Annotated in this window: 63 protein-coding genes; 27 read left to right on the top strand and 36 right to left on the bottom strand. The window is 68.7% G+C overall.

Going from position 1 to position 54,358, the window contains the following annotated elements; genetic code table 11:
* Positions 1 to 248 precede the first annotated feature (248 nt).
* Both LQK89_RS17680 and LQK89_RS17685 read left to right on the top strand, forming a co-directional pair.
* A complete protein-coding gene (locus tag LQK89_RS17680) occupies positions 249 to 758 on the top strand; it encodes a hypothetical protein (protein WP_231051009.1) in 510 nt (169 codons plus the stop codon).
* A gap of 9 nt (positions 759 to 767) precedes the next feature.
* On the top strand, positions 768 to 1,460 hold the full coding sequence (locus LQK89_RS17685; protein WP_231051010.1) for a helix-turn-helix domain-containing protein: 693 nt from the start codon (positions 768 to 770) through the stop codon (positions 1,458 to 1,460).
* A gap of 24 nt (positions 1,461 to 1,484) precedes the next feature.
* Here LQK89_RS17685 and LQK89_RS17690 read toward each other — a convergent pair whose 3' ends face one another.
* The 6 genes from LQK89_RS17690 to LQK89_RS17715 form a co-directional block, all read right to left on the bottom strand.
* Positions 1,485 to 3,170, bottom strand: coding sequence for a helix-turn-helix transcriptional regulator (locus tag LQK89_RS17690; protein WP_231051011.1), 1,686 nt, complete (start codon positions 3,168 to 3,170; stop codon positions 1,485 to 1,487).
* 147 nt (positions 3,171 to 3,317) lie between these two features.
* On the bottom strand, positions 3,318 to 3,926 hold the full coding sequence (locus tag LQK89_RS17695) for a helix-turn-helix domain-containing protein (RefSeq protein WP_231051012.1): 609 nt from the start codon (positions 3,924 to 3,926) through the stop codon (positions 3,318 to 3,320).
* Positions 3,926 to 8,935, bottom strand: a complete 5,010-nt coding sequence (locus LQK89_RS17700) for a CHC2 zinc finger domain-containing protein (RefSeq protein WP_231051013.1) — start codon at positions 8,933 to 8,935, stop codon at positions 3,926 to 3,928. The genes LQK89_RS17695 and LQK89_RS17700 overlap by 1 nt, the downstream gene beginning before the upstream one ends.
* Positions 8,936 to 9,182: 247 nt before the next feature.
* Positions 9,183 to 9,446 (bottom strand): hypothetical protein, encoded by a 264-nt coding sequence (locus LQK89_RS17705; protein WP_231051014.1) that lies wholly within the window; start codon positions 9,444 to 9,446, stop codon positions 9,183 to 9,185.
* 579 nt (positions 9,447 to 10,025) lie between these two features.
* On the bottom strand, positions 10,026 to 10,799 hold the full coding sequence (locus tag LQK89_RS17710) for a hypothetical protein (protein WP_231051015.1): 774 nt from the start codon (positions 10,797 to 10,799) through the stop codon (positions 10,026 to 10,028).
* A gap of 162 nt (positions 10,800 to 10,961) precedes the next feature.
* On the bottom strand, positions 10,962 to 11,273 hold the full coding sequence (locus LQK89_RS17715) for a hypothetical protein (RefSeq protein ID WP_231051016.1): 312 nt from the start codon (positions 11,271 to 11,273) through the stop codon (positions 10,962 to 10,964).
* A gap of 81 nt (positions 11,274 to 11,354) precedes the next feature.
* On the opposite strand from LQK89_RS17715, the gene LQK89_RS17720 reads away from it, so the two are divergent.
* Entirely contained in the window at positions 11,355 to 11,615 is a 261-nt protein-coding gene (locus tag LQK89_RS17720; protein WP_231051017.1) for a hypothetical protein, read from the top strand.
* Position 11,616: 1 nt separating this feature from the next.
* On the opposite strand, the gene LQK89_RS17725 is transcribed toward LQK89_RS17720, so the two are convergent.
* The 7 genes from LQK89_RS17725 to LQK89_RS17755 all read right to left on the bottom strand — a co-directional run bounded on the left by LQK89_RS17725 (position 11,617) and on the right by LQK89_RS17755 (position 16,159).
* Positions 11,617 to 11,799 carry a hypothetical protein gene (locus LQK89_RS17725; protein WP_231051018.1) on the bottom strand — a complete coding sequence of 61 codons (183 nt, stop codon included), beginning with the start codon at positions 11,797 to 11,799 and terminating at the stop codon, positions 11,617 to 11,619.
* A gap of 82 nt (positions 11,800 to 11,881) precedes the next feature.
* Positions 11,882 to 13,303, bottom strand: a complete 1,422-nt coding sequence (locus LQK89_RS17730; RefSeq protein ID WP_231051019.1) for a PIN domain-containing protein — start codon at positions 13,301 to 13,303, stop codon at positions 11,882 to 11,884.
* Between the two features lie 13 nt (positions 13,304 to 13,316).
* Positions 13,317 to 13,517 (bottom strand): hypothetical protein, encoded by a 201-nt coding sequence (locus LQK89_RS17735; protein WP_231051020.1) that lies wholly within the window; start codon positions 13,515 to 13,517, stop codon positions 13,317 to 13,319.
* A gap of 84 nt (positions 13,518 to 13,601) precedes the next feature.
* A complete protein-coding gene (locus LQK89_RS17740; RefSeq protein WP_231051021.1) occupies positions 13,602 to 14,639 on the bottom strand; it encodes a nucleotidyl transferase AbiEii/AbiGii toxin family protein in 1,038 nt (345 codons plus the stop codon).
* Positions 14,632 to 15,285 (bottom strand): type IV toxin-antitoxin system AbiEi family antitoxin domain-containing protein, encoded by a 654-nt coding sequence (locus LQK89_RS17745; RefSeq protein WP_231051022.1) that lies wholly within the window; start codon positions 15,283 to 15,285, stop codon positions 14,632 to 14,634. Before LQK89_RS17745 ends, LQK89_RS17740 begins: the two co-directional genes overlap by 8 nt.
* 81 nt (positions 15,286 to 15,366) lie before the next feature.
* Positions 15,367 to 15,666: a GIY-YIG nuclease family protein gene (locus tag LQK89_RS17750; RefSeq protein ID WP_231051023.1), complete on the bottom strand. Its 300-nt coding sequence runs from the start codon at positions 15,664 to 15,666 to the stop codon at positions 15,367 to 15,369.
* Positions 15,667 to 15,679: 13 nt separating this feature from the next.
* On the bottom strand, positions 15,680 to 16,159 hold the full coding sequence (locus LQK89_RS17755) for a hypothetical protein (protein ID WP_231051024.1): 480 nt from the start codon (positions 16,157 to 16,159) through the stop codon (positions 15,680 to 15,682).
* A gap of 3 nt (positions 16,160 to 16,162) precedes the next feature.
* On the opposite strand from LQK89_RS17755, the gene LQK89_RS17760 reads away from it, so the two are divergent.
* A complete protein-coding gene (locus LQK89_RS17760; RefSeq protein ID WP_231051025.1) occupies positions 16,163 to 17,002 on the top strand; it encodes a DUF5677 domain-containing protein in 840 nt (279 codons plus the stop codon).
* Between the two features lie 16 nt (positions 17,003 to 17,018).
* Here the strand turns inward: LQK89_RS17760 and LQK89_RS17765 are convergent, their stop codons facing one another.
* The 16 genes from LQK89_RS17765 to LQK89_RS17840 form a co-directional block, all read right to left on the bottom strand.
* Positions 17,019 to 17,636: a prepilin peptidase gene (locus LQK89_RS17765; protein WP_231051026.1), complete on the bottom strand. Its 618-nt coding sequence runs from the start codon at positions 17,634 to 17,636 to the stop codon at positions 17,019 to 17,021.
* A gap of 10 nt (positions 17,637 to 17,646) precedes the next feature.
* Positions 17,647 to 20,949, bottom strand: coding sequence for a LysM peptidoglycan-binding domain-containing protein (locus LQK89_RS17770; RefSeq protein ID WP_231051027.1), 3,303 nt, complete (start codon positions 20,947 to 20,949; stop codon positions 17,647 to 17,649).
* Complete coding sequence (locus LQK89_RS17775) at positions 20,949 to 21,914, bottom strand: hypothetical protein (protein WP_231051028.1); 966 nt, start codon at positions 21,912 to 21,914, stop codon at positions 20,949 to 20,951. Before LQK89_RS17775 ends, LQK89_RS17770 begins: the two co-directional genes overlap by 1 nt.
* Positions 21,908 to 22,519, bottom strand: coding sequence for a hypothetical protein (locus LQK89_RS17780; RefSeq protein ID WP_231051029.1), 612 nt, complete (start codon positions 22,517 to 22,519; stop codon positions 21,908 to 21,910). The genes LQK89_RS17775 and LQK89_RS17780 overlap by 7 nt, the downstream gene beginning before the upstream one ends.
* An 11-nt stretch (positions 22,520 to 22,530) precedes the next feature.
* A complete protein-coding gene (locus LQK89_RS17785; RefSeq protein ID WP_231051030.1) occupies positions 22,531 to 22,950 on the bottom strand; it encodes a pilus assembly protein TadG-related protein in 420 nt (139 codons plus the stop codon).
* Positions 22,947 to 23,345, bottom strand: coding sequence for a TadE/TadG family type IV pilus assembly protein (locus LQK89_RS17790; RefSeq protein ID WP_231051031.1), 399 nt, complete (start codon positions 23,343 to 23,345; stop codon positions 22,947 to 22,949). Before LQK89_RS17790 ends, LQK89_RS17785 begins: the two co-directional genes overlap by 4 nt.
* 38 nt (positions 23,346 to 23,383) lie before the next feature.
* A complete protein-coding gene (locus LQK89_RS17795; RefSeq protein ID WP_269145932.1) occupies positions 23,384 to 23,797 on the bottom strand; it encodes a TadE family protein in 414 nt (137 codons plus the stop codon).
* A 15-nt stretch (positions 23,798 to 23,812) separates the two neighbouring features.
* On the bottom strand, positions 23,813 to 24,025 hold the full coding sequence (locus tag LQK89_RS17800; RefSeq protein ID WP_231051033.1) for a hypothetical protein: 213 nt from the start codon (positions 24,023 to 24,025) through the stop codon (positions 23,813 to 23,815).
* 71 nt (positions 24,026 to 24,096) lie between these two features.
* Complete coding sequence (locus LQK89_RS17805; RefSeq protein ID WP_231051034.1) at positions 24,097 to 24,984, bottom strand: type II secretion system F family protein; 888 nt, start codon at positions 24,982 to 24,984, stop codon at positions 24,097 to 24,099.
* Positions 24,985 to 24,986: 2 nt separating this feature from the next.
* Positions 24,987 to 25,850 carry a type II secretion system F family protein gene (locus tag LQK89_RS17810; protein ID WP_231051035.1) on the bottom strand — a complete coding sequence of 288 codons (864 nt, stop codon included), beginning with the start codon at positions 25,848 to 25,850 and terminating at the stop codon, positions 24,987 to 24,989.
* 8 nt (positions 25,851 to 25,858) lie between these two features.
* Positions 25,859 to 27,118: a CpaF family protein gene (locus LQK89_RS17815; protein WP_231051036.1), complete on the bottom strand. Its 1,260-nt coding sequence runs from the start codon at positions 27,116 to 27,118 to the stop codon at positions 25,859 to 25,861.
* A gap of 335 nt (positions 27,119 to 27,453) precedes the next feature.
* Positions 27,454 to 28,254, bottom strand: a complete 801-nt coding sequence (locus LQK89_RS17820) for a hypothetical protein (RefSeq protein WP_231051037.1) — start codon at positions 28,252 to 28,254, stop codon at positions 27,454 to 27,456.
* Positions 28,255 to 28,257: 3 nt separating this feature from the next.
* Positions 28,258 to 28,848, bottom strand: a complete 591-nt coding sequence (locus tag LQK89_RS17825) for an SAF domain-containing protein (RefSeq protein ID WP_231051038.1) — start codon at positions 28,846 to 28,848, stop codon at positions 28,258 to 28,260.
* 127 nt (positions 28,849 to 28,975) lie between these two features.
* A complete protein-coding gene (locus LQK89_RS17830) occupies positions 28,976 to 29,671 on the bottom strand; it encodes a hypothetical protein (protein ID WP_231051039.1) in 696 nt (231 codons plus the stop codon).
* Positions 29,668 to 30,624: a ParA family protein gene (locus LQK89_RS17835; RefSeq protein ID WP_231051040.1), complete on the bottom strand. Its 957-nt coding sequence runs from the start codon at positions 30,622 to 30,624 to the stop codon at positions 29,668 to 29,670. Before LQK89_RS17835 ends, LQK89_RS17830 begins: the two co-directional genes overlap by 4 nt.
* A 449-nt stretch (positions 30,625 to 31,073) precedes the next feature.
* On the bottom strand, positions 31,074 to 31,868 hold the full coding sequence (locus LQK89_RS17840; RefSeq protein ID WP_231051041.1) for a hypothetical protein: 795 nt from the start codon (positions 31,866 to 31,868) through the stop codon (positions 31,074 to 31,076).
* Between the two features lie 279 nt (positions 31,869 to 32,147).
* On the opposite strand from LQK89_RS17840, the gene LQK89_RS17845 reads away from it, so the two are divergent.
* The 21 genes from LQK89_RS17845 (at position 32,148) to LQK89_RS17945 (ending at position 48,315) form a co-directional block, all read left to right on the top strand.
* The gene (locus LQK89_RS17845; protein WP_231051042.1) at positions 32,148 to 32,396 is read left to right on the top strand and encodes a hypothetical protein; all 249 of its coding nucleotides are present in this window, start codon (positions 32,148 to 32,150) and stop codon (positions 32,394 to 32,396) included.
* Positions 32,393 to 33,400 carry a conjugal transfer protein gene (locus tag LQK89_RS17850; protein ID WP_231051043.1) on the top strand — a complete coding sequence of 336 codons (1,008 nt, stop codon included), beginning with the start codon at positions 32,393 to 32,395 and terminating at the stop codon, positions 33,398 to 33,400. Before LQK89_RS17845 ends, LQK89_RS17850 begins: the two co-directional genes overlap by 4 nt.
* A 1-nt stretch (position 33,401) precedes the next feature.
* Entirely contained in the window at positions 33,402 to 33,611 is a 210-nt protein-coding gene (locus LQK89_RS17855) for a hypothetical protein (RefSeq protein ID WP_231051044.1), read from the top strand.
* Between the two features lies 1 nt (position 33,612).
* Positions 33,613 to 33,882, top strand: a complete 270-nt coding sequence (locus LQK89_RS17860) for a hypothetical protein (protein WP_231051045.1) — start codon at positions 33,613 to 33,615, stop codon at positions 33,880 to 33,882.
* A gap of 6 nt (positions 33,883 to 33,888) precedes the next feature.
* Positions 33,889 to 34,563, top strand: a complete 675-nt coding sequence (locus LQK89_RS17865; protein WP_231051046.1) for a hypothetical protein — start codon at positions 33,889 to 33,891, stop codon at positions 34,561 to 34,563.
* Complete coding sequence (locus tag LQK89_RS17870) at positions 34,563 to 37,127, top strand: ATP-binding protein (protein ID WP_231051047.1); 2,565 nt, start codon at positions 34,563 to 34,565, stop codon at positions 37,125 to 37,127. Before LQK89_RS17865 ends, LQK89_RS17870 begins: the two co-directional genes overlap by 1 nt.
* Positions 37,124 to 39,184 carry a hypothetical protein gene (locus LQK89_RS17875; RefSeq protein ID WP_231051048.1) on the top strand — a complete coding sequence of 687 codons (2,061 nt, stop codon included), beginning with the start codon at positions 37,124 to 37,126 and terminating at the stop codon, positions 39,182 to 39,184. The genes LQK89_RS17870 and LQK89_RS17875 overlap by 4 nt, the downstream gene beginning before the upstream one ends.
* On the top strand, positions 39,181 to 40,377 hold the full coding sequence (locus LQK89_RS17880; protein WP_231051049.1) for a C40 family peptidase: 1,197 nt from the start codon (positions 39,181 to 39,183) through the stop codon (positions 40,375 to 40,377). The genes LQK89_RS17875 and LQK89_RS17880 overlap by 4 nt, the downstream gene beginning before the upstream one ends.
* Positions 40,374 to 41,054 (top strand): hypothetical protein, encoded by a 681-nt coding sequence (locus tag LQK89_RS17885; protein ID WP_231051050.1) that lies wholly within the window; start codon positions 40,374 to 40,376, stop codon positions 41,052 to 41,054. Before LQK89_RS17880 ends, LQK89_RS17885 begins: the two co-directional genes overlap by 4 nt.
* A 15-nt stretch (positions 41,055 to 41,069) precedes the next feature.
* The gene (locus LQK89_RS17890) at positions 41,070 to 41,348 is read left to right on the top strand and encodes a hypothetical protein (RefSeq protein WP_231051051.1); all 279 of its coding nucleotides are present in this window, start codon (positions 41,070 to 41,072) and stop codon (positions 41,346 to 41,348) included.
* Positions 41,349 to 41,548: 200 nt separating this feature from the next.
* On the top strand, positions 41,549 to 41,905 hold the full coding sequence (locus tag LQK89_RS17895) for a hypothetical protein (protein WP_231051052.1): 357 nt from the start codon (positions 41,549 to 41,551) through the stop codon (positions 41,903 to 41,905).
* A gap of 392 nt (positions 41,906 to 42,297) precedes the next feature.
* Positions 42,298 to 44,415, top strand: a complete 2,118-nt coding sequence (locus tag LQK89_RS17900) for an FtsK/SpoIIIE domain-containing protein (protein WP_231051053.1) — start codon at positions 42,298 to 42,300, stop codon at positions 44,413 to 44,415.
* Positions 44,416 to 44,485: 70 nt separating this feature from the next.
* Complete coding sequence (locus tag LQK89_RS17905; RefSeq protein WP_231051054.1) at positions 44,486 to 44,647, top strand: hypothetical protein; 162 nt, start codon at positions 44,486 to 44,488, stop codon at positions 44,645 to 44,647.
* A gap of 24 nt (positions 44,648 to 44,671) precedes the next feature.
* Positions 44,672 to 45,118: a hypothetical protein gene (locus tag LQK89_RS17910; protein ID WP_231051055.1), complete on the top strand. Its 447-nt coding sequence runs from the start codon at positions 44,672 to 44,674 to the stop codon at positions 45,116 to 45,118.
* A complete protein-coding gene (locus tag LQK89_RS17915; RefSeq protein ID WP_231051056.1) occupies positions 45,115 to 45,849 on the top strand; it encodes an HNH endonuclease family protein in 735 nt (244 codons plus the stop codon). The genes LQK89_RS17910 and LQK89_RS17915 overlap by 4 nt, the downstream gene beginning before the upstream one ends.
* A gap of 45 nt (positions 45,850 to 45,894) precedes the next feature.
* Positions 45,895 to 46,314: a hypothetical protein gene (locus LQK89_RS17920; protein WP_231051057.1), complete on the top strand. Its 420-nt coding sequence runs from the start codon at positions 45,895 to 45,897 to the stop codon at positions 46,312 to 46,314.
* A gap of 213 nt (positions 46,315 to 46,527) precedes the next feature.
* A complete protein-coding gene (locus tag LQK89_RS17925) occupies positions 46,528 to 46,752 on the top strand; it encodes a hypothetical protein (protein WP_231051058.1) in 225 nt (74 codons plus the stop codon).
* A gap of 15 nt (positions 46,753 to 46,767) precedes the next feature.
* On the top strand, positions 46,768 to 47,001 hold the full coding sequence (gene nrdH / locus LQK89_RS17930) for a glutaredoxin-like protein NrdH (protein ID WP_231051059.1): 234 nt from the start codon (positions 46,768 to 46,770) through the stop codon (positions 46,999 to 47,001).
* Positions 47,002 to 47,012: 11 nt separating this feature from the next.
* Positions 47,013 to 47,228, top strand: coding sequence for a hypothetical protein (locus LQK89_RS17935; RefSeq protein WP_231051060.1), 216 nt, complete (start codon positions 47,013 to 47,015; stop codon positions 47,226 to 47,228).
* The gene (locus tag LQK89_RS17940) at positions 47,225 to 47,629 is read left to right on the top strand and encodes a hypothetical protein (RefSeq protein WP_231051061.1); all 405 of its coding nucleotides are present in this window, start codon (positions 47,225 to 47,227) and stop codon (positions 47,627 to 47,629) included. Before LQK89_RS17935 ends, LQK89_RS17940 begins: the two co-directional genes overlap by 4 nt.
* A complete protein-coding gene (locus tag LQK89_RS17945) occupies positions 47,626 to 48,315 on the top strand; it encodes a hypothetical protein (RefSeq protein WP_231051062.1) in 690 nt (229 codons plus the stop codon). Before LQK89_RS17940 ends, LQK89_RS17945 begins: the two co-directional genes overlap by 4 nt.
* Positions 48,316 to 48,777: 462 nt before the next feature.
* Here LQK89_RS17945 and LQK89_RS17950 read toward each other — a convergent pair whose 3' ends face one another.
* The 3 genes from LQK89_RS17950 to LQK89_RS17960 are packed head-to-tail and all read right to left on the bottom strand — an operon-like array spanning position 48,778 to position 50,066.
* The gene (locus tag LQK89_RS17950) at positions 48,778 to 49,251 is read right to left on the bottom strand and encodes a hypothetical protein (protein ID WP_231051063.1); all 474 of its coding nucleotides are present in this window, start codon (positions 49,249 to 49,251) and stop codon (positions 48,778 to 48,780) included.
* 2 nt (positions 49,252 to 49,253) lie between these two features.
* Positions 49,254 to 49,547 carry a hypothetical protein gene (locus tag LQK89_RS17955; protein WP_231051064.1) on the bottom strand — a complete coding sequence of 98 codons (294 nt, stop codon included), beginning with the start codon at positions 49,545 to 49,547 and terminating at the stop codon, positions 49,254 to 49,256.
* A 27-nt stretch (positions 49,548 to 49,574) separates the two neighbouring features.
* Positions 49,575 to 50,066: a hypothetical protein gene (locus tag LQK89_RS17960; protein ID WP_231051065.1), complete on the bottom strand. Its 492-nt coding sequence runs from the start codon at positions 50,064 to 50,066 to the stop codon at positions 49,575 to 49,577.
* Between the two features lie 245 nt (positions 50,067 to 50,311).
* On the opposite strand from LQK89_RS17960, the gene LQK89_RS17965 reads away from it, so the two are divergent.
* Both LQK89_RS17965 and LQK89_RS17970 read left to right on the top strand, forming a co-directional pair.
* Complete coding sequence (locus LQK89_RS17965; protein WP_231051066.1) at positions 50,312 to 50,521, top strand: DUF4177 domain-containing protein; 210 nt, start codon at positions 50,312 to 50,314, stop codon at positions 50,519 to 50,521.
* Positions 50,522 to 50,610: 89 nt separating this feature from the next.
* On the top strand, positions 50,611 to 50,961 hold the full coding sequence (locus LQK89_RS17970; protein WP_231051067.1) for a histone-like nucleoid-structuring protein Lsr2: 351 nt from the start codon (positions 50,611 to 50,613) through the stop codon (positions 50,959 to 50,961).
* A 348-nt stretch (positions 50,962 to 51,309) separates the two neighbouring features.
* On the opposite strand, the gene LQK89_RS17975 is transcribed toward LQK89_RS17970, so the two are convergent.
* The 4 genes from LQK89_RS17975 to LQK89_RS17990 form a co-directional block, all read right to left on the bottom strand.
* On the bottom strand, positions 51,310 to 51,633 hold the full coding sequence (locus LQK89_RS17975; protein WP_231051068.1) for a hypothetical protein: 324 nt from the start codon (positions 51,631 to 51,633) through the stop codon (positions 51,310 to 51,312).
* A 52-nt stretch (positions 51,634 to 51,685) separates the two neighbouring features.
* On the bottom strand, positions 51,686 to 52,219 hold the full coding sequence (locus LQK89_RS17980) for a hypothetical protein (protein ID WP_231051069.1): 534 nt from the start codon (positions 52,217 to 52,219) through the stop codon (positions 51,686 to 51,688).
* A gap of 65 nt (positions 52,220 to 52,284) precedes the next feature.
* Positions 52,285 to 52,809 carry a type IV conjugative transfer system protein TraE gene (locus LQK89_RS17985; protein ID WP_231051070.1) on the bottom strand — a complete coding sequence of 175 codons (525 nt, stop codon included), beginning with the start codon at positions 52,807 to 52,809 and terminating at the stop codon, positions 52,285 to 52,287.
* Positions 52,810 to 52,914: 105 nt separating this feature from the next.
* Positions 52,915 to 53,496, bottom strand: coding sequence for a hypothetical protein (locus LQK89_RS17990; RefSeq protein ID WP_231051071.1), 582 nt, complete (start codon positions 53,494 to 53,496; stop codon positions 52,915 to 52,917).
* Between the last annotated feature and the right edge of the window lie 862 nt (positions 53,497 to 54,358).

The raw sequence follows: 54,358 nt of genomic DNA on the forward strand, positions 1-54,358 counted from the left end.
CCTGCGGGGCAGGCTTGTGCGCTTCGCGCCCACCCTCCTGCAGCTCGGCAAGCCGAGCCGCTCGTGACTCTCGTGGACGCCTTCGCTCGCCTCTCGGGGCGGTGCGTTACGGCGATCTCTGAGGGGTGCGATCGCTGCGCGATCGCGGCCGGGTTGTCAATCGGCTTGGGCATGACAATTTGTATGTGTCAGATAGGCTTCTAACACCCTGCGGTGTGTGGGGATCAGACGACTGGTAGAGGTGGCGCATGGCTGATCGACGGAGCAAGTCGGTCTCGTTAGGTTCGGTGCTCGGGTACTCGGACATCGCGCAGCAGATGGGCGTCGACGTGAAGTCGGTGCGGATCTACGCCAGCCGTGACAAGGACTTCCCAGCTCCGGTGACTCCCCCGGAGTGGCGGTCGCCCGGGTTCGCGCAGCAGGACGTAGACCGGTACCTCGAGCGCCGGCGGACGCGAGGGGCTGGGCAACGTGGCCGGCCCGCTCGTGGAGCTGCCGAGGAGCGGGTGCAGCTGGGGCCAGAGGTCGGTGAACGGATCCGGTCCCTGCTCGCCGAGCGCCGTGACGGCGCCACGGTGCGCTACGTGAAAGACCTCGCTCCCCTGCTCGGGTTGAGTGTGCCCTCGGTGGGGTTCCGGATGAGCGGCCGGGCGCGGTGGCTTCGGAGCGAGCTCGACACGGTCGCTGCAGCGCTCGGTGCGAGCGTCGACGAGCTCGTGGGTGATGCCGGCGCTGCTGCGCCGGCGGACGAGCGGTAGATCGACCGCATGCTGACTCCGACCGATCCTGTCGACCCGTGGGCTGACGGGCGCCTCCATCTGGTGCTCGCCTACGCCTTCGACGCGCACGGTCGTGACGGTCGGGTGAACGCGAACCAGGTCGCCGAGCAGCTGCACGTATCCCCCTCAACCGTCCGACGCTGGGTCAGGAACGCGCTGCCGGCGAAGCGTCGAACACTGGTCGAGGAACGGATCCTGCCGGCGGAGACCGCGGTCGCCTTCGAGGCCAAGGAGTACACCTTCGCCGCGGCCGCGCTCGAGGACATCTACGGTCGGGGGCTGCCGCCGGAGGACTACTGGCGTGAGCAGGGCTGGTTGGATTCGCACGTGCTCGCCGTGGTGGAGCTCCGCCGTCTCGGGGTGTGTGTTCCCCGGATCGGGCTCGCGAACGGGGATGCGAAGACCCAGGCACGCCTTCGAGCGGACGGGGGCGTGATCCTGGACCAGCAGGTCTTCCCCAACCGGTTCGCGGCGCAGATCGCCAAGGGGCAGGTCCTCACGGACGTGCACGCCTGGCGCGTTGTGGTCCCGCCCGGTTACGCCTCCCGCGGCCGCACGGAGGCGTGGCTGGCTGCAGCGCCGCGGCCGCCGCTGTCGACCTACTTCGACAACGCTCCGGTGAAGCCGCCGGCGCCGAAGCGGCGTCGCACGGCGAAGCGGGGCCGGCGCTCAACGGTGTGAGCTCCGGCCCCGCTTCGGGCTTCGTCAGGCGGGTGTGATCCGACGGATCGCGTCCTCGATTCGGATCTCGAGGACGTCCTTCGACGAGTGCTCGACCTGGTCCTCGATCCACGCCCGCGGCATCCGCTCATAGGGCAGCCCGGTGTGTGCGGCGAGCTGACGGATGATGTCGTGCTCGAGCTGGCCGGGGCCGCCACCGCCGTAGCCGAAGTTCCACCCGTTGAACTGGCTGCTGCGGCTGAGCAGGTCGACAATCGTGTCTCCGATTGCGATGTACACGGGACGGTCGCCGCTGTCTCCGGACGCGACGAGGGTCGCGTGGGATGGGAACGGCTTCGGCTCCGTAGGCCAGATGATGCCCATGCTGATCGTCTTGGTCTCGATGTCGAGCTCACCCCAGGCGACGATGTGACCGCCGGGTGCTCTGCCGTACCGCAGCGCGTCCGGGATGAGCTGCTCGCGGAGCATGCGTCCCTCACGTCGATCGGCGTACTCAGGGTGCTCCTCGATCGCGTCGATGAACCGCTCGTCCCACTTGCCCGTCATGATGAAGACCTGCGTCGGGTTGCGCTCGGGGAAGTAGCTCTCGGCGAGGTCGCGAGCGAGCCAGGTCACGGCGGGCAGCACCTGCTCGAGGTGATGGAACACCGTGGGGTCGGGAGCGTCGCTGTAGCGATCGACGGACTCGATCCAGTCCCGTAGCTCGTCGTGCAGCAGTCGGGCGACGGCCTCGCCGTCCTCGACTCGCTCCGGGTACTGCTCGAGGATCCGCCGCATCTGCGGCGTCGGGGTGTACGGCACCAGCCGAGCGGCGAAGCGGGTTGGGAACTCCTCGGCGTCGTCGCGGGGCGAGAGCGTCTCGGGCAGCTGCAGGCTCTCGATGGTGTGGAACCGGTAGGCGACCAGCGGAGCGAGCTCTGAGGCTGCCTTCCGTCGCGGGTGGCTCTCAGGCAGGTCGTGGAGGTACTGCAGGGCCTGCAGGAGGTCGCCCTGCTTGAAGCGGTCGTGGACGACGTCGACGGTGCGCTCCCCGGTGCTCTTCCAGCGGCGGATCGTGTCCCTCGTGTGCGCCTGGGTCGGGTACCACTCGAGGGGGAAGCCGAGCACCTTGTCGACGTCGCTGATCTGCGTCGGGGGCCAGATCGGATCGACGAACTTCCCGTCCTGCTTGGTCGCGACGATGTTGCGAACGAAGGCCCGGTAGCTCCCCTCCATCGTGTAGGTGTCGAACCACAGGGCGCTCGCGCCGGCGCCGGCGAGGTACTCCGAGTCGACCCACGTCATGATCTCCTCGGCCGCGTTCGTGACGGAGGGACCGGGGGAGCCGGGCAGCTTGGAGAGCACCACCACGGCGTCCTCGAGCGAGCCCCGTTCCCGTGCGAACACCCGGACGTGGTACTCGCCGTCCTCACGAAGCCGCCAGGCGGGGATCCGGGCAACCTCGTCGACGATCCGCTCGAGCGGCTGCTGGCGGGGCGGTGTCGTGGAGACCTGCGGGGTGGTCGTCGGGTTTTCCTGTGCCCGCTTCCACGCACGCACCTGGTCCCGAAGCCACAGACCTGCCCGGGGACCGAACGAGATTCGCGCGGGGAACGTCCCGGCCTCCTCGCGCTGGCGGATTCGGGACTGCGACAGTCCCGTCTGCTTCACCACTGCCTCGATGCTGAGGTACTCACGGCCCGTCCCGAGCCCCTGCCATCCGAACACCATGCGCTCGTTCCTTCCATCGCGACTACCCACCTATCGATAGGGACACCCCGCAATACGAGTCGGGCTGTTGCTAAGAACAGTAGTCGGCCTACCTGTTCTTAGCAACAGCCCGATTGCTGCGCGGCGTGTCGTTAGCGACAGTACGGGTCAGAGTGCGCGGGGGTCGTCCCGCTCGAGGTCGCTCAGGCCGGAGATCCGGAAGTCCGCGACCTTGTTGAACTGCCAGTTGTCGACGTACCGCTCGGAGTACACGGCGGTGAGGTACTCCATCGCCGCGGTGTCGCCGCCCTCGGCGTAGGCGTTGAGCAGGTTCTCGTACTCCTCGGGGGTGAGCTTCTGGCTCGAGTTGCGTCCTTCGCGGGGGTAGTCCCTGGGTCCCTGGGTGCCGTTGACGGAGACCTTCACGCCCTGCCGCTGCGGAGCCTGCTGCCGGCGTGCGCGCCTGAGCGCTCGAGCACGGCCGCGCTTGGTGGTCGCGGCCTGCCGGCTGCGCTTCTGCAGGTCCTTGAGGTGGCCGGCGCTCGGGGCGTGGTCGTTCTTGATCCACCGCTGGACGGTGCGCTGGCTGACGCCGAGACGCCGGGCTGCCTCGCGAGTGTCGATCGCTGCCTGCCCGTTGCGGGTGGTGCCGTACAGGGTGTTGAGCATGCTGCGGACGCTCGTCGACTCGCCGCCCACAGCGGCGCCGCGGTTGCCGGTGAACGCCTCGAACAGGCTCCGACGCTGGTCCAGCTCGTCCTTGGAGATCTTCGCCATCAGTTGCCCTCCGTCCAGTCAGTTAGAGAGCTCTTGCCCTCGTAGCGTCCGTCACCGGTGAGGAACTGCTGGTGGTCGGCCAGCAGCGCCGATCCCTCGTACTTGTACTGGCCGAGGCCGCGTCCGTAGTTCTTCGCATCGCCGGGCCACGCGGTGACGGGGTCGGCGTCGTCGCTGGTGTAGATCACGGTGTCCTTCGAGATCGCGACGGGCCAGCGGCCGGTGTCGGTGCCGATCTGATGGATGCGGCGGAGGATGTTCGCCTTCGCGCGGGCCTGGATGAAGTGGTACCGCTCGGGGGCGAAGCCCTCACGGTTCGCGTGGTGCTCGAACGACGCGGTGAGCCCGAGCGAGCGGACGTAGACCTCCTTGAGCAGGTCCCGGGCTCGCTGGTCGTCCGGGTCGGCGGTGTCGAGCGTGGTGCGGGCGTCGCGGACGCGCTCGTACCAGGCGTCGTAGATCCGGCCGTGCTGCTCCCAGAGGATCGCTTCGGAGATCTCCGGCTGGTAGCCGAGGGCCGTGGCGATGTCGAGGGTCTGGGTGGTGACCCAGGTGAGCTCGCCGGCGAAGTCGCGATCGCGGTTCCGGGGGTCGATCGGGTTCGGGGTGAGCCATTCGGCGCGCTCCGGCATGACGATCCGCCAGTACCCGGGCAGCTTCTTGTCGAACTCGTGCCCCTCGGTGAAGTGCGTCGGGACGCCGTAGCCGAGCTCGAGGCCGGAGACGCCGGCGAGGTAGCTGCCGCCGCGGTCGAAGGCGTGCACGTAGCGGTGCTCCCGCTCGGTGTCGGTGAGCTTGCGCTGCCAGTCGATGTCGGCTTCGAGTGTCGGGATCTCCGCGGGTGCGACGGGGCGAGACGGGGTGAAGTAGGTCTCCCGCTGCTCCCGGTTCTTCGCGGTGGTGAACAGCAGGTCCAGGCCGGTCGTCGAGGCGCTGATCGCGTACGGGGTGCGGAGCGCGTTGGCGAACCGCTGCAGCCGTCGGGCGATCGTCGCGGCGTCCGGGTTGTCGTCGACGATGTGCGCGGTGAAGTCGTCCTTGAGGGTGGACAGCAGCACGAACCGTGCCCGCAGCTGCCGGTGTTCCGGGTGCCAGACGCGGGTGGTGGTGTTGAGGTACTTCCCGTCGTTGCCGACCCGGTAGCCGGCGTCGAGAGCGCGCTGCGCGAACGGGTGCGCCTTGGTGAGCTCCTGCAGCTGCTTGGTGCGGTCGAACGCTCCTTCGATCTTGTCGACGGGGATCCCGAGCTCGAGCGCGGCGGCCTCGGTGACGAGCAGCTGCCCGTCCTCGGTCTTCCACCCGTTCTGCGTGCCGAGGTTCAGCTCGGCGACCAGCCGGGCGACGTCACCGAGGTGCACCAGCGGCTGGGAGGGCTGCACGCACTCCCCCGACGGCAGCCACACGCCGTCGGTGTGGAGCACGGCGAGCGAAGCCCGGAACGGCGTGGCCGTTGCCGCTGCGCGCCGCTGCGGAGCCGCGGCCGGCGTCGACGGGGCAGCCGGCAGCACGGCGGTCGGCACGGGGGCGGCGGTCGCGGTCTCTGCGGTGTCGACGTAGTCCGTGGTGTGCTCGTTCGGGTCGTCGGTCGGGCCGTCGTCTTCCACGTCGTCGACGGGTGCTGCCGGCGTCGTGGGCCGGACCGGCTCGCCGCCGCCGGGCAGATCGAACAGGCTCGGCGGGGTGACCGGCTCCGGCTCGTTCTTCGGGTCGTCGGAGCCGGTGCCGGCGTCACCGTCGAACACCGCCAGTGGGATGTCCCAGGCCCGGATGACGCCCTTGCCGAGGCGGACGGGACGAGCGTGCCGGCCACTGCTGTCGCTGTGCAGCCAGCCGTGCGCTTGCAGCGACGATCCGACCGACACCGAGGTCTCGGAGAACGTCTCGTCGGCGCGCTGGGCGACGTTGTTGACGGCGCCGAGGACCACGGACGGCAGCAGCAGCAGGCGGGCGTCGGCGCCCTCGCCCTTGATGATGCCCAGGCGCGTCCCGTTGGCGTTCCACGTCGCGAAGTCACCGCGGCCGCGCAGGGACCAGCCGCGGCTCTCAGCGTCCTCGGGGTGATCGCCCTGGGGGGTGGTGAAGTGGCCCATGCCGCTCGAGACGGCCTCGCGGAGGTACTCGAGCATCTGCTCGGCGGGGTCGCCGCTCTCGGCGTCCTGCATCGCGATCGCTTCGTAGATCCCGTCAGTGGCCCACTGGTTGAACGCATCCGCCCGAGCCGGCGACATCGCGCCGGAGTTGACCATCATGCGGAGCATGAGCTTGATGCCGTGGTCCGCGGACGCCGCGGCGCCAGCGAGACGGTCGAGGACACCGCGGTCGTGGGGCAGCCCGGTGACGCGCTTGCGCCAGTGCGCCGAGAGCGCCCGGAGCGAGCCCGCGGCTTCATCGGTGGCGTTCTCGGCGACCAGCTGGTCACGGTGCTGCGCGATCCACTGGATCAGCGACGCTCCGAGCAGCCCACGCGCCTCACGACGGTCGGTGCGCTCGAGCGCGGCCATGAGGTCCGCGCCGCCGGTGATCGAGCCGGGGTCGATCGGGATGGACAGCAGTCGGGTCTGTCCGGATCCGCCGATGCTCAGCTCACCCGTGGTGATGACGCTCGCCTCGAGGGGAGCGTCCATGCTGATGCCGCCGCGCTGCTTGCCGGTGACGCGCTCGACTCCGTTGTAGAGCATGCGTGCGAGGCCGCTGAGGCGCTTCTGCGCCCCCTTGGCGTCGCCGTCGGGTGCGAGGTCGTCGATCAGGACGGGCAGGTTCCGCAGCCCCTGCAGGGCGCGGGAGAGACCGATGTTCGTGCCGCCCTGGTTGGCGCCGGAGAGCACTTCCTTGCGGCCGAAGTGCTCAAGGCCGGGCGCGACGTACTGCATCGCCAGGCGGGCAATCGAGCTCTTGAACGACGCTCGGGCGCCGACCAGGTGCGTGATCGTAGGGACGCGCTGGAAGACGGACTCCCACACCACGCCCAGCAGCGGTGCGATGACCCGCGGCGGCAGCTCGTCGATCAGCGGCCCGGTGCCGCGCTCCCACGCGGCTCGCAGCTCGTCTCCGTCCCGGGTGGGAGCCGGCATGTTGTAGACGCGGTAGACGTCGGGGAACTCGACGTCGAGGTCGAGCGAGCCGCCCTTGGCGATACCGCCACCGCCGTGCACGAAGAACGGGCCGGCGTCGGAGTCGCGCCACCCCATCGCCGTGTAGACGGTCGTGTTCGCCGACGGTGCCGGGCGGGCGGAGAAGATCGCGTCCCAGGCGCTGTCCTTGCCCCTGCGGGACACGGACTCGAGGAACTGGGATCCCCACGGCAGCTTCTGCCACCAGGAGCCGTCTCGCAGCTCGTCAGGCCCCCAGGTGACGATCGCCTCTTCGATCTCCGGCACCTGCTGGCCCGAACCGTCGGGGTCGTCGACCATCACCGGCTTGCCGTCGGCGGTGCGGACCCAGCGGGAGAACTTGATCGTGATCTTGTGGGTGCCGCGGCTGGTCGACGACTCGAGGGCGTTGTCCTCGACGGCGGTGCTGAGAACCTCAGCCCACCCGCGCATGATGCGGAGGAAGCGCACGGTGTTCTCTTCGCCGCGGCGCTCGTGCTTGACCTGCACGGTCTCGCCCTGACGGACGATGTACTGCGTGCCCTCGTTCGGGCTGCCGTCGTCGCCGCGGATGAAGTCGTTGCCGCGGTACGTCGAGGGCGGGTCGTTGCGGTTGCCCCGGCCGATGTCGATCACCGTCGGCTCGTCGCGAGTGACACGGCGGCGCAGCTTGTCCGGAACCGGGACGTCGGCGACCTCGTGCGCCTTCACGGCGACTTGCGCCGCGAGGAGCGCCAGGGAGCGGATCGCGTCCACGGCCTGCTTGCCCTCGGGACCGTACGAGTCCGACAGGATCCCCGATCCGCCGGCCGCAGCGTCCAGGGTCCGGAACCGTGCGTCAGCGTCAGCAGCCCAGGTCTGCGCACGCTCGCGGTACTTCTCGTCGCCGGTCTCGTCGGCCTTCGCGATGTTCGCGGCGGCCTCCTTCTCGGCGATCGAGATCGCGGCGGCGGTCTTGCTCGCCTCGGCGAGCTTCGTCAGCGCCGCGACGTCTTCGATTGAGATCTCGATCAGGTCGTCGAAGCCGTTGCCGGCCTCGAGGTGGTCGGTCAGGTCGGACTTGTCCTCGCGGGTCGCGGGCAGGAACAGCCGCACCGTGCAGTCGCGATCGCCGAGCATGTCGTGCAGCGACGCCGCCCGCTTGTAGCCGGCAAGATCGCGGTCCGCGACGACGTGGATGACGCCGCCGGCGAGGACGTCAGCGAGCTCCTCGGGGAAGGAGCCGGCGCCCTGCGCGTTCGTGGTCGCGACCACGCCACGCTCGGTCGCGTTGTCGGCGTCCTTCTCCCCCTCAACCAGCCAGACCGGGGTGCCGGCGGCGACCGCCTGCAGGACCGCGGCGTGGTTGTAGAGCACCGGTGAGAACTTCGGCGGCTTGCGCGAGACCATGTGCCCGCGGGCGCCCATGAACCGCTGCGTGAACCGCTTGTGGGTGACGCCGTCGACGACGGTCTGCTCGCGGACGACCTCTTGCACGACAGTGCCGGCGGCGTCGGTGTACGAGTACACCGCGGTCTGCTCCCACGTCGCCCCGTCCAGGACGATCACGGCCGGCTGGGTGATCCGCGGCGGGGTCTTCTTCGGCGACCGGAATGCGACCTTGCTTCGAGCGGGCTTCTTCGCCCACTCGCTTCGCGGACGGTCCGGTAGGGGCCGGTCGAACAGATCCTGCACTCGGAGGCCGAGCGCGGCGGTGACGTCGGCGGCGCCGGCGTCACAGCCGAAGCAGTGCAGCAGGACGCTCTCGTGGTGACGGTCGTAGCGGACGCTGAGCGAGCGGGTGCGGTCCTCGTGCACCGGGCACAGAGCCATGAAGGTCTCGGCGCGCTTGTCGGGCTTGTAGCCGCCCTCCTCGAGGGCGTTGAAGACACGGTCGAGTGAGCTCCGCGGAGAGCTGACCGGCGGGGTCGCAAGACTCAACGCAGATCACCGCCCCACTGCTGGGGGCGCAGAGAGCGCACGCTGGGCTCGGATTCCCACCATCCGAGCAGGCGCTGCTGTACTATGTGCACCAGGATTCGCTTTCCATTCGGTCCGTCCGGAAGCGTTGGTCCGCCAAGACCTTCGCCCCACCCCCGGTCCAGAACCAGTCCGCCAAGACTCCAGGTTCTGAACCACCACTTGCTCCGATCCCCCGCTGGCTGCCAGGCCGCGGGGGATCTTGCTGTTACGCCGTCCTTGGCATCGGGAACTCCTGTTGTCCGTTGATGGCTGCACGACGAGCTTCGGCGACCCGAAGCTCCTCGAGCACGTAGTCGGGGGTGTCGAGCCCGTCGGCCTGCGCCAGGCGCATCGCGACGTAGCTGCTGACAGGGATGCCGAGCTCGCGAGCTCGCGCTTCGTAGAACTCGCCGTGATCCTCGGGGACGCGCGTCGGAAGCTGCACTCGGCGACCTCGAGATCGCCGGCCGCCCTTTCGTGCTTCAGCCATGCGACATTCCTAGCAGCAAACGGATACAGATACCGGCTGCTGGGTTTCGGCGTGTCGGAGCGCTGCTGGTGGGTCACATCCCGAGTAGGTGACCTCAGCCAGCGTCTGCGGACATCGCGAGACCAAGTTTCTCGGATCTGTTGCCAGCGTCGTGGCTGCCTGGATGTTCGCTGTGCAACGAGGCACGAACAACAGACCGCGCAGATGGTCCCCTATAAGACATGCTTTTTCGGCGTTACAGGAGTTACGCCTGCTCGCAGATCCGCACCAGTATGGGCCAAAACCCGTAACGCATCGTCTGTAACCCTGCCTCGCAGTGCGTGGTTACGCGTTACAAATGAGCCGGATCTGGATGCCCGGAGGCCGGTTTTGGGGTCAGAACTGCAACGAAGCGCTCTCGACGCGTCACGAAGCGACGTTCAAGTGAGCGTACGACCGCCGGCATGGGGTCTTTCGAGGCCGACGAGCGGGCTTCGTTGCAGGTTGTAACGCCTCTGCACGCCACTCGTGCACCCGCGGAAGTGCTTCGTTGCATAGGAAACGCTCAACCAACGCCAAGGATGAGCCAGGTTCAACCCCTCAGCGAACTCCGACGAGGTCGCTCTCGGAGCTGGCAACGAGGGAGCTCGGGAGATCCCACGCGCGCTGCACTTTGCCGTTGATCCGGAACGGGCGGGTCGACTTGCCGTCCTTCGCCGGGCGCAGCCAGCCGAGGGTGAGCAGGAGCTGCGTGTAGTGGGTTCGCTGGTCTGGCTGACTCAGCCCGGTCGGGTTCGAGAACAGCCGCAACGTCGATGATGGGTCAAGCAGGGCTCGGTCACCGCGAAGCACTCCAATGATCCTGCCGTCGGAGACGATCGTGCCGTCGTGCTGCAGGCTCGTGCCAGATGCAAGCGCCTCGGCGAGGAGCTGGCCCTCCCGTCGGGCGCTCTCTGCCGTGTGCTGCTCTGGTCGTTGTTGACCCCGTCCACGCATGGTTGGTGCGAGGGCGTCGATCATGGCTTGCTGCCCATCCGCGATGACTTCAAGTAGGTCGTCGTACCGGTCGGCTCGTGTCCAGTCGTGGATCGCCTGCGAGACGGTGCGCCCGTTGTACGGCGTGTGGAAGTAGCCGGCGATGTTGGGGGTGCGGCTCCACACGAGGAGCTGACAGACGATCTCGTACGTCAGCATGAGCCGAGCTCGGTACGGCTCTGGGGCCTCCCGCACTCGGTCGGGCCACTGGCGGATCGTCTCCGGACTCCGGCCGATGAGCTCGCTGAGCTGTCGGTAGGTGAAGAACTCGGACAGCTCGAGCACCGCGGTCTGGGTGGACTCGGGATACACGTTGGCTGCTCGTGCCGGCTTCGCCATGTCCGCATCCTCTCACCGGTCAGACGAAGAGAGAGGGCGGGGGTCCACTTGGGGGAAGCGGACCCCCGCCAGGGGGTAGAGACCCGATTGGGGGGAAACGGATCTCCGCGTCCATGATCCACCCACCGACCGACAATCGCGAGACCCGTCGGCGGCGAGCTGTCAGCGGGTCCGCTCCCCCGGCGCCGGCCGACGTACTGCGCCGTGCCACACCCACGCGCGTTGCGTGCTGCCGTCACGGTGGTGGAACTCGATCTGGGCGGCGCGGTCCGTGTACGCGATGACGCGCCCCTCGACCTCGACGGGCTGCTCCGGGTAGCGCACCCACGCGACCACGTTCTCGTCGTCGACGAGCTCGTGGATCTCGTCATCGCCGAGCTCCTGCGCGCTGAGCGAGATCGGCCGCGGCCGCGTGATGAAGTCGTTCACCGCCGACCTCGTGATGTCGGAGGAGTACCTCCCGTTCTTACCCATGCCACCATTAGAACAAACTTTCGAATGTTCGGAGTGGTGATGGCGAAGACTCGAGCGTGGGCGCCCCCGGAGCATCCCGAGGTGCAGCTGATCGACCCTTTCTCGCTGTCCGAGGAGGCCCGTGGGTCTGATGTCGTGCGCGCCTCCGAGCCGATGCCGGTCCATGCGTGGGTGCAGTTCCCGACCTTCCTGCATCGTGTGAAGGGGTTCGCCACGGCTTGGACGACGGACGCCGTTCTTGTCGAGTGGGGGTGGCAGGGGCGAAAGCAGGAAGCGTGGATCTGGCGCTCCGGTGTTCGACACCGCGAGCTCCGCGGTCGTGATCGAGCGGCGAACCGCTAGATCATCGACGCCCTCGCTGCACGTCGTCGATCGCCGCGGCCTCGTCTGAGATCCTCGCGATCTGGGCTGAGTCCGGGTTCGGCTGTCGTGTGGCTCGGTCGTAGTCGCGCACCAGCTGCCGACGTCGGCTCGCGAGCTCTTCGACCGTCAGCCACTGCAGTGCCTCACGATCGCTGTCCCTCACGGGGCGTGATCCTAGGCGTGGCCCCGAGCAAGCGTTGGTGTTGCGCGCGCATTGCGTTCGTATTGCAGTGTACTGACATTTCCTATGCGTCCGAGGGGTCGGAGCCGAGCTCGTCGTTTCCGTCGGCGTCGGCGTCGTCGGTGTCTTCGGGATCGTCCGTGTCGTCCGACGGGAGTTGTGCGGCCGCGGCTGCCGCCGCGGCGGCGGCCGCGAGGATGCCCGTCGGCGGCGGCGTGACTCCTCGTCGGGCGATCTCGGCAGCCATCCTCGCGACCGGACCGCTGTCAGCGGCGGCCAGCCGTCCGGCGCGCTCGGCCACGCTCGCAGCGAGAGACGTCATGGCGAGGTTCGGGGTGTACCCGCGCTTCGCGAGGTCCGCCATCGCACTCGCCAACGTCAGCGGGATCGCATGCCGTGCCAGGAGAGCAGCGGTGTCGTCGAGCTGGCTGAGATCGATCGACGTCGCGATCTGGCGCAAGCGTTCGTCGTTGAGCACCTTCACGGCGGCCGCTCGGCTTGCCGCGGTGGGGTCTGGTCGTGTGTTCTCGGCCGGGGTGAACCAGGGGGCTCGAGCGAGGTGCGTGCGGTCTTCGGCGACGTGGAAGCCGTCACCGTCCACGGTGTACTCGGCGGTGATGTCGAGCTCTTCGTAGGCGCTCGCGTCGACCTCGTCGGGCCAGTTGATCCAGTCGAGAACCACGCGGGCGGTGAGCCGGATTCGGGTTCGGTACGACCGGCCACCGTCGACGAGGTCCCGGACGTAGGAGAAGACCAGCTCGGGTGTTCCGGGATCGCTGACGTCGGCGTCGACGGGTTCTTCGACGTCGAACGCCATCCAGATCTCGGGAGCGTGGAGGGTGCCATCGGGAAAGAGCGCAGCCACGAGCTGCTCGAGGTGGTCAGGGTCGGGCGTGGTGCGGTTCTCCTCGCTGGCGTACTTCTGGGGCGGGTCGAACTCGTTGATGTTCCGGTAGAGCTGGATGCTCCCCGTCGTCAGGATCTCGCTGGCTTCTGCCAGGAGCGTGGGGTGGAGCTGCCCGCTGCCCTTGCTGCTCTGGTAGCCGTCGTCGTTCGAGACGAACACGATCGTTTCCTCGGGGTGCTCGCGGATGATGTCCAGCACGGTGTACCAGTGCAGCGCATCCCGGTAGCCTCCGCCGTTCTGATCGAACGGTGGTCGGCGGTCGATGGCCCGCTGGGAGACGTCGTCGTGACTGATCGTCGGGGTGTCTCGGATGAGTACCCCGTCGGCGCCGAGCCACACCTCGGCGTCGTAGCGCGAGGCCCACTGCTCGATCTCGTCGGCGGCCTTCTGCAACGCTTCCTGCACTGCCGCTGGGGCTCTGCGAGCGTCGCCGCGCAACCGCACGTCCCGCCGGTTCGCTTGGACCTTCGCTGTGATTTCCGCCGCGACGATGCGGGGCGCGATCACGGTGAGGGTTCCGTCGGCGATCGCGTCCTTGATGCCGCGCCAGGCGCCGCCCTGCAGCTCGGGGTTGGTCACGACGGCGTTGGCGTCAAGGATGAGCAGCATCGGGAGTTCCTTCGTGGGTGGTTGCCTGGTGCGCGCCGAATGGGCTGTCCGAGCGGCTTGCGGCGTCGTAGCGTGCCCAGGCGTTCAACGCATGCGGATCCGGCTCGCGGCCTTCGTAGACGGCGCGAGCGATCTCGTTCGCGTAGACGTCGCGCCACTCTCGCGCGATCTTCTGCAACGGCATCCCCACCCCTCCTGCCTGCCGATCGATCGTAGAGGGGCCGTCTGCTTGCCGGCAGACCCCATTTGGACCCCGTTCGAGGGGCCGTCAGGCTCCGGAGTTGCGGCGGCCGCGGTAATGCTCGCTGACCGGGTGCCCGCTGCGAACATGGGCATCGACGTGCACGGGCCGATCGTCAGCGCTGTCGGCTGCCGGTGGTGTTTCGTCTGCAGCGTGCCAGCCGTGGCCGGGCGACCAGGTCTGGTCGCTGTCGCCGGCGAGGGCCGGGTCGACGAGGGTGCGGACGAACTGTTCGGCTTCGTGGACGTCGGTGATCCCACCAGCCGACGGGGTCGCCGCCGCGAGGGTGCGGTACTGCCGGTCCCAGCCGTCGGGCACGGCGAACGTCCCGATCGGATCGAGGTTGGTGCGCCGGCGCTTGTGCTCGATCGCGGCGTGCAGCTCACGCATGCTGATCTGTTGCGTCCGGGCGATGGTGACCAGGTCGACGAGGTCCTTCACGCGGCTGCTCGGCTTGCCGTCGTAGTCCTGCAGCGTGGCGCACACCTTCTCCGCCACCTGGTCTGCGACGGGGAACAGCCGGTACTGCGGCGCCGGGAGATCCCGCGGGAGCGCGAGCCGGTTCGCAGGGGTGACGGTCTCCACGGTCCCGACGGGCGCCGGTCCCACGACGACGTCGACGGGCACCTCCCCCACCTTCCGGCCGGTCTGCGCGTCGAGGCACGAGAACAGCAGCCGTCGGGTCTGGACGCCGGGCTGGTTGTCGCCTCGACCGGTCGGGCGGGCGGCCGTGAGCTCGAACCGGAGGTGATCGTCGAGCTGCTGCCCCGCGGCCCGCTCGAGCGCCGCCTGCGCCTCGTCGAGATCTCCGCTCGAGGAGGCTAGGTCCACGTCTTTCGTCGCGCGGGTGTGGGAGACCCGGGCGAGCATCGCGCCGCCGCCCTTGAGCAGCCACTCCGACTGCTCCCCCTCGGCGAACACCCGAGACAGGAACCGGTCGAGGCGGGCCTGGGCGATCTGCGCTGCGACGTCCTGGTTCGTGGTGCCCTCCGAGCGGGCGCGCTGCGCGGCGGCCTTGATCGCCGAGGAGATCGCCGTCCAACTGCCGTACCCGCCCTCAGCCATGCGCCACCGGGTTCCGGATCCCAGCCAGCGCCAGTAGGTCGGCCGCGAAGTCCTCCCCGTCGCGGAAGCCCGCCGGCCGGGCGAGCGGTTCCAGGTACTCGGCGAGCTGCCACGGCCGGACGAATGTGCCCTGCTCGTACGCGGAGAACAGCGCGTCAGCCACCAGCGACGGGTCCATCCAGAGCCCGACCAGGTCCGCGATCGTCCGCTCGACTGTCAGCGTCGGCACGCTCTCGGCGAAGGTCACTTCCGCCGGCGTCAGCGATCGCACCCGGAGCCGTGCCGGCAGTCTCGTGCCACGGCGCTCCGGGACGATGAAGTCCGTCTGCTCCGGGTAGAAGTCGCCGATGCCGTGCAGGATCGCGGCCGTCACCCCGGCGGCGACCACCGGCGCCACACCCGCCTCGGACGCCGGCCGGGTCGCGCCGCCGAGCGCGAGCCACGTGGCGTAGATCCCCTCGTGCTCGAGCTCCGGCGCACCGGCCATTCGGTACACGCCCTGCGCGACCCGCACCAGCGCCCCCGACGCGGTGAGCCGGGTGAGCGTGTTGCGGCTGACGTCGACGGCCGCCGCCTGCTCGGTCGTGACCAGCCCCCATCGCTGTTCCGCGACCTCCGCGAGCCGCGCCATCGTTGCCCCTGCCATACAACGATTGTACCCAATAACAGGTACAAACGTTATAGCTCACATGGTCTTGATGTGTATCGCGTGGCGGCGTCGCCTCTGTCAGTTCAGGATTGGGCGCCCCTCGGACTGCAGCTGACGGATCCAGAACGACTCCCGCTCGTAGGCCTCCCGGCGGCAGCCGGTGAACTCTTCGATCAGCACGATCTGCGGCTCCCGGTACTCAGCAAGAAGCTCGCGGATCCACGCGCCCTTCTTGGTGCTGCCGGGCTTTCGTACGTGGTCGCGCCGGCGGTCCGCAAGAGTGGCCGCCGTCTGGCCGACGTAATGCGGTTCGCCAGTGAGCGGATCGACCAAGGCGTAGATCCGGTATACCTGCCGCTCGCCCGAGGAAAGCGTCATCGCGAGAGCGAGCTCAGCGTGCGTCCGTGCACAGCGGCACGTCTCCGTCGGTCTCAAGGCCCTCGTAGGGCCGATAGTGCGCGTCCGCGCTGCCGCGCTCCGGCTGGTCCGCGAGGATCCACCAGCGGGGGTAGTCCGGGTTCTCGACCTCGAGCTCCACGAAGCGGGGCGTGCCGTACGACTCGACCGTGCCGGACAGATGCAGCCCCTCGTCGACGAAGTGCACGGTAATCGTGTCTTGCGCTCCGAACCGCGCAACCTCCGCGTTCCACTCTTCGTCGTCCGGCTGCACCCAGCCCAGGACTCCGTACTGCCGCTCCCGGAGGGCGTCGGTCGCCTCCTCGAGGGGGTTCGCCTTGCGGTCCCGTGTGGGGAGCACGATGGCGTCGACGACGTACCCAGTGTCCGAGAACAGCGTGAGCTTCCAGACGCCGTCGCCTGCGCCCACAGGGACGTCACGGCTGATGTTCACGTGCGTAGCGATCTGTTCCATGCGGTGAGCGTAGCCAGAGGCGCCGACGGCGTTGCCGACACGGTTCTAGGGTCATCGAGGAGGAGACCCATGACTGCCGATTCGACGTCGCCGACACCGCCGGTCAACACCCGCGACTCGCGGGCGGTGCTGCGGTACCTCATCGCGCTCTGGGAGTCGCAGGATCTCACCGAGGAAGTGTCGTTCCTCAGCGAGCGAGTGCAGGCCGGTTTGGCTGTCTGGGCGCTGACTTCGCACGCCGTCGAGTGTGGCCGCGCGGTCCTCACGCTCTACAACGCGAAGCAGCCGATCGCTGCAGCTCCGGTAGTGCGGCTCCTCCTCGAGGATGCCGTCACCGCTGGCTGGTTGGTGGTGTACCCGCAGAACTTCCGAGCTCTGGTGAAGAAGGGCGTCGACGAACGCCGGAAGCTGTTCAAGGAGCTGATGGCACGGGACGGGTTCGAGGACTGGGCTGCTGCAGCCCACGATGATGCGCTCGCGCTCGCGGACGAGCTCCGGGACGCCGGAGGGTTCGTCCTCGAGCAGCGCATGAAGGAGCTCGCCGGCACCGACGGCCTGTACAGCCACTACCGACTGTTGACGCGGCTCTCGCACGCCGGGACCGGAGTCGTGGACTTGTACCTGATGACCGACGACCGGTCCCCTGCCGGTGTCGGGCTTCGCACCTTCGGTGCGCTCCCCGAGGCCGGCGGCACGATCGGTATCGCGGCCGCCATGCTCAACGCGGCGCTGATCGCTTGGGACTGCTCGCGGGTGCAACGCCGCTGGGAGACCGAGCTCACGACGCTTGCCGAACGGATGGGCGTCAGCACCGAGTGGCGTCCGGCCGACGACAACAGCTAGCACCCTGCAGTGCTCCCTACGCGGCGACGCCGATGAGGTGCAGGACCGCGGCCGCGATCGCGCCGCCGAGCAGGTAGGGGCCGAACGCGATCCACTGGCGAGTCGATCTGGTGCGCACCAGGACGACGAGGGTGTGCGGGATGGCGATCACGTACGCGAGGATCGCGCCGGCGAGGACCGGCTCCCAGCCCCACGTGCCGAGCCACGCGCCGAGGATCGCGGCGAGCTTGAGGTCGCCGCCGCCCACTCCCCCGGCTAGGGCGAGCGCGAAGTAGAGCACCCACATGGATGCGGCGCCGGCGAGGGACCACCAGAGCCGGGTGATGTCGTGGTCGGCGATCGCGATCGCGAGGCTGCCGGCACCGACGACGACGGCGAGCGGGTAGACGATCGCGTTGGGGAGCATCCTCGTTCGGAGGTCGATCGCCGTGAGCCAGATCCCCGTGCACAGGACGACGACGAACTGGATGACCACCAGCGCCGGCACGGTCCACTCTTGGCCAGCTGCGCCGAGGGTGGCGATCGCGAACTCGAGCACCGCAAGGCCGACGGCCCCCACGCGCAGCGGCGCATGCCACCGCTGCGCGACGGGAGCCGCCGGCGTCGCCGGCGCGGGAGGGACTTCGGTGCTCACCACGATGACCTCAGCTCGAGATCGTCTGGCGTTCGCGGATGCGGCGGATGAGCTCCGCGGTCTCGTCCTCGGGCTCGTAGCCGTCCTCGAAGCTCTCGAGGAAGGTCGCGTGCTGAGCGACGATGCGGTCCACACCCTGAGGGTCGCCGGCCTGGTACTCGGCCTTGATGGCGTCTCGCCAGTAGACCTCGTTGATCGGGTCGACCTGCCGGCCGACCGCGGCCGCGAGACGTGCGTTGGCGAAGTCACCGATCTTGAGCGACCGCGCGGCGAGCTCGTGCGCGGCGTCACCGATCGCAGCGATCATCTCCATGCGGTCACGCTCGGCCCAGCCGTAGCGCTTCTCCTTCACGCCGCTGAACGGCTGCGCCTGCACCAGCTGCAGCGCGGCGACGAGATCCGGCGTCGACGTCGTGGGCAGGTCGTCGCCGATCAGCTCGAGCCACACCTGCCAGTCGGTGGTGACGCCGTCGACGCGGTACTTGTCCTGCCCAACAGGCGGCAGGTACGGGTCGCCGTCGTCGTTGTGGCCCAGCCAACGGCGAGCACGGCTGGTCAGCCCGTTGCGTCGCTGCTGCGCCTGGTCGCCGTTCGGGGACTTCCCCGGCCAGATCGCGTTGCTGACCTCCTCAGCGGAGGACACCGCGTGCAGCGCCAGGAACGCGATGAGCTCGGTCGCCTGGTTGACGTACGAGGTCTTCGCGGTGCGAGGTTCGGTCCCGCGGGCGTTGATGACCTCGACGCTGCCGAGCAGCCGCACGTACGGGCCGTCCTGCAGCTTCGCCAGCGCCGGGTGCTGCTCCGCGAAGGCCTCGTCAACCGAAATCGCCTCTGAGACGCCCTCAGCGGCCGTCTGCGGCTCTAGGACGGATGCGGCGGCATCATCCGGCGCGCTGTCCTGCGCGGTGCTCTCAGCGGCGGCCTGTGCGCTGCTGGGGGCGAGGACACGGTGGAGGGTGCCCTTCCAGGCTTCCGCGTCGTCCTCGCCGGCAGTGACGGTCTGCGCCGGCGCGGCTTCGGCTGCCGGTGCCGGCTCGACGGGTGCGGCGCCGGGGAGCTCGTCGACGTCGATCTCGACCTGGTCGATCTCGCCGGTCCAGGTCGGGCCGGCGACGGAGTCGAGATCGGTGACGTTGAACAGCGCGAGCGTCTTCCGGTACTCCTCCGGCGTCACCGTCTGCGGGGTCAGCTGCAGACCGATCGGCTGCAGCACCGCGGTGCGGTCAGTGTTCAGCTGCAGCGTCCAGTCCCCCACGAGGTGGCCGTGGCTGATCGCTGCGATGCCGACACGGGGAACCCGAGCGACCAACGCCGCGAGCTCATCACGGATCGGCTCGTCGGGCAGTTCGCCGAGGATCACGATCTCCGGCGTCCACCCCTCGGCGTCGGGACCGACGGAACGGGCCTGCTCGATCGAGCTGACTCCGAGACCTTCGAGTGCACGCTCGACGGCGGCGGCTTGCCCCCGCAGGTTCCGCAGCAGCACCTCGACGTCGTCCACGTGCCGGACTCGGCCGGTGTCGAGTGCGTCCGGCAGCCCGGGCGCGATGCCGACCAGGGTGATCTGCAGGTCGTCGGCCCATCGGGACACCGCGAGCTCAATCGCGAGTGCGGTGAGCGCTTCGGTCGTGCCCTCCGCGTCACCAGCGAGGTTGAGCGCGCCGAGGTGCTCGAGGTCCACGAGGATCTGCGCGTTGCTCTCGTCGTGGCCGAGGGTGACCAGCGCCGGGTACGGCGCCGACGGGGTCCGCTCGAGGTCACCGAGTCCCGCCGGGTCGACGGTCCAGGCGAGCTTGTCGTCGCTGAGCTGCACGAACGGCGCCGGGAGGTCGGCTGCCGTGTCGAGGTACAGGCCGATCTCGTCGTCGGCGAGGCGGATGGCGTAGAGCTGCGGGAGTTCGGCACCGGTGTCCTGCGCCCAGATGGCGAGGGTGCGGAGAGTCTGGTCGACCTCGTCCATTCCGAGCGGGTTCTCGACGGCGCGGAGCTCGAGCTCCATCGTCGTCAGCTCCTCCGCCGGCATGCTGATGCGCTGACCAGGTCGGCGGTGCCGCAGCTGCTTGAGCCGGCGGACGCCCAGCAGGGTGAGCAGGCCCGCGGCGAGGACGCCGCCGATCCCGCCGGCAGTACGCCACGGCGCAGAGAACAGATCATCCACCCACGTCGCGTCGTCCTCGTCGACGTCCGTCACCTGCGTCTGCGGCGCGGCAGCTGCAGAGGACTCCTCGGTCGGCTGCGCCTCCTCGGACGGGCCGGCAGTCGGCGACGGCGTCTGCTTCGTCGGTGCCGGGGTCTCTGCAGCCGGTGCGGGCGTCTCCGCGGCCGGTGCGGGCGTCTGCTCGGCGGGTGCCGGCGTGGGCTGTGCTGTCTGCTCGGCCGGTGCCGGCGTCTCCGCAGCAGGCGCAGCCGCTGCCGCCGGTGCGGCCGCGGCCGCGGGGATCTCGAGCACCCAGCCGGGGCGGAGCACGCCGGGATCGGTGAGGCTCTGACCGTCGGCCTGAGGCTTGCCCTGGTTCGCGTCGAAGAGCTCCATGTAGCGATCGCCGTCACCGAGAGTGCTCTGCGCAACCTGCCACAGGCTCTCCCCCGGCTGCACGGTGTGCTGGGTCGGGGTGGCGGTGTTCGCGTCAGCGGGGAGCTTGAGCACCCATCCGGCGTTGAGCCAGTGATCCGACGTGAGCGTGTGACCGTCTGCCTGCTGGACGCCGTAGTTCAGCTGCGCGATCTCCGGGTAGCGCTTGCCATCGCCGAGGTGCTGCTGCGCGATGTTCCACAGCGAGTCACCGTCGCGGACCGTGTACGTCGGCAGGTTCGCACTGTCCGCCGCCGGAGCCGCGTCGGTGGGCGCGGCAGTCTGCTGTGCGTCAGGTGCAGCAGCCGGTGCGGCGTCGACGCTCTGAGACACTGAGGTCGCAGCCGCTTCGGGAGCTGCAGCCTGTGCGCCGGCCGGAGATCCGACCGCCGCACCGAAGCCGGCGAACATGACCAGCACCGCCCCGATGAGCACGGCAGCGCCCTGCCGCTGCAGCCGCAGCGGGCCGACGCGCGGCGCCTCGATCCCCCGGATCGTCGCCGGCAGCTCAAGCACGAACGCCACCGCGAACGTCGCCCAGGCCACCCAGGCGATCAACGGCAGCAGCGTGCCGATGAGGAACCCGCCTGCGTAGTCCGGGGTCGTCAGAAGAGACGCCCAGCGGTCGGCCGACGGGAACGGGTTCCCAGCCAGCGCAACCAGCGCGACCGGAATCCCGACCAGCAGGACGGCGAGAGTCAGTAGCGACCCGATGCCGGCAAGGAATCTGCGCATGCTCATCACCCCTTTGTGTTGACGGACTGCAGCTCGCCGATCTCGGCAGTCGTCGTGCTCGTCTTCGTGATCGGGATCGTCCCGGAGTCGCCGCCGCCGGACCATGTCACGGCCCATTGGCTCGTCGCCGTGATCGTGTAGCGCCCGCCGGGCTGGCCCTTCGACGTCTTCGCGTACTTGTAGCCGCAGTCAGGCGAGTCGGCAAGGCCGCGCGAGGGCGTGTAGGCCGTCCCGGGGCTGCCGCACGCGACGGTGTGACCGTCGCCCATGTTCCACAGGATCGAGGTCACCTTCGCTTCGGCGGTGATCGTCACTCCACCGAGCGTTGCCGTCTGGTCGTAGGGCCCGTAGGTGAGCGGCTGCGGGTTGTCGACCCACATCCACACCGGAACGCCGACGTAGGACTTCGACCCGGGAACGTTCGGGTCCGGAGCCAGACCGACATCGATGCCGCGGAGCTGGAACGTCTTCACGAGCTGCTGCGCCGCCTGCGCAGGAGTGAGCGTGTTGACACCGGCTGGCGGCGTGTCAGACCAGAAGGTTCCACCGAAGCAGTCGCGACCTGAGGCCGCACCGCAACCGTCCGGCGGCGTGCACGAGTACCAGGCTCCGGTCGCAGCACCACCGGGAGGAGCCGGGGGCTGATCCGCAGCGACCTTGACGTAGCAGCCTTGGCCGCTGTTCCAGGCACCGGAGTCGTTCGAGCACGGGATCTCCTGCCCGTCGTTCTCACACTTCGTCGGGCCTGCAGGGATTCCTGTCCCGGGGTTCGCGGAAGACCCGCCGCCCTGCGACCCACCTCCCCCGCCGCCCTGCTGACCGGGGTCGTCTACGTGGGTTGAGCAGTTCCCGAAGACGTCGCAGTCGACGCCACCGCTGGCAGCGGAAGCTGCCTGGGGCGCCGCCAACGTCACTGCAGCCACCACGACGGCGAAGACGAGTGCGCTCAAGCGCTTGGTACCGGTCAGCATGAGGTCGCCACCTGCTCGAAGTTCCGAACGAACCAGGCGTGATCCGCCGGGCTGTAGATCACGCTCACGTTGAGCTTGGTCTGATCCGAGGCAGGACGCTGGTTCTCACTGCCGTCGGCCTTGACGTACTTCACGTCGCTGGTGTCGTTGCACACGGAGAGCGTCACCGACCCGAACGGCACCTTCGTCCCGTCCGCGACCAGCTCCCCGGAGTAGCCGCTGAGCACGGTCATGACCTGCTTTCCCGACCGGGTCGTCTTGTCCAGGCGTGACGCCTCCGCGGACTGCTTGATGGTCTGCAGTGCAGGGCCGGTTGCGTACTTCGCGACCTCATCCATCCCCTCGCCGTTGTTGTTCAGCGCGTCGTTCGCGGCTGCGACTTCACGCTGCAGCGTCTTCCCGGCCTCGGTCTGCGCTTCGTCATCGCTCTTCGGAGCAGCGACGGCTGTGGACGTAGCGCTGGGAGTCGGCGTCGCGGTCTTGGTCGTCGTCGCGCTCGGTGTGGGGTCGCTTGCGGGCTGGGTGGTGCATCCGGCGAGGAGGGCGCTGCCGATGATGACGCCGGCGACGGTGCCGAGGACTCGGTGTCGTGAGGTCGTGTGCATGGCGTGGTTCCTTACTGGGTGATGAGCTCGGCGGACGCGTCGCCGTGGGTCGGCAGGGAGTTGAAGCCGAACAGGCTGACGAACTTCGTTCGGTAGTTCGAGGTGACGGTGACGTGGACGACCTGGCCGGTGACGGTGACGTTCCCGCTGACGCCCGCGGCGGCGAGGTAGCTGCGTCCGGTGGTCTCGGCTTGGCCGGCGTTGATACTGAGCGAGCCGGTGTAGACCGCGTCACCGCTGATCGAGTTCGCGGCCGCACGGGCGGCGTTGTCGGCGATCTGCTGGGCTGAGGCGTCGGCCTGGTACTTGCCGGAGCTGTCAACGACGAAGCCGATGATCCCGACGAGCACCACGGTGAACAGCAGCAGATAGATGCTCAGGCTGCCGCGTTCGTTGCGGGCTCGCGTGAGCCGTGTGCGGATGGTCTTCACGATCGCTCCCGGTAGGGGTCGACGGGCGACGCGGCGGACCGCTCGACGTGGATGCTTCCGGGCAGTCCCGGGAACGCGATGTCCGCGAAGCTGACGTCGCAGCTCACCGTGGCACGGACGGTGCCGATGCTGCCGAGGGGAGCGTCGATGCCGCTGGCGTCGACGTTGACTCCCATCGCTGCGCACTTGACGTTCTGCGAGCTCATGGAGCCCTGTGCGCCGGCACGAGCTTGGGCTTCCGCGTCACTGCTCGAGCGCGCGAGCGAGGCATCGCGCGAGCCTGCGTTGGCGGCGTTCTGGACTGCCTGCTGCGCCAGCCCGAACCGGCCACAGGCCACGGCGAACAGGATAAACAGCACCACGATCGGGGTGATGATGACCGCTTCGATCGACATCGAGCCGTGCTGGGATCGGCGGAGGAGCTTGCGCATCGTCAGCCCACCCATCGTTCGACGGGACCGGTGACGGTGCTGCTGACGTCCAGCGGCAGGCCGGGCACGAGCGACACCGAGCGTCCGGTGACGGTGACAGTGACGGTGGTGTCGGATCGGCTCACGCTGACGTGGCCGCCGTTGACGATCGACTTGCGTGCGAGGAACGCTTCGCCGGCGGCGATACCGTCCGACGAGTCGGACTGGTAGGTCCGCGCGGCGTTGAGGGCGGTCGCGGCGGCGGCTTGTGCTGCGCTGCGTGCTGAGTACCAGACGGCGCCCTGCACGATCGAGAACAGCAGGATGACGAAGAGCGGGAAGACGATCACCATCTCGATCGACGCCGACCCGCGCTCGCTACCGCGTCGACCTGCGTGGGCAGGTGACGCGGTAGCGGCGCGACGGCGGAGGAACATGGCGAGGATCCCCGCCTAGTTCCCGAGCTCGCCGGTCTTCCGCGATGCGTACCCGTTCACCGCGGCGATGACGAGGACGGCGATCGCGATGACGCCGATGACGACCAGGATCCAGCCGATCACCTCACCACCGTGCTCGGATCGTTCCTCGAGGCGGCCCCGTGCCCGGCTGTAGAGACGGTGTCCCGCCGCGTAGAGGGCCAGCGTGGCCTTCGAAAGAGTGTTCATGATCGTTCCTCCCCTTGTTGTGGTTGATCCTTCTCTTCGAGTAGGTGACATCGTCGCCCCCGATTCGGACATTAGCTGTTGACCAGGTTCAGCAGGAGCGCCGTCATGATGATCCCCACGAACACCCCAGCGAGGCCGGTCATCGGTACAGCCAACAGCTGCGTCGTCTTGTTTGCCCTGGTCTGCTCGGCATTGAGTAGCTGCACACGAAGCGACTTCCCCCGCTGCCTAAGTGTTTCATATACGGCCGATCCCTGCTCCCCCGACTGCCGCATGATGTTCGCGACGTCGTTGAGTTCGGGGACGGAGATCTCGTCGGAGAAGCGGCTGAGCGCGTCCCACGGCTGGACGCCGGCGTACCGGGCGCGGGTGAGCTCTTCGCGGATGCGGACGAACACCCACGAGCGGCCGACCTCTGCGCTCTCGGCGAGGGCGACGCCGGCGGATGCACCGCGCTTGCGTTCGGCGGCGACGAGCTCGAGGTAGATCGCGACGGCACGGGAGAACTCCTCGCGCGCTGCGGCTGCTTCGCGGCGGACTTGGATGTCCACGGAGAACCAGCCGACGATCGCGAGGACCGGGCCGAGGATCGCGGGGATGAAGAACGGCAGCAGGCCGAGGTACTGCAGCTCGATGCCGAGCAGCGACGGCACGACCAGCAGCAGCGCCGCGTACCGGGCCTTCCGGAACAGGAACGTGTTCACCGACCAGCCGATGAGCGAGAGGTCCCGGGTGGGGATCGCGAACGCTCGGAAGTCGGGGAGCACTGAACGCACCCAACCGCCGACGCGGGTCTCGAAGCTCTGGCTGGCGCGGTCGCCCGTGAGCGTGTCGTCCTGCGTCGCGCCGAGGCGCTCGATCGCGGCCGAGAGCTTCGGCTGCGTCGGGAGCAGCTGTGCGACCAGGAACGTGAGGCCAAGCCCGATGAGGATGCCGGGCAGTAGTGCGGTCTGCCACATGGTCAGCGACCTCCGTGCGTTGAGTCGTCGGCGAGGATGCGCGGCGCCTTGCGGGTCTGCGTGCGCTTCTTGATCAGCAGCAGCAGCGCGACGTACGCGCCGAGCCACGCGGTGAGGATCAGCTGTCCGGTGGGGGTGCTGTACGCGGCGAAGAACTGGTTGCCGAACGGCAGCAGCACCAGCAGCCCGAGGGTGACGTAGGTGACGAACTGGACGACCTGCCTGGTCTTCGCGCGGTCTGCCTCCACCTGGCGGCGCGCCTTGACCTCGTCGAAGACGTCTTGCGCCAGGTCCTCGAGCGCGGTGGCGAGTCCGGCGCCGCGGACGCCGGCTGCGAGCTTGAGGTGCGCGACGACGAGGTCCGCGGTGGAGTCGTTGAGGTCGTTGGCGAACTGCTGCAGCGCGTCCTCGGTCGACCACCGTGCGGCGATGCGCGCCGCGAGTCGGTTGACCGGCTCGGCGATGTCCTTCGGGGTGCTCTGCACCGACAGGGCGATCGCCTGCTCGATGCTCGCGCTGCCGGAGGCGATCAGGCCCGACAGGCTGCGGGTCCATTGCTCCGTCGACTCGAGGCGTGAGATCTCCGCCGGGGTGTTGCCCCGTCCGAGGAGTGCCGGGATCCCGATGACCGCGGCCGGCACCGCGATCAGGGTGATGAACCAGCCCGACACCGCGAACAGGAGTACGCCGCCGGCGAGGCCGGCGAGCAGCAGGATCTGGTTCCGTCGGGTGAGCATGCCCCGCCACGACTCGACGCGGCGTCGCATGGCGCTCGGCGCTCGTCCGGCGGTGTCCGGAGCGGGCAGGAACGCGGTGAGGACGACCAGGACGCCGAGCAGGGCGAGCATCACGGTCAGTGCGAGCATGGCGGCGTTCACAGGTCACCTCCGGGCAGCAGCGACTTCGACTCGTCGAGGCCGGCAGCGACCAGCCGGTCGAGCAGGCGCGCAGTGGGGCGGCCGACCGCCTCGAGGTCGTGGGTCGCGGGGTTGGCGCGGAAGATGGCGTGCGCGACGGGCGGCTTGCCTTCCTCCCCGGCCTGCACTTCGGCGATCTCCGTCACGATGCGGCGGAACCGGCCGTCCTCGAGGATCCGGTCCATGTGGACGATCAGGTCGATGTCCTGCCCGATCTCTTCGTACGCTCCGTCGCGCGTGACACCGGGGGTGCGCATCGCCAGGCGGGCGATACGGCCGATGGTGTCCGACGCGCTCTCGGCGTGGATCGTGCACATGCCACCGACACCGGTTTGGAACGCCTGGAACATCGCTTCGATCTCCTCAGCCGTTCGTGCCTCGCCGACGATGAAGCGGCGGGTGTCCTTGCGGAGGCCCTGGTCGAACAGCCGCACCACGTTCACCTCGCCGGGAGTGGTGCCGTCCGGCAGACGCTCGCCCTGCCCCTGACGGTGCTGCATCGCGTACACGAGGTGGTGCCGATCGCCCATCCGGTCGAGGTAGAGCTCGTACTCCTTCTCGATCGTGACGATGGGCTCGAACGGGTCGATCGAGTTGCACAGCGCACGCATGAGCGTGGTCTTGCCAGTTCCAGGAGCTCCCGCGACGACGATGCGGCGTGAGGCTCGCACGGCTGCCTGCAGGAACAGCACCGCCGGCGGCGTCAGAGTGCGGTTCACCGCCGACATGCTCGCCAGCGTCACGTCGACGAAGCGGTGCACACGGATTGTCGCGGAGGGTCGGGGTTCGATCGGCGGGGCGGTGGCGGTCATGCGGGCGCCGCCGGGAAGGTCGAGGTCCAGCTGCGGGTCCGAGGCGCTGAACGGGCGGGAGTTCTCGGTGCCGTTGACGTGGCCGGCAATGAACTGCAGCTCTTCCAGCAGTTCGGCATCGGATCGCGCGACCGGTGGCTTGGCCTCGATCCGTCCGTCTGCGTAGAACGCGATGACGGTGTCGTGGCCGATGATGTGGATGTTCTCGATCCCCTCCTCCTCGATGAGGGGCTGCAGCCGGCCGATGCCGAACACGGAGTCAAACACGGCCTTGGAGATCGCGTGGCGCCGCTCCGAGGTCCATGCCGTGCTGTCGCCGCTCTCCCGGACGACCCGGTCGATGTGCGCGCTGATCGCTTCCGCGATGTGCGTGCGGGCGAGCTCGCGGCGGTCGGCGTCGGACATGTCGGCGCCGGCGGCGTTGGCGAGGTTGTTCGCCACCGTGACACGCAGCTGCGCGACCAGATCCCAGTCCCCCTCGCCCCACTCCCCCGTGCTCGGCGACGGCTCGTCCTGTGCGAGCGCGCTGACCGGCGCCGGCGCCGGCGCCGGAGCCGACGTCGGCGGCAGGGGCGGCTGCTGCCGCCCGGCCGCTGCGAGCAGGTGCTGGCCGGGGCTACGGGTCTCGGTGCCGCGGTCGGAGCGCTGCGGCGCCGGCGGGATGACCTGGACCGCTGCCGGGTCGCTGCTGGCGCCGAAGAGTGGCAGGCCGCTGAGGGTGCGCTGCTCGGGTGCGTTGGTCATGCCGTGGCCTCCTCGGTCTCGGACGGGCGCACGCCGAGGCGGTCCTGTCGCTGCTGGATGTTCTGCGAGATCGTGTCGATGCCGGCCTTGATGCCTCGCTGGAACCGGGACCGGTCGAACTTCCCCGGTGGGTTGCTGCCGCGGGAGAACACCGCGGCAGCGGATGGGTCGTGGTCGATGCGTGCTGAGATCGGCAGGTCGAGCAGGCTCGCAACCTCCGCCTGCCCGTACTGCTCGCCGACGTCGTCGACGAGCCACAGCTCGAGGTGGTCCACGTGCCCGACCGGCTGCAGCCGGGTCCGGAGGTCGGCCACGCGGTCGCGTGCGGCGTAGATCTCCGGCAGCGTCGGCCGCAGCGTCACCTGGACACTGTCCGCCGCTTGCAGGAGGGGCGCTCGGACGTCGTTGACTCCGTAGCGGCCGAGGTCAATCAGGACGTCGGTGTTCGCGCCCTCGAACGCGGCGAGCGTGCCGGCGAGGGCACCCCACAGTGATGTGGTGCCGGCGCCGGCGGCGGCTGAGTCGAAGCCAGCGACGAAGTAGCGCTCACCGAGCCGGTACGCGGACTCGAGGATGCCGCGGGGGTTGAGCTCACCGCGCAGGTGTTCGAGGGAGAGCGTGGAGAGGCCGCGGGTGTGCGGGTACTGCGCGCGGAAGAACCCGGGCAGGATGCTGCTCGTCTTGGCGATGTCGGCTTCGATGAACAGCGCCGGTCGTGGCCACTGCATGGCCGTCGCGACCGCCGAGGTGGTGGTGCCCGGTGCGCCCGCGACGCTGAGAAACGTGATGACGGCCACGGGTCAGTCTCCCGACGTGTCTGCGGCGTCGGAGTCGACGACGAGCGCCACACGGCCGGTCGCGGAAGTCGCGGCGATGATGGTGGCCTGCGCGTTCGGCACCACCAGGTCGACGATCCACTGGTTCGTCTTGCTGTTCCACTTCGTCGCGAAGACGGTCGCCTTGTAGCTCTGCGGGGTGTTCTCCGGCGGCTCGCCCTGCGCGACGGGCGTTACGACGACCCGGACCTTGTCACCGGGCGTGACCTGGTACGAGGGCATCTGCTGCGCGGTCAGGGCCACACCCACCACGGAAGAGCCGTTCGCAACCGGCAGGCTGTTCCCGACGTTCTTCGCCGTGACGAACGTGCCCGAGGGCAGGTTGACCAGCGCGACCTTCCCGACGGCCTGAGCAGCCTGGTCAGGTGTGAACGCACCGGTGCCCTGCCCCGTGGTGATCTGGATCGGCTTGAGGTCTTCGGCGGTGATGGTGTCCCCCCGCGCCACGCTCGACTTCGTTTCGAGCACTGTGACGGTGTTGCTCTGACCGTTGGCCACCAGGTAGGTCGTCAGCCCACCGATGACGACCAGCGCCACCCCCAGCCCGATCACCATCGGGCGTCGCCGCGATGAGACCGGCGTCGGAAGCTGGGCACGATTTGAGGTCCTCGGCTTACGAGATCGAGATCCGATCCCCCGCCGAGCCCCCTTGCCCTCAGTCGTGACAGTCATGTGTTGCCTTTCAGTCGTCGTTCGGAAGGAAGTCGTCAAGCGCAGCCACGGCCATCACCGTTCGGTTCGGAGCGCCCACTTCGGGCCACAGGTCGTCGAGGATCTGCTTGTTCTCCTTGTTGACCCGGATGATCAGCTGCTTCTTGGTCTCGCCGTCGTCGGCCCGCTGTGCGGCGGTCTGCGGACGGTTGAACAGTCGTGTGCCGCCACCGGTGCCGCCGCCGAAGCTGACGGTCCGCGCCGCGACGAGCTCGGGGAGCCGTTCGTAGGTCGCCTCGATGGCGTTGAAGAGGATGTTCGGGTTGCTGATGCCCGTTGCGCGGCGGTACGCCTCGAGGCGGTTCCAGACTCGCAGCGGCAGGTTGAACGGGATCGCCTGGTCCGCCTTCGACGGCGTCCCGTCTGCGGCCGGAGCCACGCTCTCCGGAGGGATGTCGCTGACTGCAGCCCGCTGCTTGCGCGGTGCCCGGTCCTTCGGCTGAGCCTGGGTGCGCGGTGCACTGGACGGTTCCGACCGCTCGGGTGCGGCTGCGGGTGTCTTCGGCTCAAGCATTGCCGATTCCGCGCGGGATGCCGTGTCGGCGGGTGCAGGAGCTGCTGGCGCGGCGGTTGGGCGGGCGAGCATGGCGCCGAACTTGGCGCTGAGGTCCTCGTGCTGCGCGGGGCGAGCCTTGCCGGGCTCGTTGGTGTCGGCTGCGGCGTTCATGCGCCGGCCTCCGTCGCTGCCTGGGCCCGCTCGTGGGCGGCGAGGGTGGTGAGGATCTCCTCGGTCAGACGGAGGTAGTCGCCGGCGAGGCTGTTGGCACTGTCGGCGATCCGCACTCCGCGCTTCGCGGTCGTTGCGTCAGCCGGGGCGTCCTTCGCGGCGCGCAGGACCTTGTACCAGGGCTCCTGTTCGTCCGCGTCTCGTGCGAGCTCGATCGCGAGCTGCCCACGACGTCGGGCGTTCACCCCGGATGCCTGGGCCTGTCGGATGGTCGCGGCGAACACTGGTGCGACGCCGCCCATGATCGCCTCGAGCATCGAACGGGTGTCCGCGAGGATGCGCGTACCACTCTTGGCGACGGGGAACAGCACGACGCCGAGGACGGCGAGCTCCGGGTTCTTGGGCCGGACGGCGACCACGCGGTCGGCGAGGCTTGAGATCCCGCGGAGAGAGCTGTCGTCGGGCTGGGTCGGGATGAGAATCCACCGCGCGGCGACCAGCGCCAGCGTCTGGATGGTGCCCTCCCCCGGTGGCGTGTCCATGAGGATCACGTCGTACTGGTCGGCGATGTCGAGCAGCCGGCGTGCCAGCGTCTCGCTGACGTCCTGCCCGCGGAGCGTCTCGCCGTGGATGTGGTCGATGAGCATCGCCGTGCGTCGGCCCGCGGGGACGACGTCGAGGTTCGGGCGGACGTTCTTGACGGGAACGAGAGGCTGGTCCATCGCGATCGCGTTGAAGAGCGCGGCTCCCCCGTCGTCAGCCTCGGTACCGCGGTACCCAAGGTCGTCGGCGACGTCGCCCTGAGGATCCAGGTCGATCAGGAGCACCTTGTAGCCCGCCTCGGCAAGGACGCCGGCCTCGTTCGTGCTGATGCTGGTCTTGCCGACGCCACCCTTGTTGCTCTGGCACGTGATGACACGGCGCAGGCGCGATCGCTCCTGTTCAGTCAGCATGTCGTGCTCCCGGCGCTAGCAAAACGGCTCTGTGATGGCTGCATGGCGCAAGCCTAGTGCAATGTACGCGTCAGCACAACTAAATATGCAAGGCATCTGAGCGCATGCAGGCCCGCGGCCAGCGCGCGCCATGCGTCTTTCACGCGCAAGGGTGTTGCGCTTGTTGCGCAACCCTCGCGCATGGATAATGCCTGCACAATGACAGATTGCTGCTAGCTGCAACGCATATAGCGCACGTATTGCGTCAGCTTGCGCGAGCATGTTGGCGAGGTGCAGCCCAGGTGCAGCAGGGGTTGCGTCTGACCATGCAGGTACCTGGCGGAAAGGCATCAGTGACTTGTCCGCCGGGGTCCGCAGCAGTCTGACCGATGGGGGCTTGGCCGTCGACCCGCGAAACGGCCCCTGACGGGCGGTCAGGGGCCGTAGGGGGCGGGGGAGGGGCGTCTGGGTCACCACGATCCGTGCTCGGCGACGTAGGAGCGCACCGCGTCGACGAGCTTCTTGCGGATCCGCCAGACGCGCTTGGTCATCGTCGCCGCCGAGCACCCGAGATCCCTTGCGAGCTCAGCGCGGTCTTCGGCGTCTCCGAGGTCTGCTCGAGCGAGGATCGAGACTTCCTTCCGCGCGAGGACCTTGGTGTCAATCGCCCAGGTGAGAACGCGCACGAGATCGTCGAAGCCCTGGTCCCCCGTCGCGGACGAGCCGAGCTCGAGGTCGAGCTCGTCCTCGCGCTCGGCGAGGATCTGCAGGATGGAGTCTTCGGTCGGGAGGACCTGGATGCGCCGATCGCGTCGACGGACGCCTTCGGTCGAGTTGATCAGGCTGAGGGTGTTCAGCTGCAGAGTGCCCTGTACGGAGCGGCGGATGTGTGCGGGGTAGCACTGGATGGCCTGCCAGAGGCAGGAGACCGCAGTTCCGATGGCCTCGTCGGTCCCGATGCCGACGAGCGCGGTGCAGGTAGCTGCGAGGCGGACGGCGGATGGGATCATGCGCTGCAGCACAGCTCGACCTGCGGCCTGGGCCGCCGGGGTTCTGCTGGCAAGGGCGAGGGTGATCGCCTGGTGCAGTCGAGCGTCCTGGTCTGCCTTGGGCACGTCGCGAGCGCTGAGGTACTGGACGAGCTCGGCGCCGGTCATGCAGCCCAGTTCGTCGAAGTCGTAGGTCGCGGTGGCGTGCCGGGTCTGCCACTCGCGGTTCAGCAGATCGAGGACGGAGAAGTCCGTCTCGTGTGCGGTGCTCGGCATGGCTGGTTCCCTCCCGTGGTGCGTGGTTGCGGGAGCGACGTTCCTCAGCCGGTCGGGATCGATCTCTTGATCGTTTGGTCTTGAGCCGGTCGCGAGCCCAAAAATTTCGGCGGGGGAGTGGTCTGGAAAATCCCAGATCAACGCCTGAATAGGCGGCTTGATCGTGGCTGAGTGAGGAAATTTCTTCGACGGGATGTCCGCGAGCTGCCGTTGGTGGCACCTACTCCGAGTGACAGGACGGCGAGAGGCCGTCTCGGATCCACGAGAGAGGCCCGGCGAGTGGGAAACAGCAAGGGACGAAGCACCTCGTCCGAGAACGAGTACCGCGACTTCATCCACGACGCGGCGTCGGTGCTCGACGTCACGACCGAGCTGCACGACGTCGTGCCCGAGCTCATGGACAAGCCCTTCGACCGCGCGACGCAGCGCCGCGTGGTGGACCTGCTCAACTCCGATCGTCAGGCGGCAGCGAACGCAGCTGCGCGACGGATCTCGCACGCCAACGGGTTCATGGGAGGTGTGGCATGAGGTTCCCAAAGAAGCGTCGCGACAACGAGCCGGCGACGACGACCGATGCTGCAGAGCCGTCGGCTGCTCCCGCCGGTGCGCAGACCGCGAAGTGGACCAGCGGGTCCGCGATGGGATCGAAGGGCGTCAGCATCCTCGTCGCCGCGTGCCTGGTGTCCGGCCCTGTCGCCTTCATCGGCAACATGCTGCAGCCGGCGACGGCGCAGGTGACGCAGCAGGCGCCGAAGAGCACAACGGTCAGCGTCACGCAGCAGTCCGCCGGTTCGTACGCGCTGGGCTACGTCGCTGCTTGGCTCAGCGCCACCCAGCAGGACAGCAGCGCCCTCGATCAGTACATCGACACCTCGGCGCAGACGCTGAGCAAGAACGCGACGTCGTACCGGAACCTGGCGGTCGCGTCGATCGATACGCGAACCTCCGACGTCCTGCAGGTCGTCGTCGCCGCGGACGTCAAGCCCGGATCCGCGGATGAGGACGACAAGGCGGCCTGGCCGCGTCGGTACTTCCAGGCCTCGATCGCCGTCGATGGCACGCACCTCACCCCCATCGCACTGCCTGCCCCCGTCGCCGGCCCCAGCCGTTCCGCTCAGGCCCCCAGCACGGCCTACAGCAGCCCGATCGCCCCGTCCAGCAGCGCGGGGGAGACCGTCGTGTCCTTCCTGGACGCCTACCTCACGGGGCAGGGCAAGACGGACCCGTTCACGGCTCCGTCGAAGTCTCTGCCGGCGATCTCACCGGCGCCGTACTCGTCGCTGACCCCGGTGTCGATCACGGCGACCGAACGTCCGGCAGAGCGTCCCTCGGATGGCGTCGAGATCCCGGTCCTGGCGACCGTGACCGTCGCCGACGAAACCGGTCACAGCCTCCCCGTCTCCTACGCGATGACGCTGCGCGCCCGCGCGGACCGCTGGGAGGTCTCCGCGATCGCGACCACGCCGCTTCTGACCGAGAGCACCAAGTCCACCTCAACCCCAACCCCAACACCCACCACGAAGGGCAACTGACATGTCCGCAGGCATCAGCCCCCGGAAGGTGATCGGCCGTGTCCGCGGCCGCCTCATCGTGATCGATCGCTCGCTTCCCAACCAGTACGAAGCCGTCGTCCGCTCACTCGGGGCCGCCACCGTCGCCGTTCGTGCGGCACCGGCATCACCTCTCGATCCGCTCCGCGTCTTCACTCCGACCTCGGCAACACCCACCACGAAGGGCAACTGACATGACCATCCACACCATCGCCAGCTCCACCCGCGCCGTCGCCGGCGGCATCATCGACACCGCCAACACTCAGATCAACGCGCTCGAGGTCCTCTGGCACAACGCCCTCAGCGCCGCGATCTCCGTGGCGATCGTCTACTTCGTCATGAAGATGAAGAACAAGGCGTCAGCCGTGATCATCGCGATCCTCGCAGTGGCGTTCGTCTTCTGGCTCGCGAACGGCGGCATCCAGACGATCTCCGACCAGGTCGGTACCCAGTTCGGGGCCTGATCCACGATGGCCTACCAGTCCGAGACACCGATCGCGCGCTTCTTCACACGAGCGCGCCGCATCCCCATGCTGCTGGGCAAGCTGCCCGGTGGCGGCAAGATCCCCGGCGGCCCCTACACGCTGCCGCAGCTCTCGTTCGGGGTGGTCGTGTTCGTCGTCGGCTGGTGGACCAAGCCGATCTGGGGGCCGCCCATCGGCGCTCCGCTGATCCAGACCGCAGCGCTGCTGCTCGTCTGCGCCGGCGTCGTGTTCATGTCGGGCAAGATCCCCACCACCCGGCGGAAGCTCTCCGATCTCGCCCTCAGCGCCCTGACGGCGGTCCACGCGCCCGCCACGGGACGGTACGACGGATCCGCGGTGCGCCTGGCCGCCCCGCACCAGGTCACCGGGACGACCGCGATCTGCTTCGACGACGACGAGCTCGCCGCCGCGGCCCGCACCGTCCCCGTCGCTGTGACAGCTCCGAAGCGGGCCAAGCCAGCCAAGCGGCCCCACCCGACCGTCACACCTGCACCGGCCGCGCCAGAGCTCGCTCCGGCCACGTCGGTGCCCGCCGCAGCAGTCCTCACGGTCCCCGACCCGCAGGACCTTCCGGAGAACGTCATCCCTCTCCGTCCCCGCCGTGCCCGCACGGGGCTCGAGCACCTGCTCGAGCAGGCCCAGAACAAGGAGTCGAAGTAATGCGCACACCCGTCGCCGCGATCCGCGGCCACCTCATGTGGACCCGCTCCGGAGTCGTCTGGGCAACCTGGCGCCTCGCGGGCCTGGCCAAGGGCTTCGGCGACTCCGACAGCAACCGGCAGGCGCTGATGGCGCACCGAGCTCTGATCCAGAACGTCATCGGCGAGGGTCTGCTCCTCGGCCTCACCGCGGACCTGGATCCCGAGGTGATCGTGAACAAGATGCTCGCCGGCGTCGACATCGAGCAGTACCCCGGCTGGGCCGAGGAAGGCCTGCTCATGCTCGACGAGCTCGAGGCACGCCCGCTCGGCAAGCGGGAGTTCTGGCTCGCGGTGCCGCTGCGGGCGGGAAGCTGGAAGAACCGCGGCCTCGCGTTCGCGCGCATGTGCGACACCTCGCTCCGCGACTCCCTCTCGCTTCCGGTCAACCCGCCGTCGCCGATCGAGACAGCCGCCGCACGTCACGCCGCGGACCAGATCGAGGGCGCGATCCCGGACGTGTTCGAGCCGCGCCGTGCGTCAGCGGCCGAGCAGCTCTGGATCGCCGAGCACCACCAACTGCGGGGCCTCCGCGTCGAGCAGGCCGCACCGTCGCCCACCGGGTCCGGCAAGACCAACGGCGCCGCCAACTACGCCGACGTGCACGCCGCCACCGCCCGCTACACCCCGCCTAGCGTGTTCCCCAAGCCGTTGCTCGACGAAGGTGGACAGTCCGACGGTGGCAGCAAGCTCAGCCGCCTCGACCTGTTCGGGCGCCGGTTCCTCAAGGTCCAGAACCCCCGCGAGAACACCGCCAGCTACCAGGTCATGCTCGCCCTCGCCGGCACTCCGCTCGGCGGCTGGGAACCCCTCGCCGTCGACTGGATGGCGCGCATCGACGAGCTCGGCGTCAACGCCGACTGGGCGATCCGCTTCACCACCACCCGCGGCCGTGACGCGAAGAACCGCAACAAGCGGGCGGAATCGAACCTGACCGACCAGATGGACCAGCAGGAGGGCACCGCGGCGATCACCGGATCCGGCGGCGAGCTCGACCACGTCGCCAGCGACCTCAACGACTTCCACCAAGCGCTCGGGATCTCCGAGAAGGAGGTCGAGGTACAGATGACGCTCATCGTCGCGATCGCCGGCAGCACCCCGGAAGAGGCGCAGGACAAGGCCCAGTTCCTCGCGAAGGACTTCAAGGGCATCGAGTTCATCTTCGACAACGCCCTCGGCGCGCAGGAGGCGCTGTGGTGGGCGATGCACCCCGGCGTGCCGATGAGCCGGCCGGTCCGCGAGTTCACCGAGCTGACCACCGGGTCGAACTGGGCGAGCATGATCCCGCTGACCTCGACCGACCTCGGCGACGACGCCGGCATGCCCTTCGCCGACAACATCACCGCCGGCACTCCTCGCCCGGTGATGCTGGATCTGTGGGGGCAGATCACCGGAGACGTCTCCGGGTCCGTCGGCGTCTGCGCCGAGCTCGGCGCCGGCAAGTCCGTGCTGCTCAAGGACGTTCTCGGCGCAGTCCATGACCGCGGCGGACGGTTCGTCGCCATCGACCGGACGCAGGCCCGCGAGTACGGCGTCTTCGCGCGCTCCCTCGACCCGAAGCACACCGCGATCGCCGACCTCACGGAGCCCGAGTGGTCCCTCGACCCGCTCCGTGTCTTCGGTCCCCGCATCGGCGCCGGGCAGATGCTCACCCTCTGCTCCGCGCTCCTGGGCGTTCCCGCTCGCTCCCCGGGCGGCATCATGCTCGCCGACCTGCTCGACCCCAAGACCGCCGTCGACGCTGGGCTGACCAGCGCCGGCGCGCTCCTGGCGCACCTGCGCGAGCTCGGCAAGACCGACGATTCCGCCAAGGAGCTCGCCGGGCTCATGGGGCTCTACTCCCGCAACGAGTACGGCGCGGTGCTCTTCGACGAGTCGCTGCCGCCGCTGGACCTCAACAGCCGAGCGATCGTGTTCCTCACCCACGGCGTCTCGCTCCCCGAGAAGCAGGAGATCGAGAACGACAACCTGTTCCGCGAACTCGGCGTCGAGAAGCTCTTCGGCCGCGCCATGTACGCGCTGCTGACCCGGATCGCCCGCGAGGTGTGCTTCACCCGTCCCAACGAGCTCACCGTCGCCGCGTTCGACGAGGTCGCTCACATCACCGCCAGCCCGCAGGGCAGTCAGGAGCTGTTCACCTTCATCCGAGACGGCCGCAAGCACGGCGCACCCGTCATCGTCGCCGGACACGACGCCCGCGACTTCGGCGACGACGTCATGCGGGGACTGATCAAGAACCGGGTCCTGATGCGGCAGACCGACGCCGACCTCGCCGCCGTGAACCTGAACTGGTTCCACCGCGGGCTCGGCGACAACCCGCAGATGGTTCAGCTGCTCACCGAGGACGTCTCCCCGCTCGGCATGGACAACAAGGTCGCGCCGGAACGCCGCGGCGAGGGTCTGTTCCGTGACGCCCGCGGCCGCATGGGGAAGATCCGCAAGACGGTCTCCCTGCGACCCGCTCGCCGCGCCGCAACGCTGACCACCCCCGGGCAGCGGGAGCAGGAGTTGGAGGTCGTCTCGTGATCATCGCGTTCTACGCCAGCCTCACCCGACGCGCCGGCATCCGCATCCGCCGCGCCTGGCACTGGGCACGCCTGCACCCGCGCTGGGCCACCGTGATCGTGCTCGCCTCGTGGTGGGCGCTGATGGTCATGGCCGGCACCACGGCTGCCTACGCCGACAGCAAGGACATCACCGTCCCGTTCCTGCCGCCGACCACGATCACCGACAGCAGCGGCGTCTCCCTGCAGCACTACGCGGTGCTCCCGCTCGACCGCGGCGACATGTGGACCTGGACCAAGTCCTGGAACGCGCAGATCGTCGACTCAATCTGGAACGGAAACATCATCGCGATCGGGTGGATGCTGTGGCTGTTCGAGTGGCTGCTGGGCTTCCAGTGGGTCGGGTGGATCTCCGCCCCGCTCAACGACATCGCCACCCTCGTGCAGAACACCCTCTCGCAGATCGGGTGGATCCCCTTCGCGCTCTCCCTCGCCGCCGGCATCGGCGGGTTCGTGATGCTCAAGGGCCGCTACGCGACCGGGTTCGGCGAGATCGCCGTCTCGATCATGTGCTCGATCCTCGCCGTCGGCATCCTCGCCAACCCCGTCGCGGCGCTGACCGGGGAACACGGTGCGCTGCCGTGGGCGGAGAAGTGGGGCGCGAACCTTTCCGTCAGCATCGTCTCCGACGACTCCACCGGCCCCACCGGGACCCCTTCGGTCGACGACGGCGCCAAGGTGCTCTCGTCCACGATCACGAGCCAGATGATGGACATCTTCGTCCGGGACCCCGCCCAGATCATCGCGTTCGGCCACCCGCTCACCGGGCAGTGCGACAAGACCTTCACCGAGGAGATGAAGAAGGCCAGCCCCATCGACACGTCCTCGACGAGCGTCCGCGACGCCGTCGGCGGCTGCGACGCCGACGCGAAGGAGTTCTCCACCCACCCCGGCGTCGGGCAGATCTTCACCGCGGCGACGGTCGCCCTCGGCTCGCTCGTGCTTTTCCTGCTCGGTCTCGCGATGGCCGTGGTGCTGATGATGTGCGTCTTCTACGCGCTCACACAGGCCCTGAAGCTGATGGGCGCCGTCTACGCCGGCGTCGCCCCCGGCGTCGCGCGCGTCGCGCTCTGGCGATCGCTGATCGGCATGTACACGGGCGCGATCAGCGTCGGGATCAGCGTCGTCATGCTCTCCGCGTACCTCAAGATCCTCACCGACCTGATGGCAAGCGCCACCGACGGCAAGACGATGCCGGGTCTCAACATCGTCGGCCGCACCTTCCTGATCGACCTCGTCGTCATCGTGCTGATCGTGTCCCTGTTCGTGGCCCGCCACAAGGCGAAGAAGGCCGGGCAGAGCCTCGCCGACCGGCTCGCACGCATCGGCTTCGGCAGCACCCCGCGGCAGAACCAGCACCCGGTCCTCAAGGCCGGAGCTCGAGCCGCCGGACGGTACGCCGTCAACCGGCTCAGCAACCGCCCCACCCTCGAGTCCAAGCCCACGGCGAAGAAGGAGCTGCCCGCATCCGACGGCTCCGGCACCCGGCACGCCGGCGAGTACACCGCAACACCGCTGCGACCCAACCGGGCCGCACTGCCCGCAGGGACCGGGGGAGCCGCCGCCGGCAACGGCCCCAGCACCGGCGGTGGCTCCGGCCTCGGCGGCAAGCTCCTCGCCGGAGCCGGGAACGCCGCACAGCTCGCACTCGCGGCCGCCAGCGGCGGCACCTCCGCCGTCGTCATGAAGGCCGGCACGATGGCCGGACAAAAGGTGCTGCAGCGCCACCTGCAGCAGCCCCGAGGCGCCCGCGCGCTCCCCGCCGCGGAACAGCCCCGCACCGGCCGTCAGACACGCCCCTACGAGGCTCCCACCGCCTCTGAGGGCAGCTCGTCGACGTCGACGCCGTTCGGCCGTCAGATCGTCGTCGACCGGGACGGGACCGGCCGCATCGCGCCCGCAGCGCCCCCGCGCCGCGGCGCGTACAACGTCACGACGCTGCCCCGTCGGCAGCGCGCCGTCGGATCGCCGGTGCGCGCCGCCCTCGAGCGGGCCGCAGCCAAGGGAGGGAAGGCATGAAGAAGTGGATCGGCGCGATCGCTGCTGCCGCAGCCGTCGTCATCGTGCTCCCCGGCGTCCTGTTCCTCGGCGGCCTCGGGTCCTACATGGGGTTCGCGCAAGCCGCCAAGCACGCCAAAAGCTCCTGCACCACCTCCGACGCCGGAGGAACGTCTGTCCCGAGTGGTGGTGAGACCGCGCTCCCAGCCGCCCAGGTGGGCGACATGAAGCTCACCCGCACGCAGATGAGCCACGCCGGCTCGATCATCGCCGTCGGACAGGGAATGGGTGTCTCGTCTCGCGGGATCCAGATCGCGCTCATGGTGGCCCTGCAGGAGTCCACCCTCCGGAACCTGGCGAACACCACCGTCCCGGAGTCGATGGCGATCGACCACGACGCAACCGGCCACGACCACGACTCAGTGGGCGTGTTCCAGCAGCGACCGAACTGGGGCACCGTCGCCGAACGAATGGACACGGGGTACGCGGCGCGAGCGTTCTACGGCGGCCCGCTCGGACCCAACGGCGGCACCCCGGCAGGGCTGCTCGACATCCCGAACTGGCAGACCCGCTCCCTCGCCGGCGCCGCACAAGCCGTGCAGGTGTCCAAGTTCCCCGAGGCGTACGCGAAGTGGGAAGACGAAGCCGCGGACATCATGAAGGCCCGCAACGTGACCGTCACCAGCGACACCACAACCGCGACCGACACGACGCTCACCACCGACCTCGGTAGCTGCGACACCGGCAGCTCCGACGAGGGCAGCGGTGACGCGATGCCCGCCGCCGACACCTCCGGAGCATCCTGGACAGCCCCCAACGGCAAGACCGGCGTCGACATCGTCAACTACGCCGAGCAGTTCGTCGGCAAGGTCCCCTACTCGAGCGCATGCGGCTCCGCCGGAAGCCCCTCCGCAGGATGGTGCTGCACCGGATTCGTGTACTACATGTACCACCAGGTCGCGAACATCGATCTGCCCAGCCCGGTCGTCTCCGGGCAGCTCGCGATGTCGCACCAGATCCCCGCATCCGAGGCCAAGGCCGGCGACCTCGTCGCCTGGGTCGGGCACCACATCGGGATCTACGACGGGCACGGCGGCCTGATCCACTCGCCCGACTACGGCCGCAACCTCACCCACGCCAAGAGCTACCAGTTCCAGATCGACGGCGTCTCTCCGACGTTCTGGCGCGTCAACGCCATCGGGGGAGCCTCATGAGCTGCCGACGTCTCACGATCGCACTGACGGCCGCTGCGACCCTCGTCGCGGCCCTCGCCGGGTGTTCCGGCACCCCGAACGCCGCCGCACCGACCGGATCGGCGTCGAGCGGTTCTGCCCGGGCGCTGAACGAGCTCGCCGGCACCCGCATGACAACGATCGGCTCGGAGATCTCCGTGGGGCTCCCCGCCACGCTCACCCTCGACGACGTCGCCGGCGACACGGTCTACGCACGGGTGACGATGAGCGAGCTCACCACGGCGTCGACGAGCGAGCTCGACGCACTGCGATCGGACAGCAGCAACCTGCAGGACGTCACCACCGTCTACGAGCAGCACGTCTCCCTCGAGGTGCTCGGCATCACCGACTCTGACGGGACCCGCATCGTCCCAAGCACCGACGCGCTCACCGCCGCGGTGCTGCGGCGGTTCACGATCGCCACGCACCCCGGCTCCGACCCGCTGCCCACCAGCAACACACTGACGACCGGCTCCTGCAAGGGCATCGACGGCCCGTCCGACGTCGGCGCCGGCTCCACAGTCACCTGGTGCATCCACGCCTTTGCCACCGACCAAGACAGCCCGCCCACCGGCGGCAGCTACCAGACCAGCAACGGCACCTACGCGGTACCGCTCACCTGGGCGTCCAAGCAGTACCGCGCCCCCTCGATCCCCTGACCTAGGAGCACCACCATGACGCAGAACGACGACGACGACGACTTCTTCAACTGGTTCGTCCTCGCGATCGTGGGCGCCGCGATCGCGCCCGTCCTGGTCGCCAAGTTCGTGCCCGCCGCGCAGGACTTCCTCGTGCGCTGGCACGTGCTCGTCACCGACCACGTCCTCATCCCGCTCGGTCCGACCGCCGGCCTCGACTTCGGCCGGTGCCTCATCGCCGTGGCCGTCATCGTCCTCGCGATCGTGGTCGTCGTCCGAGTCGCGCGGCGCCGAAGCATGCAGCGCCAGCGCTGAGATCCGCGGGGCAATCAAGACCCCGCCGCACAACCCCGTACCGCCGGCAGATGGCTGCAACCTCGCCGGCGGTACGGCCATGTCTGGGACCATTCGACGCGCCGGGACGGGTCTTGATTGCCCCGTAAACTGCCGGGCACACGCCACAAGGCGTCCCCCCGAACCCCGAGACCGGCGCCGGTCTCTTTCCACCCGAAGCGATGAGCATGCCGAACCCGGACGACGCTGCAGCGACCCCGCGCGGCTACCGATCCCACGCCTACTACCTCCACACCCAGCAGCACCATGAACGCCTCAAGGCCGCATGGTGGGGGACCCGGCACACCGAGCAGCCCGTCGACGACGACGACCTCGCGCCCTCGCTCAACGCGCTCGTCGCCCGACTCTTCGAAGCGGAAGCTGCTCGCCTCGAGGCGAAGTACAACGCCGGCGAACCGTTCCCGCCCGCACCCAAGCAAGCACGCGGAGTCGATCCGTCCGCGACGTCGCGGCAGGGGCAGACGATGACCGACCTGTGGTCAGAACGCCGCGGCCGGGAAGCCCCGGAGACGCGATAACCCCCGGCGTGCGGCTCGGTGCTGGGGCTCATGGCCATCCGCGATGCGGGGCAAAGTATGGGGCCCGTGCCGAGCGAAGAGACCGCCGGGGGTGTGATGTCCAACGTCTCGCCGACTGCCGACATTCCCGCCTGTCGCGACGCTGATCAGCATCTAGCGCGGGGGTTGCGTGCAGCTGCTGTGCTGCGGAATGTTGCCCGAGGCGGCTGTGCTTCGCTCGGTCCGCTTACCCGCAAGCGCGCACGGCCGAGCGTAACACTGCTGTCAAGGGGATATCAAGGCTTCCTCCTGTGGACGTTCGTCTGCCGTGTCCGTTGCGCCCGCATTGCGTCACCTACTCGTAGTCAGCAGGCAACCCGTCTGCATGGGTCACGCAATACGAGGAGCATCCGATGCCATTCCTGTCTCCCACCCGGCCGCCGGTCGATCCGACCGCCGAGGCCGCGATCGTCCGGCTGCCCCCGCAGCCGGCGCACTGGCCGCGAAACCTCGCAGTCGTCCTCGCCGTCGGGCTGCTCGGCGCCGGCATCGCGCTCGCGTTCGATCGTCCCGTCATCGCGTGGTGCATCGCGATCGCCGCGATGCTCGCCGCCGCCGCCGTCACCACGCTCGGCATCCGAGCGCAGCAGCGTTCCCAGTTCATGGACGGAGCGATCGAGGCGGTCAGCGGAACGATCGGCGCGCGGATGCCCTCCCGCGAGCTCGTCTCCTCCTCGAGGTGGACCGGTGGATGGATCGGGCTGCCGCAGCGCATCCGGATCCGGTACGCCGCCATCGTCAACGACACCGATCCCGGGTTCGTCGAGACGGTCCTCGAGCACCTACGCCGGCGGCTCGGTTCGCAGTACCGCGTCCGGAAGCACAACGTGCGCCAGTGCGTGCTGCTGCTCGAGATCGACCCGACGGAGCTCGCGCCGAAGAACCCCGAGGTCGAGCGTGCGAAGAAGGTCGTGCACGACCTCCTCGGCGCCGCGCCTGGCAAGGTCACCGTCGAGACCGCGGAGGACGGCACGGTCAAGTCGATCACCGTCCGGGACGAGCTCGGCGTCCGAGCGTCGATGGCGTCGTACCGTGCCCGCGTCGACAAGGCGCTCGCTTCGATGCTCCCCGGCCAGTGGCGGTCGAGGTGGCAGCTCGAGGAGGACCGGGTCCGATTCGAGGTCCGCCCATCGATGCCCGATCGAATCGACCACCCGCTCCTCGACAGCTACCCCGACGTCGACCACGCCACCTACGACAAGTGCCGCATCCCGATGGGAGTCGACGAGGACGGCCACGAGCTCTTCTGGCAGCCGTCGGTCTCCCCGCACATGCTCATCGTCGGCGGCACCGGATCCGGGAAGACCTCGGCCGAGCACACCATCCTCACCGAGCTCGCGCTCCGGAAGTACCGGGTCTGGGTGCTCGACGGCAAGCGCATCGAGTTCGCCGGCTTCCGCGACTGGCCCAACGTCGAACTCGTCGCGTCGAAGGTCGAGCACCAGGTGCGGATGCTGCACGCTGCGCACGACCTGATGGAGCAGCGGTACTCACTGATCGAATCCGGCAAGGCGCGGATCTCCGACTTCGAACCGCTGTTCCTGATCATCGACGAATACGCCACCTTCCAGGCCCGTGTCGAGCGCTGGTACAAGTCCGTGAAGCCCAAGGGTGGTGCGGCCAAGGCGCCCGTCTTCGATCTCATCCCCGACCTCGCCCGTCTCGCGCGAACAGCGAAGATCCACATGGTGCTCGGCATCCAACGTCCAGACGTGACCTTCCTCGGCGGTGAGATGCGCGACAACTTCGGCGCCCGACTCTCCCTCGGTCGGCTCTCGCCCCAGGGCGCGAACATGATGTGGGACAGCTTCGGGATCGGCGTCGCCGTACCCCGCAACAAGCGCGGCCGCGGCGTCTCCCTGAACGACGAGTCGAACCCCGTCGACATCCAGACGTACTTCACGCCCGACCCGGCGAAGGTCACCGAGGACAAGATCGAGGACCTCGCGTTCCTGCACAAGCTCCGCGCCGCCGACCCGGTCCACCCTCGGAAGATGATCATCGACCCCCGGCCCGAGGTCGACGGCGACAAGGGCGTCATGCTCGACCCCATGTACGAGGAGTGGGCCTCCGCGCTCATCGTCCCCTTCGATGCATCGCGCGCTGAGCAGCAGGACACCGCCACCGTCCTGACCGAGACGACCGCAGATCTCTCGACGTCGACCGTCCGGTTCGTCGACGAGGACGCCGCCGGCACCTCGAGCGCCGGCGACCTACCGGACGACGGCGATCTCTTCGAGGGGTACTCCGAACCCGAAGACGGCATCCGCGTCAGCGAGCTCAACCCCGGCGACCTCGTGTGCGTCGACACGTCGCTCGACCTGTGGGGCGTCGTTCAGGGCTGGGAGGGCGACGTCACCGACGACGACAACGTGGCGATCGATTACCTCGACTTCGAGACCGGCGAACCGAACATGATCTCGGTCCCGGAGGGAGAGCGGATGAGCGTCCGACACCCCGACAGTAAGTGAGGGTTGCATGTCTGACACTTACTAAATAGTCTCATGTGCGGAACACTTCCGCACGAGAGCGAGTGCAGACATGACCGCACACCAGATCACCGATGGTCTCGGCGCCGCCGCGATCCGGTCCGACAGGAACACCACCCCTGTCCCCGGATCCGGCGGCGCCGTCGTCGTCGTTCCCAACGAAATCGCCATGACCTGTCCGATCGCGGGCCGTGACGGCACCTACTCCAACTGACCGAACAGAAGGGACGGCCCGATCATGATCACCACCCTTGCAACAGCCCTCGAGGCGCACTCCGCCACGGACCCCGCCTACGCTCGCGCCCGCCGCTGGGCCGACGAGCACGGAGCGGACAGCACTCTCGCGGAACGCTTCGCCCTCGCCTACGCCGACGAGATCGCCGAACGCCCACACCACCCCAGCCCGGACCTCGCCGCCCCGACCCCCGCGGAGTTCGCCGACGACAACGTGCTCGACTTCGGAGCGCTCGTCGACGTCGCACCGTGCGGCACCGTCGTTCCGTTCGGCGGCCAGTACGTGGCCCGCTGCACCCCCTGCAACTGGATCCCCACCGCTGCGGACGCCACCGACTTCGTCACTGCGGACAACGCAGCCCGAGTGCACAACTCCGAGGCCCACAGCGACGTCCCGCGGGCGCAGTGGTCCGACGTCATGGAGTGGGTTACCCAGGGATTCCACCGATGAGCCGCCGCCGCAACCTCTGGGGCGCGTTCGGCGTCGTTGGCCTCGCGGCCGCGCTGTTCGCCGGCGTGCACTACGCCCCGGGGATGGGGGCCGCCGGCAGCCTCTCCGTCGGCGCCGCCCCGAGCGTCACTGCCCAGCTGCAGGACGCCGGCCTCGTCACCGGCGACACCATCGACACCGCCGCTGTCCGCAGCCTGCTCACCGAGATCCCCGCGCCGACCACCGCCGCCGAGAGTGGGTACAACCGTGACCTCTTCGGTCCCGCTTGGGCCGACACCGACCACAACGGATGCGACCAACGCAACGACACGCTCCGCCGCGACCTCACCCACCTCACCTACAAGCCGGGCACCCACGACTGCGTCGTCACCGCCGGCACCCTCGCCGACCCGTACACCGGCCACGAGATCGCCTTCACCAAGGGCGAGCAGACCAGCCGGGCCGTCCAAATCGACCACATCGTCCCGCTCTCCTGGGCCTGGCAGCACGGCGCCTCCACGTGGACCGACGAGCATCGCGAGCAGCTCGCCACCGACCTGAACAACCTGCAGGCCGCCGACGGCACCGCCAACGAGTCCAAGTCCGACCAGGGTCCGGCCACCTGGCTCCCGACCGTCGCCTACTCCTGCACGTACGTCACCCGCTTCGCCTACGTCGTGCACCGCTACGAGCTCACCCTCGACACCGCCGACCGCGACGCCATCACCCGCGTCCTCAACAGCTGCAAGTAGCAACCCCGTGCGCTCTCGCGCGTAGAACACGAAAGGAACCTCCCCATGCGCTGGATCCAGAAGCTCGAACACTGGCTCGGAATGCCCACCCCACGCGAGCTCGGCAATCCTTCGAGCGTCCCCGCCGGCACGATCCACATCGACGCCGCAGGACGACCGTTCGAAGCAGTGGTACGCCGTGGGCGCCCCACCTACTGGGCTCGCCGGTGGTACGAAACACTCGAGCAGGCAGACCGTCGACAGAAGATCGGCCAGTGGGTCTACACCTACGGCGCCATGTACCACGGCGTGCTCATCGGCGTCTTCGCCGTCGGCGCGATCCAGGGGTGGACGTACAACGGCCCTGCACTCCTGCCGCTACTTCTCATCCTGCCCACCATCGCTACGGCTCTTGCGCCGCGGCTCTGGGATGCGGTGACGATCACCCCGCTCACTGCCGACCCCTTGGAGGAGGGGCTGGCATGACCGCCTCCGATGCACCGCAGCGCAGTGCCGTGAGGTACGCACGCTGTCCTGCTTGCGGCGGTGCTGGCTACGTCGACACCGATCCCGGCCCCGGCGAACCTGAGGCAATTGCCTGCGCTCGCTGCTGCAGCTTCGGATGGATTGACACCACAACCGGCACGCCAGCCGACGTTGAGCCGCCCCTGTTCACCCTCTCCGAGGAAGGAGCCCTCCATGACCACGCTCACCCATGACGTCGCTTCCACGTCCTCCCGCAACCTCACACCCATTGAGCGAGACCGATCCGTCGCCTACCTGTCGCGGCTCATCGGGCGGTACGAGCACGACCGAGCGACGACCGACACCACCACCGAAACCGGGCTCGCGCACGCCGCCGTGCTCGACATGACCATCGCCGGCTGGCGGAGTCGTCTTGAGGCGACGCTCGCCGTGGTCTGACCGAGAGGAACACCCGTGACCGTCACCGTCTACACCAAGCCGTCCTGCGTGCAGTGCACCGCGACGTACCGTGCGCTCGACAACAAGGGCATCGAGTACGTCGTCCGCGACGTCAGCACCGACGAGGCAGCGCTCGAGCAGGTCAAGGCGCTCGGCTACCTCCAAGCGCCAGTCGTCGTCACCGACGAGGAGCACTGGTCGGGGTTCCGACCGGACAAGATAGCGACCTTGCCCGCCGCGGCGGCATGAGCGGACGACCCATGTCGAAGCGCACCAACGCCGTCCGTGTCAGCGCACCTAGTGTGAAGCGCGGCGAGCTCGTGCAGCTCGTCCGCTGGCGTCCCGCCGCCGATGGCTGGGCGTACGACGTCGTCGACGGCCTCTACGAGCGCCGCGACCGGGGCAGCATCACGCTGCAGGTGGAGGGGGAGCCGACCGTGTTCAACCGGGACGAGTGGGAGTGGTGCGCTGCATGACCACAGCTGAGGACCTCCACGAGCTCGAGCAGCTCGACGTCGGCGACGTCGTCGCGCTCGCCCCGGACTCGCCCGCACACCCGGAGTGGACCGTCCGCTCGCGCGACGCCCGCTTCCTCGTGTTGTCCCGACCCTCGGACCTCGACGCGAGCACAGAGATCTACACCATTGCGGATCTCGTCGCCGGCGTTCGTGGCCCCTGCAACCTCATCGGCGGCGGCTGGAACATGAACGACCCCGAGTGGGCGGGCAAGCTCCTCCGCGCGCTCAACTATGACCTGCAGGTCACCGATCAGCTCCGCGCAACGGGGGGACCCGTCTCGCTCGCCGGCATCCGCGTGCACGTCTCCGAGCGCAACAACGTTCCCCTCGCCCTCACCCGCCGGGAGAGCTCGCGATGACCGATGAACGACGTCTCGCCCTCGCTGGCTACCGCCGGGCGCACCGAAGCGACTTCCGACGGCTGTCCTGGGCCAATGCTGCAGCGTTCTACCGCCGGAAGCCGCTGCTACTGCGTTGGCTGCTGCCGTTCTTCTGGCTCGGCAAGGCGCCCATCTTCTATGGCTGGCTCGCCGCCGGCGAGGTCTGGTGCGCTGGCGTCAGCTCGAGCGTCGTCCTCAGCGAGCACCGCGGGGACCGATCCGGCCGCCGACCCGGCATGTTCCTCCTGCTCGGGGGAGTCCTCCTGCTGCTGCTCGTCGACGTCGTCGCGGCCCTGACGCTGCCGCTCGCCATCGCGAACGCCATCCAAGCCGCGTTCTTCGTGCTCCTCGTGCTCATCGTGGTCGGGCTGCTCGTCGCCGCGCTCCCCATGCACCGTGACCGCCTCGAGCGGACCACTCTCGACGAGCTCACCGACGCCGGCACTCGCACGTTCCTGCTCCACGACCTCGCCCGATCGTCCGCCGATCCTGCCGGCACTGGCACCGCGCTCCTCGCCGCCGTCATCCGTGACCGCAACTACGTCGGCGCCGCCGTCGTCGCGACTGCTGTGACGTACGGCATCGCTGACAGCTACTGCGCTGCCGGCATGAACCGAGTGCTCGACAGCAGCCGCGTCGTCACTGCCGTTGTTCCTGTTCGGTGATTCATTCGACGGACTGTCCCAGTCCGTCGAATGCCAGCGCCAGGCAGATTTCCAGACCGTCGTCATGTCGAGCACGACGAGCACGATGCCCAACACGACTGCTACACCGCCAAAGAAGAAGCTCCAGGGTGCTAGCGCCGTGAAGAAGCCAAGGTAGATCCCCGCGAAAGCGGACATCACGGTGACCACCGAGACGACCGTGTTCGCTCGTCCGTTGTACTTCCGGAGGAAGGCCCGCGCGGCCGCAATTCCTGCCCCGATGAGCGAGAGCCCACGGCCTGACTCGCCATCCCAGCCCCCGGCTATTGCATCTATGACGATCCACACGGCCAGGTAGATGCAGGCAAGAACGATGAGAACGCCCCCGCCGCAAGCAACCGCCATATTCACTCGAGCCGCGCGAGTGCCAGTCTTCGGATTCTGCTGTTTCCCCACAGACACACAGTAGGGGGCGTTCTAGCCCTAGCTCGTGGTTCGGCGGAGCAGCTTCCGGATCCACTCGGAGGAGACCCCCGCGGCGTCCTCCACGGCGGCACGGGAGACCCCGTCGATGGCCGATGCTGCGACGACGAGCTCGTTGCGTACGCGCCGGCGTTCCTCGGTGTCCGCACGCAGCTCTGCGACCTCGTCCCGGAGCCGTCTTGCAGCTTCCAGCGCATCTGCCCGAGGGGCGGCGGGATCGAGCTCGCCCGATCGCCTGAGCGTGCGTGCGTGCGTCGTCTGCGGCGTGTAGAGCGGCACGTCGACGCGGTGCAGGTACGCCCGCGAGAGCCCCGACGCCTCCACGACCTCGGCAACGGTGGCGCCGGCTCCGAGCGCTTCTCCAAGGTGTTCGCGCTGGTTGCGTCGTAGGTCGCTCTCACGTTGCTCGTCGGCGGCAATAGCGTCCCGCACCTCGGCGAGGCGGGCAAGGTGTTCGGCGGCTGGCGTCGACATGCTCAGCGCTCCTCTCTGCCCGCGTCGGGCTCGTTCACGTCGATGACATCGACCCGGGGGGCCGAAGCCGTTGGTGCGGCGTGTGCGGCCGCCCAGAGCTGGACCAGCCGATTCCGCAGGTGCGGGTTCGCGTCCATCGACTGCAGGATCATCGCAGCCGACGCGGGCGCGACCTGGTCGCCGCGCAGCGCTTGGAGCGGGACCGTCTCGGCCGCCCATGCAGCAACAGTCGCCGCATCGACGTCGACCTCGACGGCATGTTCGGTCGTCTGCCGCCAGCGCACTGCGTACCGCACCGCTGTCTCCTCGTCGATGGTTCTGCGTCAGCGATGCACGCCGGGAACCGGCTCGAGGGTCTCGTCGACGCGACGCCACCGCGGCTCGAGCAGCTCGATACCCCGGTAGTCGCCATCCTCGCCACGAGGGAAGCCCTGCAGTCCGTGCTCGACCGCGGCCGCGAGCATCTGCAGCAGCCTGGTCGAGCGCGCCATGAGCCACCCGTCGAACCCGCGAGTCGCCTCGAGCACGAACCGTCGTGTCTGCTCGACCTGCAGCAGCTGAGCCGGGCGCAGAGTGAGGCCCATGAGCTCCGCGACCGGCCGCCACTCGTACTCGGGTGCGACAACCCGTTCCGAAGACCGCCGGCTCGTGGCAACCGCGACCGCATTCCAGAGGATCCGTCCCATGTCGTCCGCGTGGGCAACCGCTGCTCGCGACGCCGGTGAGATCTCCGCACGATCGCCGTGCAGTCCTCCCACGATGATCGCGCTCACCAGCAGGTCGATGCAGTCCTTGTGGATCAGCAGTTCACTCATCGTCCAACCTCCTATTAGTAGACCTGACATCTACTAATAAAGCACCGGAGATCGACGCTGTCAACCCAGTTGGGAGCGCGGAGGGTCGCGCCCAAGGTTGCGTGCCATGTCCGATCGCGGCGGACGCCGGCACCTACTCCTACCGTCACCCCGAACGGATTACCCCAACAAGGTTGACACCTCGGACCGAGGTACCTATATTCGTAAGTGTCAGGTCTACGGAACAAGGAAGGTGGGAGCCGGACATGGGCATCACGAAGATGGACTACCAGAGCATCAGCTGCCAGGTGACCAAGGAGGACAACCGCCGGGCGGGCGACTCGCTCGCGCAACGCGCGGCCGAGGTGCAGGCGTGGGGTGCGAGCGGTTGGCGGCTGGTGTCGACGGTGTCGATCGACCAGGCGGAGGCCGTCATCATCTGCGACACGTTCGAGCGCGAATCGCTTTCGCAGTAACACGCCGGGACAAGGGCGGGAGGTGGCTGCTCCTCCCGCCCTTGTACTGTGTCCGCGTATTCGATTTCCGAAACGAAGGGGAATTTGCTGTGGCACAGAAAGTCACCGTCCACATGACCGATGACGTGACGGGGGAGGTCATTGAGGACGGCGCCGGCGGTACGGTCTTCTTCTCCTTCGACGGGACGTCCTACGAAATCGACCTCAGCGAGGACACTGCCGCGAAGTTCCGCGAGGCAGTCAGCGACTATGTCTCGGCGGCTCGAAAGGTTGGCGGCTCGCGCGGAGGTCGCCGGGGGAGCTCGGCGGGCTCGGCGGGGCGGTCAAGTGCGGACGAGCTGCAGCGCATCCGTGAGTGGGCTACTGCGAACGGCTACGAGGTAGCAAATCGCGGCCGGATCTCCGGGGCGGTGCGCGAGGCGTACGCCGCGGCTCACTGAGCCAGCGCGCAAAGAGACGCCCGGCAGGGGGAGGAAGTGGATTGTCAGGTCTACTAACCAACCGGCCGGGCGTCTCTGTGTGATCGTACGGTATCTCGGGGCGAAAGCAGTGACGTCGTTGTCGACTGCGGCGAGCGCCCCTAGTGGCAAATTGTTGAGTGGGCATCCCTCGTTGGGGCTGCGGGGTCCGCATCCCTGGTGGTGGGTTGTGCCCTCTCCTTTCGTTTGCTAGTTCGCCTCCCTGACACTTACTAATATAGTTGCTTTTTGAAGCGGTGTCCAGTCGATTCCGGGATTTTCTTGGGGCGATTTCGGCGGCGGGATCGGTGGTGATCCCGCCGCCGGTTGTCAGGCCGTTGGGGTGTCCTCCTCCCAGTCGAGTCGTGCGTCGAAGCGGTACCCGGTGGGGGCGGGTGCGTCCGGTTCGTCGATGCTGATCCGTGTGCCGTCGGTAGCGACCCACGGGGCGGGGTCGCGGACGGTCGGGTCCTCGCCCTCCCAGGCTTCGCGGATGATGTGCTCTCGCACGTCCGGTCGGCCGAGGTCGGCGAATAGGTCACCGATCCGGCTGGCCTCGCCGACGGTGATGGTGCAGAGCACGTCGGCGCTCGACCAACCGAGGATGACGGTCGCGGCCTCGGAGGGGTCGACGTTCGTGGTGTTGGTGTTCATGGGCGTTCCTGTCGGGTGGGCGGGCGGCCCGCTTGGGGCCGCCCGCGGGTGGCTAGCGTCGGTGGTCGGCGGCGCGGGCGGCGCGGGCCTCCCGTGCTGCGATGACGTGTGCGGGCGCGTCCTCGCCGCGGGTGACGCCCCAGGGGGCCGCGTGGGCGCCGGGGAGCAGGCCCTCGATGCGTCGGCGGAGTGCGCAGCAGAACCGGTAGGCCTCGGAGGTGTCCCAGTCGGTGACTTCGCATGCCTGGTACTCGAAGCAGTTGAGGATGCCGAGCAGTTCGACCGGTTCCCAGTCGGTGAACTCGGGCCGGCGGTAGGTGTAGACGAATGCGTCGTCGTCGCCGTAGAGCGCACCGAGGCTGGCGGCGTTGGCGTCGAGCAGCATCTGTCCGATGTGCTCCTCGGTGCCGCGCATGGCGACCCGGTAGCGGTCGGCGGAGTAACTGGTGTTCCGGACGCCGTTGGTGCCTTCGGCGTTGGCTTCCGCGCTGGTGGCCCAGTGCATCGGGTTGTCCATGCCGCCGCGGTAGATGGCGGTATGTACGAGGACGTGGATCGTTTCTTCGTTGACGAGGTAGGCGCTCACGGGGATCTCCTTTCCCAGGGGCGGGAGGGGCGAGGCTGTCGCCCCTCCCGCCGTGGTGGGTGTGGTTAGGCGCGTGCCGCGCCGGTGTAGGTGGCCGTGTGGTCGCCGGTGTACGAGTCTCGGATCGCCTCGACGATGGTGTCCTCGTCGATCTCGTCGCGTGCCACGTCGTCCGCGGCGTCCTCGTCGCGAGCGCTGACCGTGACGGTCACGGGGACCGTGAGGGTCACGTCGTAGCTCACCTCGAACTCGCGGGTGCGGCCGGGGCCGTTCAGCTCTTCCGCCATGCGGTCGTACTCGGAGCAGTAGTCCGCGTAGTCGGCGATGCGGCCCGCGCGCTCCCAGAACCGCTCGAGGCGGGGGTCCGCTCCGTCGATGATCTGCTCGGAGCGCAGCCGCTCAACCTCAGCCATGAGGCGGGCGGTCACCGCCTCGGCCTCGCGAGCGCGGTCCTGCGCCCGCGTGAGCTCCCGCAGCGCGTCGAACGTGGGGTCCAGCGGTGCCGGGGTCACGTTGAACTGCAGCGGCCCGTACGCGGGGACCGGGGCGGTGGCGGTGGCGGTAGCGGTGGTGTTCGTCGTGTCAGTCATGATTCCTCCTAGTAGTTGTTTCGTAGACCTGACACTTACGAATATAGGGGTACCCACTGACATTGGCGGCGGGGCGGGTTGGTACCAGCCCCGCCGCCCGATCCGTCAGCGGTGCACGTCGAGGTAGATGACGGTCCCGCCGTCCGCAGCGGGGTCCAGCAGCGCCGCGCTCACCGTCGAGGACCACTCATCCGGCGTCACGTCCTCGGAGACCCCGAACAGCCCCAGCGGGCCGCGTGCGTGCCATTCGCCGCGGCTCGTGAGCACGCCGTGCGGCATCGTGGCCATGACCCCGGTGACCAGTAGCATCCGTGTCAGCGTCACGGGGTGCTGGTCCGCGTCGGCGAACCCGTCCGCCCAGGCAGAACCGACCGACCACTCGTCGAACTGACCGGCGGGGTTGAGGGTCGTCCACCGCTCGATCTCGCCGTCCTCGCGCTGGTGCCATAGGCCGCCCGTGGTGAAGTCGTGGAGCACGTCGAGATCGGACACGGCGGCGGGGTAGTGCCACGGGCACTGAGCGCGCGCCTGCTCGACGATCCCGCGCCACTCGCCGGGCACACCGTCGGGGTCGGGGTGTGGGGTGACGGCGAACTGGTCCGAAAACCGGTACATGCTGCCGTTGAGCCAGTCCATCGGCTCGGAGACGTCCGCCGGGACGATCGCGAGTGCTGGTGCGTGTGACATAGTGCTTCCTCCTACTAGTAGACCTGACACCTACAAAATAGCATCCGCAGCCGACACGGGACCGCGACGCGCGTCGCATGGACACGGCAGAGGCCCGGAAGGTGGTCCGCATGACCGTCCTTCCGGGCCTCCGCTCGGCGGTAGATGTCAGTCGTTTACTGGCATCCCGGCTCGTTCTAGCACCTCGCACACCGCGTCTACGAGGTCCCCGCCGTTCACCCCGCCGGGCTGGTTGACGAACGCGTGAATCGTGCTGAGCGCCACGGAATCGGAGACCGGTTTACGGGTCCGTACGGGCGTGGGGAACGTGTGCACGAACCACCGCGGACTGCCTGTGTCGGCCAGGTAGCCCACAGGGTGCCAGGCGTGCTGTTGCCCGTGTTCATCGGTCAGGATCCAGGTCCAGCGGTTCGACGGCCACGGGGCGGTGTGGATCGTCCGACCGGGCTGGACACGCAGCCACGCCCCCACGAGTCGGGCCGCTTGCGCGGAGTCCAGCGCGGTTCGGTGTCGCCGGTCGGGACCGTCCCACTGGGTTCGCACATCATCGAGCCGGAGCATCGTCCGGGGAGAGTCGGGGAAGGTGAAGACGAGTCGATCCATGAGAGCAGTCCTCCACAGGGGTTGTATTTAGTAGACCTGACATGGTTGAATATAGCCACGGCCCCAGACAGTGTCAACCTGGTTGGGTCTAACCGATCCGCCGAGCAGGCACCCCTGCTCCTCGTGGTCGCCCGAAGGGCACAAATGGCCGCCACGCGCCCCGAAATAGCGGGTATCGCAGGTTCAGCAGGGGAGCACTCCTCAGCCCGTAAGCATCCCCTCAGAGGGCTGTACAGCGGAGCGGGGTGCGGGACGTGTG

Origin of the sequence: Curtobacterium sp. C1 (assembly GCF_021049325.1) — a bacterium.
GTDB lineage: Bacteria > Actinomycetota > Actinomycetes > Actinomycetales > Microbacteriaceae > Curtobacterium > Curtobacterium citreum.

Excerpts from the sequence above, each read along its gene's own strand:
- LQK89_RS17680 (WP_231051009.1), top strand. The coding sequence starts at position 249 with ATGGCTGATCGACGGAGCAAGTCGGTCTCGTTAGGTTCGGTGCTCGGG.
- LQK89_RS17685 (WP_231051010.1), top strand. The coding sequence starts at position 768 with ATGCTGACTCCGACCGATCCTGTCGACCCGTGGGCTGACGGGCGCCTC.
- LQK89_RS17690 (WP_231051011.1), bottom strand. The coding sequence starts at position 3,170 with ATGGTGTTCGGATGGCAGGGGCTCGGGACGGGCCGTGAGTACCTCAGC.
- LQK89_RS17695 (WP_231051012.1), bottom strand. The coding sequence starts at position 3,926 with ATGGCGAAGATCTCCAAGGACGAGCTGGACCAGCGTCGGAGCCTGTTC.
- LQK89_RS17705 (WP_231051014.1), bottom strand. The coding sequence starts at position 9,446 with ATGGCTGAAGCACGAAAGGGCGGCCGGCGATCTCGAGGTCGCCGAGTG.
- LQK89_RS17710 (WP_231051015.1), bottom strand. The coding sequence starts at position 10,799 with ATGGCGAAGCCGGCACGAGCAGCCAACGTGTATCCCGAGTCCACCCAG.
- LQK89_RS17715 (WP_231051016.1), bottom strand. The coding sequence starts at position 11,273 with ATGGGTAAGAACGGGAGGTACTCCTCCGACATCACGAGGTCGGCGGTG.
- LQK89_RS17735 (WP_231051020.1), bottom strand. The coding sequence starts at position 13,517 with ATGCCGTTGCAGAAGATCGCGCGAGAGTGGCGCGACGTCTACGCGAAC.
- LQK89_RS17740 (WP_231051021.1), bottom strand. The coding sequence starts at position 14,639 with ATGGCTGAGGGCGGGTACGGCAGTTGGACGGCGATCTCCTCGGCGATC.
- LQK89_RS17745 (WP_231051022.1), bottom strand. The coding sequence starts at position 15,285 with ATGGCAGGGGCAACGATGGCGCGGCTCGCGGAGGTCGCGGAACAGCGA.
- LQK89_RS17750 (WP_231051023.1), bottom strand. The coding sequence starts at position 15,666 with ATGACGCTTTCCTCGGGCGAGCGGCAGGTATACCGGATCTACGCCTTG.
- LQK89_RS17755 (WP_231051024.1), bottom strand. The coding sequence starts at position 16,159 with ATGGAACAGATCGCTACGCACGTGAACATCAGCCGTGACGTCCCTGTG.
- LQK89_RS17770 (WP_231051027.1), bottom strand. The coding sequence starts at position 20,949 with ATGAGCATGCGCAGATTCCTTGCCGGCATCGGGTCGCTACTGACTCTC.
- LQK89_RS17775 (WP_231051028.1), bottom strand. The coding sequence starts at position 21,914 with ATGCTGACCGGTACCAAGCGCTTGAGCGCACTCGTCTTCGCCGTCGTG.
- LQK89_RS17780 (WP_231051029.1), bottom strand. The coding sequence starts at position 22,519 with ATGCACACGACCTCACGACACCGAGTCCTCGGCACCGTCGCCGGCGTC.
- LQK89_RS17790 (WP_231051031.1), bottom strand. The coding sequence starts at position 23,345 with ATGTCGATCGAAGCGGTCATCATCACCCCGATCGTGGTGCTGTTTATC.
- LQK89_RS17795 (WP_269145932.1), bottom strand. The coding sequence starts at position 23,797 with ATGTTCCTCCGCCGTCGCGCCGCTACCGCGTCACCTGCCCACGCAGGT.
- LQK89_RS17800 (WP_231051033.1), bottom strand. The coding sequence starts at position 24,025 with ATGAACACTCTTTCGAAGGCCACGCTGGCCCTCTACGCGGCGGGACAC.
- LQK89_RS17805 (WP_231051034.1), bottom strand. The coding sequence starts at position 24,984 with ATGTGGCAGACCGCACTACTGCCCGGCATCCTCATCGGGCTTGGCCTC.
- LQK89_RS17810 (WP_231051035.1), bottom strand. The coding sequence starts at position 25,850 with ATGCTCGCACTGACCGTGATGCTCGCCCTGCTCGGCGTCCTGGTCGTC.
- LQK89_RS17815 (WP_231051036.1), bottom strand. The coding sequence starts at position 27,118 with ATGTCCGACGCCGACCGCCGCGAGCTCGCCCGCACGCACATCGCGGAA.
- LQK89_RS17825 (WP_231051038.1), bottom strand. The coding sequence starts at position 28,848 with ATGGTGATCGGGCTGGGGGTGGCGCTGGTCGTCATCGGTGGGCTGACG.
- LQK89_RS17830 (WP_231051039.1), bottom strand. The coding sequence starts at position 29,671 with ATGAACGCCGCAGCCGACACCAACGAGCCCGGCAAGGCTCGCCCCGCG.
- LQK89_RS17835 (WP_231051040.1), bottom strand. The coding sequence starts at position 30,624 with ATGCTGACTGAACAGGAGCGATCGCGCCTGCGCCGTGTCATCACGTGC.
- LQK89_RS17840 (WP_231051041.1), bottom strand. The coding sequence starts at position 31,868 with ATGCCGAGCACCGCACACGAGACGGACTTCTCCGTCCTCGATCTGCTG.
- LQK89_RS17850 (WP_231051043.1), top strand. The coding sequence starts at position 32,393 with ATGAGGTTCCCAAAGAAGCGTCGCGACAACGAGCCGGCGACGACGACC.
- LQK89_RS17855 (WP_231051044.1), top strand. The coding sequence starts at position 33,402 with ATGTCCGCAGGCATCAGCCCCCGGAAGGTGATCGGCCGTGTCCGCGGC.
- LQK89_RS17860 (WP_231051045.1), top strand. The coding sequence starts at position 33,613 with ATGACCATCCACACCATCGCCAGCTCCACCCGCGCCGTCGCCGGCGGC.
- LQK89_RS17865 (WP_231051046.1), top strand. The coding sequence starts at position 33,889 with ATGGCCTACCAGTCCGAGACACCGATCGCGCGCTTCTTCACACGAGCG.
- LQK89_RS17870 (WP_231051047.1), top strand. The coding sequence starts at position 34,563 with ATGCGCACACCCGTCGCCGCGATCCGCGGCCACCTCATGTGGACCCGC.
- LQK89_RS17880 (WP_231051049.1), top strand. The coding sequence starts at position 39,181 with ATGAAGAAGTGGATCGGCGCGATCGCTGCTGCCGCAGCCGTCGTCATC.
- LQK89_RS17885 (WP_231051050.1), top strand. The coding sequence starts at position 40,374 with ATGAGCTGCCGACGTCTCACGATCGCACTGACGGCCGCTGCGACCCTC.
- LQK89_RS17890 (WP_231051051.1), top strand. The coding sequence starts at position 41,070 with ATGACGCAGAACGACGACGACGACGACTTCTTCAACTGGTTCGTCCTC.
- LQK89_RS17895 (WP_231051052.1), top strand. The coding sequence starts at position 41,549 with ATGAGCATGCCGAACCCGGACGACGCTGCAGCGACCCCGCGCGGCTAC.
- LQK89_RS17900 (WP_231051053.1), top strand. The coding sequence starts at position 42,298 with ATGCCATTCCTGTCTCCCACCCGGCCGCCGGTCGATCCGACCGCCGAG.
- LQK89_RS17905 (WP_231051054.1), top strand. The coding sequence starts at position 44,486 with ATGACCGCACACCAGATCACCGATGGTCTCGGCGCCGCCGCGATCCGG.
- LQK89_RS17910 (WP_231051055.1), top strand. The coding sequence starts at position 44,672 with ATGATCACCACCCTTGCAACAGCCCTCGAGGCGCACTCCGCCACGGAC.
- LQK89_RS17915 (WP_231051056.1), top strand. The coding sequence starts at position 45,115 with ATGAGCCGCCGCCGCAACCTCTGGGGCGCGTTCGGCGTCGTTGGCCTC.
- LQK89_RS17920 (WP_231051057.1), top strand. The coding sequence starts at position 45,895 with ATGCGCTGGATCCAGAAGCTCGAACACTGGCTCGGAATGCCCACCCCA.
- LQK89_RS17925 (WP_231051058.1), top strand. The coding sequence starts at position 46,528 with ATGACCACGCTCACCCATGACGTCGCTTCCACGTCCTCCCGCAACCTC.
- LQK89_RS17935 (WP_231051060.1), top strand. The coding sequence starts at position 47,013 with ATGTCGAAGCGCACCAACGCCGTCCGTGTCAGCGCACCTAGTGTGAAG.
- LQK89_RS17940 (WP_231051061.1), top strand. The coding sequence starts at position 47,225 with ATGACCACAGCTGAGGACCTCCACGAGCTCGAGCAGCTCGACGTCGGC.
- LQK89_RS17945 (WP_231051062.1), top strand. The coding sequence starts at position 47,626 with ATGACCGATGAACGACGTCTCGCCCTCGCTGGCTACCGCCGGGCGCAC.
- LQK89_RS17950 (WP_231051063.1), bottom strand. The coding sequence starts at position 49,251 with ATGTCGACGCCAGCCGCCGAACACCTTGCCCGCCTCGCCGAGGTGCGG.
- LQK89_RS17960 (WP_231051065.1), bottom strand. The coding sequence starts at position 50,066 with ATGAGTGAACTGCTGATCCACAAGGACTGCATCGACCTGCTGGTGAGC.
- LQK89_RS17965 (WP_231051066.1), top strand. The coding sequence starts at position 50,312 with ATGGGCATCACGAAGATGGACTACCAGAGCATCAGCTGCCAGGTGACC.
- LQK89_RS17975 (WP_231051068.1), bottom strand. The coding sequence starts at position 51,633 with ATGAACACCAACACCACGAACGTCGACCCCTCCGAGGCCGCGACCGTC.
- LQK89_RS17985 (WP_231051070.1), bottom strand. The coding sequence starts at position 52,809 with ATGACTGACACGACGAACACCACCGCTACCGCCACCGCCACCGCCCCG.
- LQK89_RS17990 (WP_231051071.1), bottom strand. The coding sequence starts at position 53,496 with ATGTCACACGCACCAGCACTCGCGATCGTCCCGGCGGACGTCTCCGAG.